Raw genomic sequence first — 54,242 nt, forward strand, 5'->3', positions numbered from 1 at the left:
GTCGCGCCAGGTGGGCCGCTGGTCCTCCCACGCGACCGGGCGCCGCAGGCGCAGCGGGAAACGGGCGGAACGACCGGGGTTCACGCGACCCCCTCGCCCTCGACGGCGGGCCCGGCGGTGCTCTCGGCGGCGGGCCGGGCCGCCGAGGCCCGCAGCCGGGCCGCGGCGACGCGGCCCAGACCGCCGAGCGCCACGGCCGCCCGCCTGCGGCGCGGCACCACGGCCCGGCGGTGCAGCACGGCGTAACCGTCGTCCGCGATGGCGTCGAGAATCCCGGCGTACAGGGTGAACGCGGTCGCGATGCACGGCCGCGCCACCGGGTCCAGCAGGGCGACGCCCGGCGCCGCCTCGCGGTAGACACCGCGCGTCAGCTCGGCCGCCGCGACCAGCGCGGCGGTGATCCGCCGGTCGTGCCGTCCCGTGTCGCGGCTCCAGCGCAGCAGCGCGCGGTCCACGCCGTGGGCGGCGAGCAGGTCGGCGGGCAGGTAGATCCGGCCCCGGTCCAGGTCCTCGCCGACGTCGCGCAGGAAGTTGGTGAGCTGGAACGCCACGCCCAGCGCCGCCGCGTGCGGCGCGGCCAGCTCGCGCGGGACGACCGTGCCGAGCACCGGCAGCATCTGGAGGCCGATCACCGCCGCCGAGCCGTGCATGTAACGCCGCAGGTCCGCGTAGGTCGGATAGTCGGTGACGACCAGGTCGTCGCGCATGGAGACCAGGAAGTCGGCGAAGTGGCCGTGGTCGATGCGGTACCGCGCGGCGGTGTCCGCAAGCGCCGTCACCACCGGGTCACCCGTCGCCGCGCCCCGCAGCCCGGCGGCCAGGCGGGCCGCGAGCCCGTCCAGCGCCGCCGCCCGCTCCTCCGGCGTGGCGCCGCCGGCCAGGTCGTCGACCACGTCGTCGGCCCGGCGCGCGAAACCGTACAGCGCGTGGACCGCCGGGCGGCGCGCGGCGGGCAGCAGCCGGGTGGCGAGGAAGTACGTCTTGCCGTGCCGCGCGTTGAGCCGCCGGCACCGCCGGTACGCGTCGCGCAGGACCGGGTCGGTGATGCCGGCCGCGTCCAGCTCCCGCGCGGTCACCGCGCGGCCCCGACCAGCACGGTCCGGCGCCGGGCCCCGGCCGTGCCGGTGATCCGGGCGGCGGCGAGCTTGCCGGACAGCAGCACGGTCGGCACGCCGACGCCCGGCGTCGTGCCGCAGCCCGCCAGCACGGCGTTCGCCGTGCCCCGCACCAGATTCCGCGGCCGGAACGGGCCCGTCTGCGCGAAGGTGTGCGCGGCGGAGAACGGCGTTCCCGCCGCGTGCCCCGCGTCCGCCCAGTCGGCGGGCGTGATGAGGCACTCCGCCTCCACGGCCGCGCCCAGACCGGCCAGCCCCCGGCGTTCCAGCTCCGCGACCAGGCTGTCGCGGTACCGCGCGCCGAGGCCGTTCCGCCAGGCGCGGGCGTCCGGGCCGATGGCGGTGTTGGGGCACGGCGCCAGCACGTAGTGCAGGTGCCGACCGGGCGGCGCGAGCGACGGGTCGTGTGTCGTGGGGCGGGTGACCAGCAACGACGGGTCGCTCATCAGGCGGCCGGCGCGGGTCAGTTCCTCGAACGTGCCGTGCCAGGCGCCGCCGAACGAGAGCGTGTGATGCCCCAGCTCCGGCCAGGTGCGGTCGGTCCCGGCGTGCAGCACCACGGCGGACGGCGCGTGCCGCAGCGCCACCGGGCGGCGCGGGCGGCGGCCGAGCAGCCGGTACGCGACCGGCAGGTCGGGCGTCAGCACGACCGTGTCGCACGGCAGCCGCAGCCCCTGGGCGGTGTGGACGGCGGCGACGCGGGAAGCGTCGCCGGGGGACCGTTCCAGCCGCGTCACCTCGTGGCCGAAGTGGAACGCGGCGCCCGCCCCGGCCGCCGCGCCGGCCAGGGCGCGCGGCACCGCGTGCATGCCGCCGCGCGGGAACCAGACCCCGGCGACGGTGTCCATGTACGCGATCACGGCGTACGCGGCGAGGGCGCGGGCGGGCGGCACACCCGCGTACAGGGACTGGAAGGAGAAGACGCGGCGCAGCCGTTCGTCCGACAGGAACCGGCCGATCCGCGCGTCCAGGCGGCCGAAGCCGCCGAGCGCGGCGAGCCGGGCCAGGTCGGGGTGGAGGAGCTGGAGCGGGGAGTCGAAGTTGGCGTCGATGAAACGGGCGAGCTGCGCCCGGTACACGTCGGTGAGCCACTGCCGCAGCCGCCGGTACCCGGCCGCCTCGCGCGGCCCGGCGAACCGGCGCACCTCCTCCTCCATCGCCTCCGCGTCGGTGTGCACGTCGAGGCCCGAGCCGTCGGCGAACCGGGCGCGGTAGGCGGGGTGCAGGGGCACCAGCGCGAGGTGGTCGGCGGTCGTGGCGCCCACGGCGGCGAGCGCCTCCTCGATCAGCCCGGGCATGGTGAGCACGGTGGGGCCGGTGTCCATGCGGTAGCCGCCCCGGTCCAGGAGCCCGGCGCGCCCACCGGGCACGGCGGCCCGTTCGACGACGGTGACGCGGCGGCCCGCGCCGAGCAGGTGCAGGGCGGCGGCGAGGCCCGCCAGCCCGGCGCCGACGACCACGACGTGGTCGGTGCGCCCGCCGATCCGCCTCACCGCGCGGCCGCCCGGTCCGTGCGGGGGGCTGCGTCGCTTCGCATCGCGCTTCCTCTCGTCGCGTCCGCCGGGCGCCCGGGATGCGGCGGAATGCCGGGAAGGCGCCCTTCGTGCTCTTCCCCGGTGGGGGCGCGGCCGGACGGCGGGAGGCGCGAAGGCGCTCGAACGGGCGCGGCCCGAACGGCGGGACGCCCCGGATCGCGAGAAGGCTCAGGAAGGCAAGGGGGCTCAGGGGGACGAGGAGGGGCGGACGCGGGCGAAGCGGAACTCCAGTCCGTCGAGGAGCGCCTCCAGGCCCGTCTCGAAGGCGCCCTCGTCGATCTCCTGCTGGTGGTCCGCCAGCAGGTGCGCCTGGCCGAGGTGGGGATAGGCGCCGCTGTACAGGCTCGCGTCGGCCGGGAAGCCGGAGGCGAAGGAGCCGAGGGCCGAGCCGGTCACGAAGTACCGCATCAGCGCGCCGATCCGGGTGGCGTGCGGGCGGGGCCAGCCGCCCTCCACCAGCCCGCCGAAGACCGCGTCGGCCAGCCGCAGCGCGCCCGGCCGGCGGCCGGGGCCGCGGGCCAGGACCGGGACGAGGTTGGGGTGGGCGGCCAGCGCCGCGCGGTAGGAGCGGGCCCAGTCGCGCAGCGCGGTCCGCCAGTCGAGGCGGCCGAACATCGAGATGTCGACCTGCGCGAGCACGCTGTCCGCGACCGCGTCGACCAGCTCGTCCATGGTGCGGAAGTGGTTGTACAGCGACGGCCCGCTCACGCCCAGCTCCGCCGCCAGCCGGCGCGTGGACAGCGCCGGCAGGCCCTCGGTGTCCGTGATCCGCAGCGCCGCCTCGACGATGCGGTCGCGGCTGAGCAGCGGGCGGCGCGGCCGGCCCATGACGCACCTCCGGGGCGGGCGAGCGGGATTCCTGGGAGGCTACACGCTTCCCCGGGCCGGACCGGCCGTGTATCGTCCTGTAAAACTAGCAGTGCTAATCAAATGGTCCGATCGTCACGGAGTGCCCGCCATGAACCTGGAGCTCGACGAGGAACAGGTGGCCGTCCGGCGGCTGGCCGCCGAGTTCACCGACCGGGAGATCGTGCCCCACGCCACCGCGTGGGACCGCGCCGAGTCCGTCGACCGCGCCATCGTCGGCAAGCTCGGCGCGCTGGGCTTCCTGGGGCTGACCATCCCCGAGGAGTACGGCGGCTCGGGCGGCGACCACCTCGGGTACTGCCTGGTCCTGGAGGAGCTGGGCCGCGGCGACTCCGCGGTGCGCGGCATCGTCTCCGTCTCCCTCGGCCTGGTCGCCAAGTCGATCAGCTCCTACGGCGACGAGAAGCAGAAGCGCGAGTGGCTGCCGCGGCTCTGCTCCGGCGAGGCCCTGGCCTGCTTCGGCCTCACCGAGCCGGGCACCGGCTCCGACGCCGGGAACCTCGCCACCCGCGCGGTCCGGGCCGGCGCGGACTGGCTGCTGACCGGCTCGAAGATGTTCATCACCAACGGCACCTGGGCCGACGTCGTCCTCGTCTTCGCCCGCACCGGCGGTCCGGGACCGAAGGGCGTCACCGCGTTCCTCGTGCCCACCTCCGCGCGCGGCCTGGAGCGCCGCACCGTGCACGGCAAGCTCGGGCTGCGCGGCCAGCCCACCGCCGAGCTGACGTTCGACAACGTACGGGTGCCCGACAGCGCCCGGCTCGGCGCCGAGGGCCAGGGCTTCAAGGTGGCGATGGCCGCCCTCGCCAAGGGCCGGATGTCGGTCGCCATCGGCTGCGTCGGCATCGCCCGCGCCAGCCTGGAGGCGGCCGTGACGTACGCGGGCCAGCGCGAGCAGTTCGGCAAGCCGATCGCCTCCCACCAGCTCGTCCAGGAGCTGCTGGCCGACATCCGCGTCGAGACCGACGCGGCGCGGCTGCTGACCTGGCGGGTGGCCGACCTCATCGACCGGGGGCAGCCGTTCGCCACCGAGTCCTCCATAGCGAAGCTCTACGCCAGCGAGGCGGCGGTCCGGGCGGCGAGCAACGCCCTCCAGGTGTTCGGCGGCTACGGCTACATCGACGAGTACCCGGTCAGCAAGTACCTGCGCGACGCCCGCGTGATGACCCTGTACGAAGGCACCAGCCAGATCCAGAAGCTCATCATCGGGCGGGACCTGACGGGCGTCAGCGCCTTCTAGGCCACGGCAGACGGGACCCTTACGCACCATGCGCACCGTTCATTTCGTCGCCGCCCGCCGCACCCCCATCGGGCGGCTGCGCGGCGCCCTGTCCACCGTCCGGCCCGACGACCTCGCCGCCACCGTCGTGCGCGGCCTGCTCGCCGACGTGCCGGCCCTCGACCCGGCCCGGATCGACGACGTCTACTGGGGCGCCGCCAACCAGGCCGGCGAGGACAACCGCAATGTCGCCCGGATGGCCGTCCTGCTCGCCGGGCTGCCCGAGTCCGTCCCCGGCGCCACCGTCAACCGGCTGTGCGCCTCCGGCCTGGAGGCCGTCACCTCCGGGGCCCGCGCCGTCGCCGCCGGGGAGGCGGACATCGTGCTGGCGGGCGGCTCGGAGTCGATGAGCCGCGCGCCGTTCGTCGTGCCGCGCCCGGACGAGGCGCTGCCGAGGGCGCTGACGACGTACGACACCCGGCTCGGCTGGCGGCTGACCAACCCGCTGATGAAGGAGCTGCACGGCGTCCTCGCCATGGGCGAGACCGCCGAGGAGGTCGCCGCGCGGTACGGGGTCAGCCGTCAGGACCAGGACGCGTTCGCGCTGCGCAGCCATCTGCGGGCGGCCGAGGCGCGCGGGAAGGGCCTGTTCGACGGCGAGATCCTGCCCGTCACCCGGCCCGACGGCGTCGTGGTGGACCGGGACGAGGGCATCCGCGAGGACACCACCGCCGAGCGGCTGGCCGGGCTCAAGCCGGTCTTCCGCGACGGCGGCAGCGTCACCGCGGGCAACTCCTCGCCGATGAACGACGGCGCCGCCGGTCTGCTGCTGATGAGCGACGAGGCCGTGCGCGAGCTGGGCCTCACGCCGCTCGGCCGGTACGCGGGCGGCGCCAGCGCGGGCGTCCACCCCGACGTCATGGGCATCGGCCCGGTGCCCGCCACCCGCCGGGTGCTGGCCCGCGCCGGCCGGAGCGTCGAGTCGGTCGAGACGGCCGAGGTCAACGAGGCGTTCGCGGCCCAGGCCCTGGCGTCCGTCCGGGAGCTGGGCCTCGACCCGGAGCTGGTCAACCCCGACGGCGGCGCCATCGCGCTCGGCCACCCGCTGGGGTGTTCCGGCGCCCGCATCCTCACCACCCTGCTGCACCGCATGGCCCGCACCGGTGCCCGGCGCGGCCTGGCGACGATGTGCGTCGGCGTCGGCCAGGGCAGCGCCGTGCTGGTCGACCGCGACTGAGACCGCGACCGGGACTGAGACCGGGACTGAGACCGCGCCCGGAGATCGGGTCCACCCACCACCGAGGAGAGTTTCCGTGAGCAGGTTCACCGGCAGGACCGCCGTCGTCACCGGCGCCGCGCAGGGCATCGGCGCCGCCACCGCCCGCCGACTGGCCGGCGAGGGCGCCGCCGTCGCCGTGGTCGACCTGACCGCCGAGCGCGCCGAGCCCGTCGCCGCGCGCATCCGCGAGGAGGGCGGCAAGGCCCTCGCCTACGGCTGCGACGTCGCGGACGAGGACGCGGTGCGCGCCGCGTTCGACCGCGTCGCCGAGGACTTCGGCGGCCTGCACATCCTCGTCAACAACGCGGGCATCACCCGGGACAACCTCTTCTTCCGGATGCCGAAGGCCGACTGGGACGCGGTGCTGGGCGTCAACCTCACCAGCGCCTTCATCTGCGCCCAGGCCGCGCAGGTCCGCATGGTCGAGCAGCGCTACGGCAAGATCGTCTCGCTCAGCAGCCGGTCCGCCCTCGGCAACCGGGGCCAGGCGAACTACGCCGCGGCCAAGGCCGGCATCCAGGGCCTGACCGCGACCCTCGCCATCGAGCTGGGCCCGTACAACATCAACGTCAACGCCGTCGCCCCCGGCTACATCGCCACCTCCATGACGGCCGCCACCGCCGCCCGCGTCGGCGCCTCGGCCGAGGAGCACCAGCGGGCCGTCGCCGAGCGCACCCCGCTGCGGCGGGTCGGGCAGCCGGAGGAGATCGCGGCCGTGGTGGCGTTCCTCGCCAGCGACGACGCGTCGTACGTCAGCGGCCAGACGCTCTACGTCAACGGCGGGGCTCGCTGACGCCCAGCGCCCGGGTGCGCAGCGCCAGCATCGCCTGGAACCGGAACGCCGGATCGGACAGCCGGGTCCCGAACAGGTCCTCCAGTTGCCGGATGCGGTACCGGGCGGTCTGCGGGTGGATGTGCAGCGTCTCCGCCACCTCGGGGGCGGTCCGCCGCCAGGACATCAGCAGCGCGTCCAGCGTCTCGGCGAGGCGGGCCGCCTTCCCCGGCGTCAGGTGCCGCAGCGGGTACAGGGCGCGGTCGGCGACCAGGTTCCCCACGGGCGCGCCGTTGAGCAGGTGCACGTCGACCAGATGATCGGCGGCGTCCACCATGCCCTGCGGGCCGCGCGGCGACCGGCGCAGCAGCTTCAGCGCCAGCCGGGCGCAGTGCAGCGAGATCCACGCCCGCTCCGGCGGCACGGTCGGGCCGAGCACGGCGGGCGTGGCGTCGCCGAGGGCCTGCCGCAGCCGGGTCACCCGCCCGCTCGTCTCGGGGTCGGGCACGATCAGGTGCAGCACGTTGCCGCGCCGCAGCGACAGGATCTCCTCGTCGGAACCGGCCGGGGCCTCCGTCATGGAGGGCACCACGACGCAGGCGACACGCTCCGGCCACGGCCACTTCGCGCGGGCCGCGAGCAGCTCGACCGGCTCGGCCGAACCGGCCGGGCCGGGCTCCAGAAGCCGCTCCGCCAGCAGGCGGCGGGCGCGGGGCACATCGCCGACCATCTTGGCCATGGCCGCCGAGTACCCCCTGACCGCCTCCTCAGACAGGGCGCTGATGTGGACGAGGACCGCGTCACTGAGGCTGATCAGCACTTCTTCGGGGAACGAGGCGGCGCGGGCGACCGCCACGTACTGGCGGGCGGCGACCCGGGCGCCCACGCGGTAGGCGGCCTGGAGCAGGTCGGTGCTCCGCCCGTTGAGGTACTCCAGGCGGCCCAGCCGCTGGAAGTAGTCCGCGTGGTGGTCCTGCGAGCTGTCCGGGTCCTCGATGAGCTCCACGAACTGTTCCAGCGCGCGCCGCACGGTCGTCACCAGGTCACGGCCCACGGCCGAGTCGAGAGGCTGCCGGTAGGCGTCGACCTCTCTTCGGATCGAGCTGATGATCTCGGCCTCGATCTCGCCCAGGCGCGGTCGCAGGAGCCCCGCCAGCGCGGGCGGCAGATCGCGCCAGGGGTTCTGGGTGATCGCGGCTTCGGTGCGTGGCATCGCGGCCCTTCCAGACGACGGACGTGAGGAAACCAGCCACTCCGGTCGGCAGTCGGTGGTCGGTGGCGCCACGGCGGAGGCCGGCCGGCGCTGTTAGTTACTCAACGGTAACGGCCTGATCAGAGCCGGGGAAGAGCGGGGACACGAGACACTGAGCCGGGTGAGCCCTCTGTGCCGCATACCGCTCAGGTCCTTGAGCGGGACCGCGTGAACCTTGCTAAGGCCCTGACAAGTTTCCGCCCGGAGCCTGCCCGGGAGCCGGGCGGGTGGGTCAGGATGCGGCTCCGGCCGGCCGCCCAGGCGGCGGGTGGCGGGACGCCGGGCGGGCCGCGCCGCCGGGCCCGGGTGGCCGTCCGTCCCTCCCTCACGGACGGCCACCCGCACCTCTTTTCCGCCGGTCCGGCTCCGCGGAAGCCGGTTTTGTTCGGCCCGGCCCGGACGGGGTAGCCGCACTCGCGTGCGAACCATTGGTGTAGAGGAAGAATTGCTGCTCGTCGACGCGGAGTCCGCCCGGCCGCGCGCCGTCGCGGGCGCCGTGCTGGCCGGGGCGGACGAGGAGGCCGACGAGGTCGTGGCCGAGCTCCAGCAGCAGCAACTGGAGACGAACACCACCCCGTGCGCCACGCTCCCCGAACTCCGCGCGGAGATCCGGGGCTGGCGCCGCCGCGCCGACGAACTCGCCGCGAAGGAGGGCGCCGAAGTCGCCGCGCTGGGCACCTCGCCGCTCCCCGTCGCGCCCGAGCTGACGCCCGGCGGCCGGTACCGGCGGATGGCCGAGGCGTTCGGCCTCACGGCTCAGGAGCAGCTCACCTGCGGTTGCCACATCCACGTCCAGGTCGAGTCCGACGAGGAGGGCGTCGCCGTCCTGGACCGGATCCGCGTCCGGCTGGCGCCGCTGCTGGCGCTCAGCGCCAACTCCCCGCTCTGGCAGGGCTGGGACTCCGGCTACGCCAGCTACCGCTACCAGGTCTTCGGCCGCTGGCCGACCACCGGGCCGACCCCGGCGTTCGGCTCCGCCGAGGGCTACCACGGCACGGTCTCCCGCCTCCTGGCCACCGGCACCCTGCTGGACCAGGGCATGGTCTACTTCGACGCCCGGCTCTCGGCCCGCTACCCGACGCTGGAGGTCCGGATCAACGACGTCTGCCAGGACGCGGACGACGTCGTCCTGCTGGCGGGCCTGGTGCGTGGCCTGGTCGAGACGGCGGCCCGCGAGTGGCGGGACGGCGTGCCCGCGCCGGAGGCCGACACCGGCCTGCTGCGCCTGGCCGCCTGGCGGGCCAGCCGCTCCGGCCTGGACGGCGCGCTGCTCCACCCGGCGACGCAACGCCCCGCCGCCGCCCGCGAGGTCGTCGAGGAGCTGGTGGACCACGTGGCGGACGCCCTGCGCGACGCGGGCGATCTGGAACTGGTCCGCTCCGGCGTGGAACGCCTGCTGATCGACGGCAACGGCGCCGCCCGCCAGCGCGCGGCCCACCACCGCGGCGGCCCCACCGAAGCGGTCCGCGACGCGGTCGCCCGCACCCGCGCGTAGGGCCGCCGTTCCGGCCTCCGCGGGGCCAGGCGCCCTGGGCGGGGAAGGGACGCGGTTTGGCCGGGCTCCCGGATGTGCGCGAGTACGGCGCCGCCGCGTACGGGCCCCGAGCCGCGCTACCGCCCATGCCCGGGGGCCTGGGACCACGCGGCCTGATCCACCAGGCCCCGGAAGCCCCCGGTGCGCGCCCTTGGCGTTACTCGGGGCGGAACCGGGGCACCCGATCAGTTGTCGCCGGATACACAAAAAGGGGAAGGAGCTGGTCGACATGGCAGCAGGCAAGAGGCTCGTGCGCGGCGCGATCGTCATGCTGGGTGCCAAGGCGCTCCGTTCGCGCCGGCGCCCCGGGACCACGTCGCCCGGAACCCGGGCGGGTGGCGGCTCAGGAGCGGCCGGTGTGGTGAGCCGCCTGGTGAGCAAGCAGTTGCGCGGACGGCGCGGGCGGTACTGAGCGCCGCACGGCGCCGAGCGCCGGACCGCCGGAGGGCACCCGTCCCGGGGTGCCCTCCGGTGTGCTGTGGTCGGGCGGGCCGTGGTCGGGCGGGCTGTCGTCAGTCCCCCGCCGCCCGCCGGTAGCGGTCGGCCAGCCGCCGCAGCGCGTCGGCCAGTTCGGGCTCCGCCGAGGCGTCGAAGTCCACCCCCAGCACGCTCAGCCACTCCGCCATCGTCTCCGGCCGGTCCGCGCCCGTCCGCAGCACGCACGTCCGTTCGTCCACGGCCTCCACCGTCCCGACCCACGGCGGCAGCCGTTCCGCCACGGCCTCCGCCGGGGCGTGCAGCACCACCCGCGCCCGGTACCGCCACGGCGCGGTCGCCACCCCGCGCGAGACGTACGCCGCGACGTCCTCGTCCGGCAGCGGCCTCGGCGCGAACCTCGGGCCCGTCGGGACGCGCGGCTCCATCCGGTCCACCCGGAACGTCCGCCAGTCCGCCCGCCCGGTGTCCCACGCGATCAGGTACCAGCGGCGCCCCCACGTCACCAGCCGGTACGGCTCCACGTCGCGGCGCCCGGCCGTTCCGTCGTGCGCCCGGTAGTCGAACCGCAGCCGCTCCCGGTCCCGGCAGGCCGCCGCGATCGTCGTCAGCAGCTCCGGCGGTACACCGCGGTCGCCCGGCCCCGGCCGCCGGCCGGGACCGACCGCGACCGTGTACGCCTGGAGCGCGCCGACGCGGCGGCGCAGGCGCGGCGGCAGCACCTGCTCCAGCTTGGCCAGCGCCCGCAGCGACGACTCCTCGATCCCCTCGACCGAGCCGCCGGTCGCGGTGCGCAGGCCGACCGCGACGGCGACGGCCTCGTCGTCGTCCAGCAGCAGCGGCGGCAGCGAACTGCCCGCGCCCAGGCGGTAGCCGCCGACCACGCCCCGGGTGGCGTGGACGGGATAGCCGAGCCGCCGCAGCCGCTCGATGTCGTTGCGGATTGTCCGGGTGGTCACCTCCAGGCGTTCGGCCAGGTCGGCGCCGGTCCAGTCGCGCGGCGTCTGGAGAAGGGAGAGGAGGCGCAGCAGGCGCGCGGAGGTTTCGAGCATGTTCCCCAGTCTGCCGCGCGATATAGGAACGGACTGTTCCTAAAGCGCTGGAAGTGTGGTCCCCATGGAGAACACGACTGCATCCACCGACCGGCGCTGGCTCGGCTTCTTCGCCGTCCTCGCCGCGATGATCATGAACCTGCTCGACTCGACCGTCGTCAACGTGGCCGCCCCCTCGATCCAGGCGGACCTCGGCGGCTCCGACGCGAGCCTCCAGTGGATCGCCGCCTCGTACACGCTGGCGCTGGCGGTCGGCCTGCTCACCGGCGGACGGCTCGGCGACATGTTCGGGCGCCGCCGGATGATGCTGATCGGCGTGGCGGGCTTCCTGCTCGCCTCCATGGCGTGCGCCCTCGCCTGGGCGCCGGGCGTCCTGATCGCGGCTCGGGTCGCGCAGGGGCTGTTCGGCGCGGTGATGATCCCGCAGGCGTTCGGGCTGATCCGTGACCTGTTCCCGCCGCGCGAGATCGGCAAGGCGTTCGGCGCGCTCGGCCCGGTCATCGGACTGTCCACGATCCTCGGGCCGGTCGTGGCCGGTCTCCTGGTCGACGCGGACCTGTGGGGCACGGGCTGGCGGATGGTGTTCTTCATCAACCTGCCGCTGGGCGCCTTCGCGCTCCTGGCCGGCCGGGCCGCCCTGCCCTCCCGCCCCGGCGCGGCGGCCGGCGGCATGCGGCTGGACTGGACCGGCGCGCTGCTCGCGGGCCTCGGCACGTTCCTGCTGGTCTACCCGCTGGTGCAGGGCCGTGAGCAGGGCTGGCCGGCGTGGCTGCTGGCGGTCGGGGCCGGCGCGGTCATCGCCCTCGGCCTGTTCGTCGCCCACCAGATCCGGCACGGCCGGTCCGGCGGTACGCCGCTGGTCGAGCTGAGCGTGCTGGCCAAACGGTCGTATACCTCCGGCGTCGCGTTCGTCATCGTCTTCTTCGGCTCGATCGTCGGCTTCTCGCTCGCCCTCGGGCTCTTCCTCCAGATGGGCCGCGGCTTCAGCCCGGTGCGGGCGAGCCTGACGATGGCGTCCTGGGCGCTCGGCGCGTTCTTCGGCTCCGGCTTCGGCGCCACGATGATGGCGCGGCTGGGCCGCCGCATCCTGCACCTGGGCCTGGCGCTGATGGCCACCGGGCTGGTCGGGCTGACCGTGGTGTACGACCGGGCCGGCATGGACATCGACGGCCTGGACCTGGCGCTGCCGCTGATCGTCTACGGGTTCGGCATGGGCATGATTTTCGTGCCGCTGTTCGACATCATCATGGGCGAGATCCGCGACCACGAGGTCGGCTCGGCCGCGGGTCTGCTGGAGTCGTTCCAGCAGTTGGGCGCGAGCCTGGGCGTGGCGGTGCTCGGCACGGTCTTCTTCTCCGCCGGGAGCTTCCTCGACGCGACGCGGCAGGTGACGTTGCTGGCCCTGGGCCTGACGGTGCTCGCGTTCGCCCTGGCCTTCCTCCTGCCGAGGCGGGCCCGCCCGACGGGCCACACCGCGCCGGAGCCCGGCGGCACCGCCGACGCCGGTGACGCCGCCCCCGATGACGACGCGGCCGGGGCGCGGGAAGCCGCCCTGGTCTGACGGACCCCCGCCCCCGACCGGCCCCGTTCCCGCGCCTGACGCTCAGGCGAGAACGGGGTCGGTCACGCCGTGCGGGCACTCCCGGGCCCGCGGCCACCCCGCCAGATCGGCGCCCGCGCGGTAGGCGCTGTGGTAGAGCGCCTGGATGTCGCCGCCCGGGTCCGGCGCGGTCCGGACCGCCTCGTACGGCAGCAGCGCCAGGTGCGACCCGCCCCGGTCCACCCACCGCGCGCCCCCCGGCAGCAGCGGACGCTCCGCGATGCCGTCCGGCTCGGGCGCGGTGTACGTGTAGAACGCGGGCTCGGGCACCTCGTCGTCGCCGAACCAGAAGCCCGAGCTGATGACCTCCCGCGAGTACGCCTCCCGGGTGACCGGATCCGTCGAGGCGTCGCTGCCGACCCGCCGGTCGGAGAACCGGGTCACCGCGAGGTCGAACGTGTGCCAGAAGTGGTGGACCGGGCTGATCTTCCCCGCGTACCCGGCGGCGGCGACCTCCAGCTCCAGGGCGACCCGGCTGAGGACGCGCCAGTACGTGGACACCGCGTCCTGGTCGTACGCGCGGTGCTCGGTGTCCTGCGCGAACGGCCGGTCGGCGTCGGGCAGGTCGAACGGACGCGGGATGTGCGGCCGGACGCCGATCCCCAGATCGGTGAGGGCGGTGGTGACGAGGTCGTAGAACTCGGCGACCGACCGCCCGGCGAGCGGGAACGCGACCTCCTCCCCGGCCAGCGTCCGGATCAGCAGCCGGTGAGCGACGAAGTCGAAGTCGATGGTGAAGATCCGGCGGCTCACGGGATCGCGCGTCGGCCGGGTGGTGACGCCGTTGCCGGTGACGTGGAACGGCACGTGCCACCAGTGGTTCCGCCGCGGCCCGGCGGCCAGCCGGATCTTGCCGACGATCTGGAGGAACCGGTGCACGGTCTCCTTCGTCGGCCGCCACGCGTCGAGGGGGAACGCCGGGTACTGCTCACGCGCCGCGGGATCCACGGCGGCCACGGATCTCATGGGACCCACTGTGAACGCGCCCCCGGCCCCCGGCAACCGGGGGCCGCCGACGGCGACCGACCCCTCGTCCCGGCCGCCGCCCGCGTCCCACGACGCCGCCGACGCGTCGGCTCCGCGTGCCGACGGCGCACAGGAACACACGAAGGATCACCCCGGATGGTTCACCAGTTCAGCGGAAAATCCGCACAGCGGCCTACGTCGCGAGGACCAGCCCGGATGCGCCGGGGGTCCGACGCGGACCGGCGCGGGCCGCGCGTACGGTCGGACGCATGAGCAACGCGACGGCCCCCGCGGCCACCGAAGTCCCTTCTCCCGACGCTCCGTTCCGGCTGGACCTCGACGCGTACCTGGCGCGGATCGGCTGGTCGGGCCGGCGGGGGGCGAGCGTCGGGGCGCTGCGCCCGGGCCCCCGGGCGCACGCCCACGCCCTCCCGTTCGAGAACCTCGACTCGCCGCGCGGCATCGCGCCGTCCCTGGCGCTGCCCGACCTGGAGGCGAAGCTCGTGCGGAGCCGCCGAGGCGGCTACTGCTTCGAGCACAACACGCTGTTCGCCGCCGCGCTGGAAGCCCTCGGCTTCGAGGTGACGCGGCTGGCCGCCCGGGTCCGGGTCGGCGACCCCACCGCGATCCGGCCGCGCACGCACAAGACGCTGCTGGTCGGCGTGCCCGGCGACCCGGCGCGCCACCTGGCCGACGTCGGGTTCGGCACCAACGGCGCGCTGCTGGAGGCGATCCCGCTGACCGCAGGCCCGGAGACGCACGACGGCGACCGCCGCCACCGCCTGCTGCGCGAGCCGCACCACGGCCTTGAGGACCTGTGGGTGCTCCAGGCGTTCCTCGACGGCGCCTGGCGCGACCAGTACGCGTTCAACCGCGACCCGTGGGAGCCGGCGGACTACGAGGCGATGAACTGGCACGTCGCCACGAACCCGCGCTCACCGTTCCGGCACACCCTGCGCGCGCAGCGCACCCGGCCCGACGCCCACCTGTCCCTGATGGGCCGCACCCTGACCGTCACCCGGGCGGACGGCAGCCGGGAGGAGCGCGAGCTGGCCGACGAGGCGGAGGTCCGGCGGGTGCTGACCACGGACTTCGGCATCGACGTCCCGGCCGCCTGAGCGCACCCGCCCCCGCGCCGGCCCGGGGGCGGAACGGGGAGAGAAAAGGTACCGTCCTCGGACGTGACCGAACCCGCATTCCTCCGCGCCACCCGGGCGTCCTGGGACGCTCTCGCCGCCGACTACGCCGAGCGGTCCCGGCACGAGCCGGCGTCCAAGCCGCTGGCACGGGCCATGCTCGGCGCCTTCGCGGAGACGGTCAGGACCGGCCCGGTGGTGGACGCCGGGTCGGGGCCCGGCCATGTGACGGCGTTCCTCGCCGCCCTCGGCCTGGACATCCGGGGCATCGACCTGTCGCCCGGGATGGTCGCCGAGGCCCGGCGCGCGCATCCGGGGCTGCGGTTCGACGTGGGCACCATGACCGCGCTGGACCTGCCGGACGGCGCGCTCGCGGGGCTCGTCGCCTGGTACTCGATCATCCACGTCCCGCCGGACCGGCTGCCCGGGGTGTTCGGCGAGTTCCACCGGGTGCTGGCCTCCGGCGGGCGCCTGCTGCTGGCGTTCCAGGTCGGCGACGAACCCCGGCACGTCACCGAGGTGTTCGGCCACCCCGTCACCCTCGACTTCCACCGGCTGCGGCCCGCCCGCGTCGCGGAGCTGCTGGAACGCACCGGGTTCGTCGTGGACGCACGGCTGGAACGCGCGCCCGACGCGAGCGAGCGGTCCCCCCAGGCCCACATCCTGGCCCACCGGCCCTGAACGCGTCGAGCGCCGCCGATGGGCTCAGCCGAGGCCGCGGGCGTCCTGCTTGAGCGCGATGTCCACGGTCAGCCCGGCGGCCACGACCAGGCTCAGCAGCGGATCGGCCAACGGGCGGTGCATCTGGAGGACGTAGTGGTCCGCCGTGGCGAACATGATCTTCGCCGCACCCTCCCGGGTCCTGGTGATCCGGGCGATCTCGGCGCCGGCGTCGTCCACGACGGCATAGCTCGCCCCGCGCCGGTCCTCGGCCTTGATCACGCCGAGCACCCGGCCGTCGCCCCGGATCGCGAAGCTGACCTCGCCGAAGGCGCCCTGCTGGACGATCTCGCCGACCGGGCGCCCGTCCGGACGCGTCACCAGCACCCGGGACATGGGGAACTTCGCGGGCCGGGTGAGCATCAGCACCGGCTGCTCGTGCGCGTCGCGGATCTCCATGTGGTGGGTCGTGAACTGGTCGAGCCTGCTGAGGAAGCGCGCCACCTTCGTCAGGGGACTCCGGCCGACCTGGACCACCGAGCCGATGGCGCGGCCCTGCTGGTCGGACACGCCGTACTCGTTGATCAGCTCGGTCACCTTGGCCCTCGGGTCCACCGCCAGGACCGGCTCGCCGAACAGCGTGCCGCCCCCGGTCCCCGGCACCGTCCCGGCCTCCTGACGCGGCCTCGGTCCCGGCCGGGTGTGTTCCGTCCACCGGGTGCCGTCCCACCAGCGCATCAGGTCCGGCGCGCCGTGCGGGTCCCCGTACCATCCCGCGGGAACGTTCGTTTGCGCGGTCATGCCGCGCAGGCTACCCCCCGCCCATGTCACACCAGGTTGAGGCCATGGACCCCGAGCACCCCGAGCACCACTGGATCACCACGCCCGTCACCGCCGCTCTGCTGCGCGGCGCCCTCGACGTGGAGCGGACCGCGCGCGGCGTGCTGCCGCACCGGCTGCCCGGCTGGGCCCGCGCGCAGTGCGCCGACGCGCAACTGGCCATGGCCGAGGCGCAGCCCTCCGGCGTCCGCCTGGTCTTCCGCACCCGGGCGACCGCCGTGGCACTCGACGCCGTACCCACCAAACGGGTCTACGTGGGCGCCCCGCCGCGCCCGGACGGCGTGTACGAGCTGTACGTCGACGGCCGCCCGGCCGGGCGCGGCAGCGTGACCGGCGGCGACACCCTGACCGTCGACATGACCACCGGGACCGCCGAGCACCGGCCCGGCCCGCCGGGCACCCTGCGTTTCACCGGCCTGCCCGGGGTCCCCAAGGACATCGAGATCTGGCTGCCGCACAACGAGTCCACCGAACTCGTCGCCCTGCGCACCGACGCCCCCGTCGAGCCCGCGCCGGACCGGGGCCGCCCGGTATGGCTGCATCACGGCAGCTCGATCAGCCAGGGCTCCGACGCGGCCGGCCCCACCAGCACCTGGCCCGCGTACGCCGCCTCCCTCGGCGGCGTGGAACTGGTCAACCTGGGCCTGGCCGGCGGCGCCCTCCTCGACCCGTTCACCGCCCGCGCGATGCGGGACACGCCCGCCGACCTGATCAGCGTCAAGATCGGCGTCAATCTGGTCAACACCGACCTGATGCGGCTGCGCGCCTTCACCCCCGCCGTCCACGGCTTCCTCGACACGATCCGCGAGGGCCATCCCACCGCGCCGCTGCTGGTCGTCTCACCGATCCTGTGCCCGATCCACGAGGACACGCCGGGCCCCAGCGCCCCGGACCTCACCGCCCTCGCCGAGGGCCGGCTGCGGTTCCGGGCCACGGGCGACCCGGCGGAACGCGCGAGCGGGAAGCTGACCCTGAACGTCGTCCGCGACGAACTGGCCCGGATCGTGGCGCGACGGGCGGTCCGGGACCCGCGTCTGCGGTACCTCGACGGCCGCGACCTCTACGGGGAGGCGGACTTCGCCGAACTGCCGCTGCCCGACCAGCTCCACCCGGACGCCGCCACCCACCGCCGCATGGGCGAACGGTTCGCCGCCCTGGCCTTCACCCCCGGCGGCGTCCTCACCGCCGACGGCACCGGGTCCTAGTCGCCGTACCCCGAGGGCGGGTCCCAGTAGCAGGTGGAGTCCCACTCGACGGAGCAGTCCCCGTTCTGGTCGGGCCACTCCCAGACCGGCTCCTCCGGCTCCTCCTCGGTGGGGTCGGGGTCCGGCGGCGGCGTGGTCCGCCTCGGTTCGGGGTCGGGCTGGGTGTCGCGGTCGGTGTCGGGGTCGGGCGCTTCGGCGGTGTCGGCGGGCTGGTTCGCCCCGGGGTCCTGCGCGGGCTCCTGGCCCCCGGCCGGTGCCTGCTCGCTCTCCTCCGGCTCGCTCTCCTCCTCGGAGGGGGGCTCCTCCCCGCTCGCCGGCGGGGCGCCGGTCTCGGGACCCTGGCTCCAGGGCGGGGACGAGAAGGGGGACTCGGAGGGCGAGTCGATCTCCGCGCCGTTGGCCTCGTCGTTGATCGAGATCGGCATCTCGTCGGCGCGGGCCATCACGATGCCGAGCAGTACGCCGCACAGCAGCCCGATGTACAGGAGCTTGCTCCGGGAGGAGGGACCCTCCGGCTCGTCGTCGTCGCCCTCGCGGGCCGCGGCGGCGGCCTCGGCGGCGCGGTCGGCCTCGATGGCGGCGTCCAGCCCCCACGGGTCGGGCTCGCCGGCGGCGAAGGCCCCCGGCAGGGCGGGGCCGTAGGCGGGGACGGTCGGGAAACCGGGGAACGCCGGCTGTGGCCCGGTCTCCTCGGGCGGCGGTGGCGCGAACGCGCCCCCGGCGGGAAGGGCCGGCTCGTCGGGGGGCGGCAGCACCATCACCTCGGCCGGAAAGTCCGGGACCCCGGAAACCCCGGGCGGCAGAGCCGGTACTCCCGGGAGAGGGGCCGTCTCCTCGGCCGCGCTGGTGGGCGTCTCACCGCAATGCGGGCATATCGCGGCGCCGTTGAGGGCTCCGCGGCAGGCGCTGCACGTGTCCATGGCTCCCGATCCGACTGTTGTTTAACCCCGGGGTAGGGACAGCCTAACGACCAAGTAGGGAAATGTGTCCATAACAATTCGGTCGCCGGGCCGAATGCCCGCCTTCGGCGTGTTCATTCCCGGCGTCCCCGTCATTCCCGCGCGAAGACGCCGATGGCGTCATAAGCGTGCCAGGAGCCTTCCGTTTTCTCCAGCGTCAGCAGATTCTCACCCGCCCGGAACACGTCCGCCGGAAGCGGCAGTTCCACGGACGACGGCACGAGCGGGGTGTTCGGGCGGGTCGCGTCGCCCTCCAGCGAGCCCTTGGTGGCGCCGCCCTCGAAGGTGAGCGTGGTGATCTTCCGGCCGTTGACCGCCAGCACGCCCCGGCCCGGGATCGTGGCGTGCGTGTCCGTCATCCACAGCGCGAACCCGGGGTCGGCCACCGGCGCCGCGTCCAGCTCGAACCGCAGCGTGAACCGGTGCGCGCGGCGGCCCGCCCACTGGTCGGCCGGTCCGGGGTGGAGATACGGCCAGTCCGTCTCCGGACGGCTGACGCCGTCGCGGTAGTCCACCCCCGCCGGGAACGCCGTGAGGTAGCGCGCGTTGCCGTTCGGCGCGAGCGCGAACTCCAGGCCCTTGTGGTCGAACGACCCGACCGCCACGAGCGGTCGCCCGGTCGCGTACGAGGCGACCGTGGTCGCGGACGCCCCGGCCGCCCGCCCGCGCTCGCCCGACGCCAGGACCGTCACCACCCGGTAGTGCCAGGTCACCGCCTCCGGGCCCAGCACGCCGTGTGTGAAGTGCGGGTACACGGTCTTCCCGGCCAGCGCGCCCGGCTCCGTCTCCGGCGCCCGGCCACGCGCCGCGTACACGGCGTAGTGATCGACCGGCGGCTCCCACGGCGCCCGTTCCCAGCGCAGGTCGATCGCCGCGACCCGGCCGGTGGCGCGGAGTTCCCTGACGGTCTGTGCCATGGTCAGCCCACTCTCTCCGGGCCGGGACGCCCGGCCTCCGTGACGAAACGCGCGACGGTCGAGACGGGCGCGCCGGCGTCCGCCTCGACGTACGGCACGGACCGGTAGTCGGCGGTCAGCCCGTCCGGTGTGAGGCGGCACAGGGTGTAGCCCCGGCGCGCGTGGTAGAACCGCACCCACGGGTGCCGGGTCCACTCCGCCGCCTGCTCGTCGGTCTCCGCGCCGTCCCCGTCCGACGCGATGGACGACGTGACCAGCTCGGTCCCGACCACCGGCGAGTCCGGGTCCGCGAAGTCGGCGCGCAGCTCGCCCGCGATCGCCCGGTGCGTGTCCCCGGTCAGCACCACCGGGTTGGCGACGGCCGGGTCGGCGAAGGTGTCGAGCAGCCGCTGCCGCGCGGCGGGGAAGCCGTCCCACTGGTCGACGCGGTCGTCCCCGACGCGCATCACCGCGACCTGCTGCGCCAGCAGGTTCCACCGGGCGCCGGAACGGCGCAGCCCGTCCAGCAGCCAGCGCTCCTGGTCCGGGCCGAGGATGTCCCCGCCGGGCGCGCCCGGGTCCCGGTACTGGCGGGTGTCGAGCACGTGGAACGACGCCAGGTCGCCGACCGTCAGCCGCCGGTGGAGGCGGGCGTCCGGGCCGCCGGCCGGCAGCGCCGCCTCGGGCAGTGGCGTGTTCTCGTACAGCGCGCGGTACGCCACCGCGCGGCGCAGCGCGAAGTCCTCCGGCGGGGTGCCGTACCGGGAGGTGTCGGCGCCGTAGTTGTTCTGCACCTCGTGGTCGTCGGGCGTGACGACGAACGCGGTCGCCGCGTGCGCGGCCTGGAGATCCGGGTCGCTCTTGAACAGGGAGTACCGCACCCGGTACTCCTCCAGCGTCACCGTCTCCCGGTCGTGCCCCGCGCCCGGGTCGGCGCCCCGCCGCCACAGGCGGTCGGCCGTGATGGCGTACTCGTAGATGTAGTCCCCGAGGAAGAACACCATCTCCGGGTCGTCCGCGACGAGATGCCGGTACGCCCCGAACCAGCCCTGGTACCACGCCTGGCAGGACGCCGTGGCGAAGGTGAACGCGCCGGGCGTCGTCCCGCGCGCCGCCGTGGTGCGGACCCGGCCGGCCGGGCTGATGTGGTCCCCGGCCGCGAACCGGTAGAAGTACGGCCGCCCCGGGCGCAGTCCGCGCACCCGCGGGTGCACGGCGTGGGCCAGCTCCGGCGTCGCGCGGGCGCTCCCGCGCCGCACCACGCGCCGGAACCCCTCGTCCTCGGCCACCTCCCACCGCACGTCGAACGGCGCGGGCGGCATCCCGCCGTGCCCGTCGGCCGCCAGCGGCTCGGGCGCCAGCCGGGTCCACAGGACGAACCCGTCCTCGGCCGGGTCGCCGGAGGCGACGCCGAGGCGGAACGGGTAGTCGCCGGGGACGCGTTCGCCCGTGTACCCGGCCTCGGCGGTGCCGGGCGCGCCCACGCCGGACAGCAGGGCCGCCGACGAGACGCCGGCGATCCGCAGGAAGGAACGGCGGCGCGGGCGCGCCGGGGGTATCGGTACGGGGGCGCTTGCGTCCATGGCGTGGTGCTGTCCTCGCTCGTGGGGGGCCGCGGGGGGCTTCGCACGGCACGCTCGCCGAGGCGGGTGACGCGCGCGGGGCCCGGCGGCGACCATCAGGGGTCACCGAGGTGATTTCGCCCGGAAGGGGCACGAGCGGGTGATCCGAAGTGACCCGGACCGGTTCGGGCGCGTTGACCCAGAGGTTCACCGGGCCCGGACGGGCCGCGTGGACGGGCCGCATGAACGGAAGGGGCACTGGTCATGTCCGACTTCCCCGAGGGGACGCCCTGCTGGATCGACGTCACGCTCCCGGACCCGAGGGCGGGGAAACGGTTCTACGGCGCGCTGTTCGGCTGGACCTTCGCGGAGGGCGCGGCGGAGTACGGCGGTTTCTACTCCCCGGCGTTCTCCCGCGGCGAGCCGGTCGGCGCGGTGGTGCCGCAGTTGCCGTGGCAGGACGAACCCCCGGCCTGGACGCTGTACTTCGCGACGTCCGACATCAAGGCCACCGCCGCCAGGGTGCTGGACCACGGCGGGTCGCTGCTGATGGAGCCCATGGAGATCGGCCAGTTCGGCAGCATGCTGCTGGCGCGGGACCCGGGCGACGTGCCGTTCGCGGCGTGGCAGGGCGGGGAGCGGCACGGTTTCCGGGGGCGCGACGGGCACGGGATGTTCCGCTGGGCGGAGATCGTCACCCGCGACGCGGACGCGGCCGACACGTTCTTCTCCGCCGTCTTCCCGTTCGAGGCGCGGCCCGCCCCCGCGTCGCGGGGCACGGACCACGTGCTGTGGCACCTCGGCGGTGTGCCCGTCGCCGGACGCGTGCGGATGCCGCCGGACACACCGGACGACGTGCCGCCGCGCGTCGACGTGCACTTCGCGGTCGGCGACTGCGACGCGGCGGTGGCCGCCGTCCGCCGCCTCGGCGGCCACCTCGTCGCGGGCCCGTCCGACGGCCCGCACGGCCGCCGGGCCACCGTCACCGACCCGCTGGGCGCGGGGTTCGTGGTGGTCGATCCGCGCGGCGGCCGGTGAAATCCGACTCCCGTTCCCCGAGCCGCTCTTACGGGCGGCGCGGGTGCGTGGGCCACCGGGCTAGCGTGGACGGCATGGCTGAGCACCATGTGATCCGCGTCCGGTTCGACGGCGGCCCACGCGACGGCCGTACCGTCGACGTCGTCATCACCGACCGGGTTCCGCTGCCGCTGATGCTGGCGGCCCGGCAGGCGCCGGGGTTGTACCACCTGCGGTCCACCGAGGGCCGCGGCACTCGCTACGCGTGGATCGACGACCTGCCCGCCCGTTCCTCCTAGATCCGTTCCGGCTGGGTCCGTTCCTGCTGGGTCCGCCCGGCCCGCTTCCTCACGCGTCCGCCGTGCGGAGGAACGCCTCAAGGCCCGCGAGGTCGTCGGTGTTGAGGTGATCGACGTCCGCCGCGACCAGTTCCCGCCACACCGCCTCGCGCGCCGCGCCGGGCTGGTCGGGCGTCGCCCAGAACCGCACGCGCTGCCCGCGCGCGTGCGCGGTGGCGGTGACGCGGCGCAGCGTGTCCCGTTCCGCCGCCGGCATCGGGCCGGTGCCCTGCCAGGTGAAGGTGCTGTTCCAGTTGGAGCTGATCAGCGGGATGAACGAGGCGGGCGCGGGCGGGTCCGCGAGCAGGTCGTCCAGCCGGCCGTCGTAGAAGGTGTGGCGTATTCGCTCGGCCGCCATCGGCACCCGGGCGGCGCGGTCGCCGGATATCACGGCGGTGACGGCCCGGGCGTGGGTCCGGCCGCCGGCCGCCTTGCTGAGGACGGAGTGGTACGGGCGCAGCCGGCGGGCGAGTTCGCGGTAGGTGGCGTCGCCGGTGTTCTTGATGTCGATCAGGAGTTGCAGCGACACGTCGTGACCCCGGTACACCCGGCCGCCGTTGGCCCTGATCCGGGCCAGCAGCGGGTCGAGGTACAGCGCCTCCAGGGTGCGGGCCGGGTCGAGCTGCCACGCGTCGTGGGCGACGAGCAACTGGCCGTCCACCAGCCAGATGTCGGCCTCCACGCTGGTGAACCCGTGGGCGAGCGCGTCGTGCAGCGGGCGGTCGTGCTCGTAGTCGTTGTGGGCGTGCGCGCGGCGCAGCGGCGTGACGCCCCCGCGCGGGGCGGCCTGCGCGGCGGAGGTCGGGGCGGAGGGGGCGGCGAGCGCGGGTGTGGCGACGGCGGTCGCGAGCCCGGCGGTGAGGGCGGCGGCGGCCCCGATGGCACGGCGACGGCTGGGGAATGTCACGATTCCTCCCGGGCGGTATGGGTGACGCGAGTGAGTATCCGGGGAGGAAGCGGCCAAGTGGCGGGCGTGGTCGAAAAGTTCTTCGAAGGGTCACCCGGGCTTTCCGCGACGCGGGTCTGGTACGCGGCCTACGGATCGAATATGTGGCCGGACCGGCTCCGCCCCGGGCGCCGCCCCGCGCCTCTTTTCACAACTCCCCTCTGCCCCAGGCGAAGGAAGTGGGGGAGTCTCTGTCTCGGCGCAGCCCGTGCAACACAAAGGAGCAGTTGAGCCCACCACCTAGTACCAGCTGCTCCGTCCCCGCGTCGCCGGCGGCGTCGGGGGGGTATAAGAGACACCCCCCCGGCGGCCGCGACCCGCGCCCGCCCCTGCGGTCCGCGCCCGTGACCCTGCCCGGCGTGCTGTACTTCGCCACCGAGTCGGCCGTGTGGACGGGCGGGCGCGCGTTCCTCGACCCGGCCGCGCCCGGTGTCGCCCACGGGCACGCGTACCTGCTGACCGCCGGGCAGTTCTCCGACATCGCCGCCCAGGAGATGGGCCGCCCGCCGGGCGCCGACCTGGACCTGCGCGAGGTGCTGGGCACCGGGCGCGCCCGGCTCGGCCCCGGGCGGTACGAGACGCTGGTGCTGGCCGGGCGGCGCGACGGGTTCCCGGTGCTGACGTTCACCGCGCCGTGGAGCCGCGCCGACGTCCCCGGCAACGCGCCCTCGGCGGCCTATCTGCGGCACCTGGGCGCGGGCCTGATCGCCGCGCAGGGCTGGAACGCGGCCCGCGCTGCCGCGTACCTCGCGACCCGGCCCGGCGCGGCGGGGCACTGGACGGCGGCCTCGGTCGAAACCCTGCTGCGGGACGGCCCGTGACGGCCGCTCAGCCCGCCTGTTCCGCGTGGCGGCGGATCTGGTCGGCGGTCAGCACGTACCCCGTCTCGGTGTCGGTGACGGAACGGGCGAAGACCATCCCGTACACCTGGCCGTCCGTGGTGAGCAGCGGCCCGCCGGAGTTCCCCGGGCGGACCAGGGAGCGGACGGTGTAGATGTCGCGGGTGACGACGCTGTCGCCGTGGATGTCCTGCCCCCGGGCCGCCGTCCGCCCGGCGACCGTGGCGGCGCGCAGGTCCAGGCCGCCGTCCTCCGGATAACCCGCGACGACCGCCGGGTCGCCGCGCGTGGCGTCGTCCGCGAAGTCGACGGCGGGCGCGTCGAGCCCCGGCACGCGGAGCACCGCCACGTCGGTGTCCGGGTCGAACAGGATGATCTCCGCCTCCAGCCGCCGCCCCACGCCCCCGACCTGCACGGCCGTCACGGTGGCGCCGTCCACGACGTGCGCGTTCGTCATCACGCGCTCCGGCGCGTAGACGAAGCCGCTGCCCTCGTGCCCCGAGAGGCCCGCGCTGGCCGTGACCTTCACCGTGGAACGCTGCGCGGCGGTGACGGCGGCCTGGGTCACGTTGTCGCCGGAGGGGGCCGGGACGTCGGCGGTCGGATCGTTCTCGAACGGGTTGAACACCTGGGGGAACCCGGCGTCCGTCAGCGCGCCCGTCGCCCGGCTGAACCACGTCGGCGCCTGCGCGGGCATCCGGTCCTGGACGCCGCCCAGCACCGCCGAGTCCTGCACCGCCTGGTTCAGCCCGGGGGAGGGGGTGGGGACCAGGGCGCTGGCGACGATCCAGGCGACGAGCAGCGCCGCCGCCGCGTTGAACCCCGAGCCGCCCACACCGTCCACCCAGCGGGCCGGGGCGCGCTTGAGCGTCGCGCGCAGCCGGAGGGCCAGCGGCCAGGTGAGCGCCTGCCCCACGGCGGCCGGGACCAGCACGACGACGAGGGCGACGATGGTCGCCGACGCCGAGCCCGGCGTCATCCGCTCGACCACGAACGGCAGCAGCCACACCCCGAGCGCGGCGCCGCCGACGAACCCGGCCAGGGAGATGACGCCCGCGATCAGGCCGCGCTGGAACCCGGAGACGGCCGCGAGCACGACCGCCACCAGCAGCAGCAAGTCCAGCAGATTCACCGGCGGCGCCCCTCAGTCCCGTTTCATCGCAGAAGGAACGAAGTGTGCCACCCGGCGGGTTCCCGCGCGCCCCCCGGCCCCCCGCCGGTCCGGCGGGGGCGGTGTTCACCGGGTTCACCGGCCCCGGTCAGTCGAAGTCGAACAGCGGTCCGGTCCAGGTCAGTCCCAGTTCGTCGCCGGCGAAGGCGATCAGCGCGAACAGCGCCAGCGCCGCCCCGGCCAGCGCCAAGTCCTTGAGGAAGTGGATCATCTCGTTCTGCCGGGCTCCCGCGTCCGTCTCCTTCCAGAACGGGTGCATCAGCAGCGCGGTCGGCAGCAGGAAGAGCGCCAGCAGCAGGGCGCCGAGGTCGGCCCAGACGCCGAGCAGCACGCTCAGCGCCCCGACCAGCAGCAGCACCCCCGAACCGAGGACCGCCGCCCGCGCGGCGGGCACCCCCTTGGACTGGGCGTAACCGGCCATCGCCTTGCTCTGGGTCAGATGGCCGATCGCCGAATTGAGGAAGACGAGGACGAACAGGACACGTCCGATCAGCACTACGAGATCCATCGCGCCTCCTTGGCGGGGCAGACCTCCACTTTGCTTCCGCACCGGTCGGCGGGCAACCGGAGGGGCTCCGGCGCCCGGCCGCGCGCCCGCCCGTGTTTACCCGTTCCGGGGCCGGGCAAGGGAAGAGAGTGCCCAGGACGAAAAGCGCATAAAGCGTAAAAAGGCACTCTCGCGGAATCCGCCGTCGACGCCTTGGGAGATTCGTCATGAGGACCACCGCGCCGCGCCGGCCGGGCGCCCACCGCAGGCGCCGCCGGCCGCACCCCCACCACGACGCGCCGGACACCCGCCGGCAGTTCGAACGGATCGTCGCCCTGCCGGACGGGCCCGAGCGGGAGCGGCTCTGCCAGGAGGTCGTGCGGGCCTGGCTGCCGATGGCCGACCGGCTCGCGCGGAACTTCCGGGATCGCGGCGAGAGCCAGGAGGACCTGGCCCAGGTCGCCGCCCTGGGCCTGGTCAAGGCCGTGCGGGGGTACGACCCCGGGCGCGGCTGCGCGTTCGAGAGCTATGCCGTGCCCACCATCGTCGGCGAGGTCAAGCGGCACTTCCGGGACCACCTGTGGGGCGTGCACGTGCCGCGCCGCACGCAGGAGCTGCGCAACCGCGTGCGCGCCGCCCGCCACGAGCTGGACTGCCGGGTGGACGACCGGCAGCCGGGCGTGGGCGAGCTGGCGGAGCGCAGCGGACTGACGCCCGAGGAGGTCGAGGACGGGATGGCGGCCCTGGAGAGCTTCCGCCCGCTGTCCCTGGACGCGGAGCTGGCGGGCGCGGGCGACAGCTACACCCTGGCCGACACCCTCGGCGAGCCGGAGCCGGGCTACGAGCAGGTCGTCTACCGGGAGGCGGTCCGCCCCCGGCTCCAGGAGCTTTCCGATCGCGAACAGGAAATCCTCTATCTACGGTTCTTCCGGGAGATGACCCAGAGCGAGATCGCGCGCCGCGTGGGCATCTCGCAGATGCATGTCTCCCGCATCCTCAGCCGGGTCTGCGAGCGCCTGCACGACGAAATCGAGCACGCCGAGCACGCCGGGCGGGCCGAGCGCGCCGGGGGAGCCGGGGAGGGCGACGGGCGGGAGCCCCCGGCCTGACCCCGGCCCCGGGTCGCTCACTCCGCGCCGCGCGCCCGCCGCCAGGCCGGGCTGTCCACGTAGTGGTTGTCGAACCGCTCGGACGTCGCCCTCAGCTCCGCCACCTCGGCCCGGCCCAGGTGCACGCGTTCCAGCAGCCGGTAGTAGTCGAACCGGTCCATGCCCGGCGTGAACACGACGAGCAGATCGGCCTCCTCCCCGGCCGCCGGCGCGAAGGCGTGCGGCAGCCGGGGCGGCACCACCAGCAGATCCCCGGCCCCCAGGGTGACCACCTCCTCGCCGGTCAGGGCCTGGAGGGAGCCGCCGAGGACGAAGAACAGCTCGGTCGCCCGGGTGTGGAAGTGCGGCGGCGCCCCGGGCGATCCGGCCCGCAGGCCGGCCCGGTTGACGGTCACCTCGGGGAGGTCGGCGAGCAGCCCGATCAGACTGCTCGGTCCGTCGGCCACCACCTCGGCGTTCGCCGCGCGGACGACGGTGGGGGTGAGGGGGAAGGCGTTCATGTCGGGCTCCCTGCTGTCGTGGTGGCGAGGTCCGGGGTCGGAGGAGGTGTCAGGAGGCGGGGACGGGGGTGCGGACGGCGACGTTGAGGCGGTTCCACGCGTTGATCACCGCGATCGCCAGCACCAGGGAGGACAGCGCGGCCTCGTCGTAGTGCGCGGCGGCCGCGTCCCAGACGCCCTGGGGGACGCCCTCCGGGCTGTCCGCGACGCGCGTGGTCGCCTCGGCCAGCGCGAGCGCCGCCCGCTCGGCGCCGGTGAAGAACGACGTCTCGCGCCACGCCGCCACCGCGTACAGCCGCCGCTCCGTCTCGCCCGCCTCCCGCGCCTCGCGGGCGTGCATGTCCACGCAGAACGCGCAGCCGTTGATCTGGCTGACGCGCAGCCGCACGAGGTCCAGCGTGCCGCGCGGGACGCCGCTGCCCTCGCCGTTGAGGAACGTCTCGGCGGCGAGCAGCCCCCGGTACCCCTCGGCCACGTGCTTGCGGAGTGCGATCCGTGCCTTGTCCATGACGTCTCTTCCTTCTCTTCTCTCGCTATCCAGGATCTTCGATATCCAGATTTGGGTCGTGCGGTGGGCCAGGCCCGCCGCACGGCTCCCGCTCAGGTGCCGCGCCCGGCGAACCAGCGCCGCGTGCTCGCGGGCGTGTCCGGGTGCCGCTCCTCGACCACCGCCTTGATGTCGGCGAGCGTCTGCCCCGCCAGCTCCCTGCGCCAGGCCAGCTCGGCCCGCCGCATGGACTGGGAGATCACGCACGTCTTCCGGTAGTCCACGTCGTCCCGGCCGCCGGGCCCCCGCCGCAGCACCTCGCCGCAGCGGAACGCCTCGGTCGTGCCCTCGATCGCGGTCACCACGTCGAGCAGCGTGATGTGCTCGGGCGCCCGCGCCAGCCGGAAGCCGCCGCGCGGCCCCGGGGTCGAGGTCACGATGCCCGCCCGCGCCAGCGCCTGAAGCTGCTTGTTCAGATAGGCGGCCGGCAGGTCGTAGAACGCCGCCAGCCGCGCCGCCGTCATCGCCTCGCCCGACTCGACCCAGGTGAGGTTCAGACAACTGTGCAAGGCCCATTCGACGCCTTCGCTCATCCGCATAACCTGGATACTAGACGTCCAGAATAGCGGGCGCAACCCCTCTCCCTTGACTTCAACTCCACTTGAGGTTGAAGCCTTGGTCCGGCAGATCGACGACCCGACCGGGACAGAGCAGAAAGAGGGAGCCGGAATGCGCGAGATCCGAGTGAGGGAGTTCGGCGGATCCGAGGTGCTGGTGCCCGTCGACGCGCCCGACCCCCGGCCGGGGGAGGGACAGGTGGTGATCGGTGTGACCGCCGTGGACACGATCTTCGTGGAGACCCAGATCCGCGGCGGCAAGGCCCGGGACTGGTTCCCCGTCGAGCCGCCGTATGTGCCCGGCGCGGGCGCCGGGGGGCACGTCACCGCCATCGGCCCCGGCGTCGATCCCGCCTGGACCGGCCGGGCCGTCATCACCCGCGCGGCGGTCAACGGCTCCTACGCCGACCAGGTCCTCTCCCCGGCCGACGCGCTCGTCGCCGTCCCCGACGGCCTGGACCTGCGCGAGGCGACCGCGCTCGCGCACGACGGGACGACGACGATGGCGCTGTTCGGCCAGGGCGGCATCCGGGCGGGGGAGTGGGTGCTGATCACGGCGGCGGCCGGCGGCATGGGGCTGCTGCTCGTGCAGCTCGCCCGCGCGGCCGGCGCCCGCGTCATCGGCGCCGCGCGCGGAACGCGCAAGCTGGCCCTGGTCCGGGAGCTGGGCGCGGAGGTCGTGGTCGACTACACCGAGCCCGGCTGGACCGACGAGGTGCGCAAGGCGACGGGCGGCGCCGGGGTGGACGTGCTGTGGGACGGCGCGGGCGGCGCGATCGGCACGGCGGCGTTCGAGGTGGCGGCGGACGGCGCGCGCGTCTCCGCGCACGGCGCGCCCGGCGACGCGTTCGCCCCCCTCGACCCGGCGGACGCCGCCCGACGGAACATCACGCTCACCGGCATCGCCGACCTCCAGCTCACGCCCGAGGAGGCGGTGCGCCGCCTCGCCGAGGCGGTGGAAGCGGCGGCGGCCGGGCGGATGCGCCCGCACATCAGCCGGACGTTCCCCCTGGAACGGGCGGCCGACGCCCACGCGGCGATCGAGAACCGCGAGATCATCGGCAAGGCCCTCCTCCTGGCCTGACCCCGGCCCGCGCCGGACGCCGCCGTACGGGAATCCCGTGATCATCGGCGGCGTTGCGCGGTACGTCAGCAGCACAAGGGGAGGGGCTCATCGTGCGCGCCATACAGATCGATCGCTTCGGCACACCGGACGTCCTCGACGTCGCCGAGGTCCAGCCACCCGAACCGGGGGCCGGGGACGTGCTGATCCGGACCGTCGCGACCAGCATCAATCCGGTCGACGACAAGACGCGGGCGGGGGCCATCGGCGAGGGAACGCCGCCGCTGCCGATGACGCTCGGCTGGGACCTGGCGGGCATCGTGGTGGACGGGGGCGACAGCGGGCTGCGCGTCGGCGAACGTGTCATCGCCCTGTCCCACCAGCTCAGCACCGGCCGCGGCACCTGGTCCGACCTGGTCGCGCTTCCGGCGCGGACCGTGGCCGCCGCGCCGAGGGCGGTCAGCCTGGTCGAGGCGGCCACCCTGCCGCTGCCCGGACTCACGGCCCTCCAGACGCTGGACTGGCTCGCGGTGTCCGCCGGGGAGCGGCTGCTGATCGCCGGCGCCGCGGGCGCGGTCGGTGGCCTGGCGCTCCAGATCGCCCGGGCCCGGGGCGTCGAAGTCGACGCCCTGGTCTCCCGGGACGCGCAGGCCGGATTCGCCCGTGACCACGGCGCCGGCTTCGTCACCACGGACCCCGGCGCGCTGCGAGGCCGGGGCTACGACGCGGTGTTCGACACCTTCGGGGCCTTTGTGACCGAGGCGGTGGCCGACGGCGGCCGGTACGCGTCGATCGCCACCCAGGCCGGCCCGGTCCCCGACCTGTCCGCACGCGGTGTGCGCGGCACCGTCCACCAGGTGCGCGAGGACGGCGCGGGACTGCGCGAACTCACGGGGCTGGTCGACCGGGGCTCCCTGCGACCGCGGGTGCACGCCACCTTCGGCCTGCACGAGATCCGGGCCGCCCACGAGCGCTTCCGCCGGGGCGGCCTGGCGGGAAAGATCACCGTGACGTTCTGAGCCACGCGCCCCGGCGGCTCACGACGCGGCGTCGTCCGAGGGCGCGACGGTGACGACTATCTTGCCGACCTGGCCGCCGGCTTCGAGGTGGCGGTGGGCGTCGGCGATGGCGTCGAAGGGGAAGGCGCGGTCGATGACGGGCGTGAGGTGGCCCGCGACGAGGCCCTCGCGGACGAAGTCGACGGCCTTCCGGAGGCGGGTGTCATCGGTGGTGATCTCGAAGAGCGTGAAGCCGCGGAGGGTGAGGCCCTTGAAGAGGACCGCGCCGGTGTCCAGGGGTGTGGGGGCGGGGTCCAGGAGGCCGTAGAGGACGATCGTGGCCCCTGGGGCGGCGGCGGTGACGAGGTCCGCCAGGGCGGGGCCGCCGACCGGGTCGAAGACCAGCTCGGCGCCCTTGCCGCCGGTCAGTTCCCGCACCCGGGCGACGACGTCCTCCTCGGCGGTGGCGATGACGGCGTCGGCCCCGGCCTCCAGGAGCTGCCGGCGCTTGGCGCCGGTACGGGTCAGGGCGACGGCGCGGGCGCCGACCATGCGCGCGATCTGGATGGCGGCGAGTCCGACGCTGCTGGAGGCGGCGGGGATGAGGACGGTCTCGCCTTCCTTGAGGCGGGCGAAGTCGATCAGGCCGCCGTAGGCGGTGATGTACATCATCCACACCGAGGCGGCTTCCTCGAAGGACAGATGCTCGGGGTGGGCGACGACCGCCCGCGCGGGGACCAGGACGTGCTCACCGTGCACCGGGTACTCGGTCATCGGGAAAGCGGGGACGACGCTGACCGCGTCGCCCGGCGCGAGACCGGTGACGTTGTCGCCGACCGCCTCCACCTCACCGGCGGCCTCGTAGCCGATGCCGGAGGGGAAGACCGGGTCGATGCCGTACTGGCCCCGCCGGAACATCGACTCGGCCCGGTTCAGCCCGAGGGCCCGGGTGCGGAGGAGGACCTCGTCCGGCGCGGGGGCGGGAACGGGAACGTCTTCCAGTGACAGGACTTCGGGGCCACCGGTCCGGTGGAAGCGGACAACGCGATTCATCGTGCACCTCTCCAGGGGCGAACGCACGGACACGCGGGGCTGCCCCCCGCGCTCTCCACTAGAGCGCTTATGACGATGGCTGTCAAACTTTGATGCTCATCGACCTTTGAGCGTGACCGGCGTATCGTGGGGGAGACCTGCCGATCGTCCAGCAGCCCCGAAGGAGGTGGCCCCGGTGTCCCGTCCCGACGCGCGGATCCCCGAACATCCGGAACCGCACGAGATCACCCTCCAGGCGGTTCTGGAGGCGCTCGTCGATCCGGTGCGCCGGAGCATCGCCGCCCAGCTCCACCGCGCCGGGGAGGACATCAGTTGCGGCAAGTTCGACCTGCCCGTGGCCCGCTCGACCGCGACCCACCACTTCGGCGTCCTGCGCGAGGCCGGCGTCATCCGCCAGTACTACGTGGGCACCTCGCGGATGAACACGCTGCGCGCCGACGACCTCAACAGCCGTTTCCCCGGCCTCCTCGACGCCTGCCTCCAGGCGGAGACCACCACCCCGGACCCGGAACCCTGACGGCGGGCGGCCTCGCCGCGCGGCCGCTGACGCGGTGCGACGCGGCTCCGGGCGAACTCCGGGGAATCCACCGACTGCCCCCGGGCCGTCCCCGGGCCGTGCGACGACGGCCCGGGGCGACCGGCGACGACCGACGACGACCACGACGGCCCGCCTCCGCGCCGGTCGGAAGCGGGCCGCCGTGAGGTGGCGTCAGGCGGTGGTCACATGTTGATCATATGGCCGGCCAGGCCGTGGATCGCTTCCTTCACCGCTTCGCCCAGCGTCGGGTGGGCGTGGACGTTGCGGGCCACCTCGTGGACCGTCAGGTCCCACTGCTGGGCCAGCGTCAGCTCCGGCAGCAGTTCCGTCACCTCGGGGCCGATCAGGTGGGCGCCGAGGAGTTCGCCGTGGCGGTCGTCGCTGATCACCTTCACGAAGCCCGACGGCTGGCCCAGGCCGTGGGCCTTGCCGTTCGCCGTGAAGGGGAACTTGGCGACCTTCACCTCGAAGCCGCGCTCCCGCGCCTGCTGCTCCGTCAGGCCGAAGCTCGCGATCTGCGGCTGGCAGTACGTGGCGCGCGGGATCATCACGTAGTCCAGCTCCATGGTCTCCGCGCCGCCGATCGTCTCGGCCGCCACGACGCCCATCGACTCGGCCGCGTGCGCCAGCATCAGCTTCGCCGTCACGTCGCCGATCGCGAAGATGTGCGGGACGCTGGTGCGGCACCGGCCGTCCACCGCGATGGCGTTGCGCTCGGTGAGCTGGACGCCGGTGTTCTCCAGGCCGTAGCCGGTCACCCGGGGCGCGAAGCCGATGGCCTGCATCACCTTGTCGGCCTCCAGCACCCGCTGCTGGCCCTTGCCGTCGGTCACCGTCACCCGGACCGGCGCGGACGGGTCGGAGTCGTCGATCCCGTCCACCCGGGTGGAGGTGAGGACCTCGATGCCCAGCTTCCGGTACTGCCGCGCCAGCTCCTTGGACACATCGGTGTCCTCCAGCGGCACCATCCGGTCCAGGAACTCGACGATGGTGACCTTCACGCCGTAGTTGTGCAGCACGTACGCGAACTCGACGCCGATCGCCCCGGCCCCCGCGATGATGATGCTGCCGGGGAGCGCGTCGGTCATGATCTGCTCCTCGTACGTCACCACGCGGTCGCTGAGCGAGGTGCCGGGGAGCAGGCGGGTGGAGGCACCGGCCGCGATGACGCAGTGGTCGAACGTGACCGTCTCGGTCCCGCCGGCCGTCAGCGCGACCTGGAGGGTGTGCGGGTCGGTGAACGTGCCGCGGCCGTCGTACTCGGTGATGCCGTTCTTCTTCATCAGGTAGTGCACGCCGTTGACGCGGCCCTCGGCCACCTTCCGGCTGCGCGCGAACGCCGCGCCGTAGTCGAAGCCGACCTCCCCCTCGACGCGGATGCCGAACGTCTCGCGCTCATGCGTGAACAGGTGAGCCAGCTCGGCGTTGCGCAGCAGCGCCTTGGAGGGGATGCACCCCACGTTCAGGCACACACCGCCCCAGTACTTCTCCTCGACGACCGCGGTCCGCAGGCCGAGCTGGCCGGCCCGGACGGCCGCGGTGTAGCCTCCCGGGCCCGCGCCCAGGACGACGACGTCGTAGTGCGTGCTCATGAACTCTCACGCCTTCTTTCCCGATGACAGACATTTCGCCTTGCGGCTCCCATGACATCACGCGCGGCGCCCGCCCGGGTCGTCAGCCCCACACGGTCCCGGCCAGCGCGACCCCGGCGTACGTCGCGGCCAGCCCGGCGGCGACACCGCCCAGCGCGTTGGCGGCGGCCAGCCGCCGGGCACCGGACTCGGCCAGCCGCAGCGTCTCCCACGAGAACGTGGAGTAGGTGGTCAGCGCCCCGCACAGGCCGGTCCCCAGGAACAGCCGCACCCCGTCCGGCGCGGCGTCCGCCACCACCGCGCCCGTCAGGACACCGGCCAGCGCGCAGCCGGTCACGTTCACGGTGAACATGCCCCACGGGAACGCGGTGCCGCGCCGCGCGCCGACGGCCCGGTCGGTGAGGTACCGGGCCACCGCGCCCACCATGCCGCCCGTGAACACCAGCAGCCAGTTCACCGGCGGATCACCCCGGGCGGCCGGGCCGACAGGCGCCGTGTCGCCGTGGCGGCGAGCCATACCGCCGACAGCGCCGCCGCCAGGGTCGCGGCGGCGTAGGCCAGGGCGGGGGCCGGGCGGCCCGCGGACAGCAGCCGTTCGGTCTCCTGCGCGCAGGTGGAGAACGTGGTGAACCCGCCCAGCACGCCCGTGCCGAGGAACGGACGCGTCAGCGGGTGCGCCGGGCGGCGGCCCTCGGTGAGGGTCACCAGCAGGACGCCGATCAGCGCGCAGCCGGAGACGTTCACGGCGAACGTGGTCCACGGGAACGCGTGCGCGGGCACCGGCCACACCCGCAGGGCGGCGTACCGGGCGGCGCTGCCGAGGCCGCCGCCCAGGGCCACGGCCGCCAGCACCGGTACGGCGGCATGGCCGTGCCCCGGCAGCGGGCGACGCGTCCGGGGCACGGGTGCGGGATCGGGCACGCTCATGGCCGGGCATCGTACGCGCCCGGCCGGGAGCGCGGTCGGGGCGTCAGGACCTGGCGGCCTCCGGCGCCGCGAACTCCCCGGACGATCCGGCCCCCGGCCCGGCCACGATCCCGGAGTCCGCGCCGGCGCCGAGACCCGCGCCGAGGTCGGCGCCGAGATTCGCGCCGAGGTCCGTGGCACCGACGCCCGTGAACGGGTCGTCGTACAGGCCCGGCATCGGCTCGGGCGGCGGCGCCTGCGCCGCCGCCGCGGCGGCCCGGCGTCCCCGGCCGGGCCGGAACGACGCCTTCCCCGCCGCCCGGCCGGACCCACGGCCCGTGCCACGGCCCGGCGTCCTGCCCGAGGGGCGCCCGGCGGGCCTGGCCGGCTGCCGGACCTTCCCCTCCAGCATCGCGCCCAGCCCCTGCACGGCGCACAGGCCCGGCTGGTCCGCGATGGCCACGGGCATCCCGGTGTTGTCCCGGACGGTGCCGACCAGTCCGGGCAGCTCGGCCGCGCCGCCGGTCAGCATGACGCCCCGGTCGGCGAGGTCGGCGACCAGATCGGGCGGGCAGCGGTGCAGCACGCCGCGGATCGCGTCGAGCAGCGCCGTGAACGGCGGCAGCACGGCGGCCCGCAGGCTCTCGGGGTCCACCTTCACGGTCCGGGCCAGACCGGTGGCGACGTCCCGGCCGTTGACCTCGGTGACCTCCGGCAGCTCCCCGGCCAGCGCGGCGTGCAGGGGGCGGACGGCCTGGCTGGGCAGCACCAGCTCGTGGTGGTTGCGCAGGTGCTGGACGAGGGCCCGGTCGAACGACTCGCCGCCCAACTGCACCTTGTCGGCGGCGACGATCTCGCCGAGGGAGAGCACCGCGACCTGGGTGGTCGCGGCGCCGACCTGCACGATCAGCGTGGCCTCCGGCTCGTCCACCGGCAGGCCCGAGCCGACGCCCGCACAGATCAGGCTGTCCACCAGCTCCACCCGGCGGGCGCCGAGCCCGACCAGGGTCTCCAGGGACGCCCGCCGCGCCAGCGGATCGGCGTCGTGCGGGATGCAGACGGCGGCGCGCAGCAGCGGCTTGAAGCGCCACATGCGGCGGAGCTTGGTGCCGACCATGGCGCGCAGCATGCGCTGGGCCATCTCGATGTCGACGACCGTGCCGCCGTTGATGGGTCTGATGACGCGGATGTTGGCCGGCGTCCGCCCGGCCATCCGCTCCGCCGGGGCGCCACAGGCGATCAGGGCGCCCGTCGAGATGTTCACGGCCACGACGGACGGCTCGTCGACGATCAGGCCGTGCTGCTTGACATAGACGCGGGTACGGGCTGCGCCGAGGTCTACGGCGACGGTGCAGCGGCGAAGATGATCAAGGCTGAGGGTCATACTGATCATGTTGTGTGCCCGCACCCCGGGACGCCCGCCGGAGTGCGCCGAGCGGGGGAGTGTCCGACGCACTGTCACCCGACGGGCCGTCAGCTCGCGGCTCAGGAGGCCGGTACCACCACCCCCGGAGCGGTCCCGCCCGCCGTCTCGTCCACCGTCTCGCCCGCCGTCTCACCCGTCGTCTCGAATTGCGTCCGGTACAGCTCCTCGTACCGCCCGCCGGCCGCCAGCAGCTCCTCGTGCGTCCCGCGCTCCACGATCCGGCCCGCCTCCACCACCAGGATCTGGTCCGCCGCCCGCACGGTGGACAGCCGGTGGGCGATCACCACCGACGTGCGCCCCGCCAGGGCCTCGGCCAGCGCCTCCTGCACCGCCGCCTCCGAGGTGGCGTCCAGGTGCGCCGTCGCCTCGTCCAGGATCACCACCCGGGGCTGGGCCAGCAGCAGGCGGGCGATCGTCAGCCGCTGCCGCTCGCCGCCCGAGAGGCGGTAGCCGCGCTCGCCGACGACCGTGTCCAGCCCGTCGGGCAGCCCGGCGACCAGCGCGTCGAGGCGTGCCCTGCGCAGGACGTCCCACAGCTCGTCCTCGCTCGCCCCGGGCCGGGCCAGCAGCAGGTTCGCGCGGATGGTGTCGTGGAACAGGTGGCCGTCCTGGGTGACCATGCCCAGCGTCCGGCGCAGCGACTCGGCCGTCAGGTCCCGCACGTCCACGCCGCCGATCCGCACGGTGCCGGCGTCCGTGTCGTACAGGCGCGGCACGAGCTGGGCGATGGTGGACTTCCCGGCGCCCGAGGAGCCCACCAGGGCCACCAGGCGGCCCGGGTCGGCGCGGAACGAGACGCCGTGCAGCACCTGTTCGCCCCCGCGGGTGTCCAGCGTGGCGACCTCCTCCAGCGAGGCGAGCGAGACCCGGTCGGCGGCCGGGTAGGCGAAGTCCACGCCCTCGAACTCGACCGACACCGGCCCCTCGGGCACCGCGCGGGCGTCCGGCCGCTCCTCGATCAGCGGCTTCAGGTCCAGCACCTCGAACACCCGCTGGAAGCTGACCAGCGCGCTCATCACCTCGACGCGGGCGCTGGCGAGCGCGGTCAGCGGGGCGTAGAGCCGGGTGAGCAGCATGGCGAGGGCGACGACGGCGCCGGAGTCGAGGCTGCCGCGCAGCGCGTAGAAGCCGCCGAGGCCGTAGACCAGGGCGAGCGCCAGCGCGGAGACCAGGGTGAGCGCGGTGACGAACACCATCTGGAGCATGGCGGTCCGCACGCCGATGTCCCGCACCCGCCCGGCCCGCGTGGCGAACTCGGCGGACTCCTCGGCGGGCCGCCCGTACAGCTTGACGAGCGTGGCGCCGGGCGCGGAGAACCGCTCGGTCATCTGCGTGGACATGATGGCGTTGTGGTTGGCGGCCTCGCGCGAGAGCCGGGCCAGCCGGGCGCCCATGTGGCGGGCGGGCAGCACGAAGACCGGCAGCAGGGCCAGCGCCAGCAGCGTGATCTGCCAACTGATGCTCAGCATCACGCCCAGCGTCAGCAGCAGCATCACCACATTGCTCAGGACGCCGGAGAGCGTGCCGGAGAACGCCCGCTGGGCGCCGATCACGTCCGAGTTCAGCCGGCTGACCAGGGCGCCCGTCCTCGTCCTGGTGAAGAACGCGATCGGCATCCGCTGCACGTGGTCGTAGACCGTGGTCCGCAGGTCGAAGATCAGCCCCTCCCCGATGCGCGCGGACAGCAGGCGGGCGAGCAGCCCGATCCCGGCCTCGGCGACGGCGATGGCGGCGATCAGCAGCGCGAGCGTGACGACGGTGCGCTCGGCGGCGTCCGTCGTGATCGCGTCCACCACCTTGCCGGCGAGGACCGGCGTGGCCACGGCGAGCAGGGCGGTGACGACGCTGAGCAGCAGGAACGCGACGAGCGCGGCGCGGTGGGGCCGGGCGAACCGCGCGATGCGGCGGAACGTCTCGCGGGTGAAGGGGCGTTGGTCGTCCTTCGCGTGGCGGGCGTTGTACAGCGCGTGCCACGCGGTCATCTCCATGCTCATACGGCGGAGCCTAGAATCTCAAGGAAACTTGAAGTCAAGCGCCGCCCAGGGGCGCGCGGCCCGGCCGGACGGGCGCCGTGATGGAGTCGCGTCATGCGGAACATCATGGAGGCCACCACTGACAACGGCACCCGCCGCGTGGTGATCGTCGGCTACGACGACGCGCAGATCCTGGACATCGCCTGCCCCAGCGGGGCACTGGACATCGCCAACCGCTACGGCGCCCTGCCGCCCTACACGATCGAGGTCGCCACCCTCGACGGCCGCCCGGTGCGCAGCTCCGCCGGTGTCGCGCTGGCCGCCGCCCGCCCGCTGACCCCCGTGCGCGGGCCGCTGGACACCCTGATCGTGGCGGGTGGCAGGGGCCACGAGGCCGCCGCCGCCGACGGCAGGCTGCTCGCCGAGGTGCGGCGGCTGGCCGCGCGCAGCGGCCGGACCGCCTCGATCTGCACCGGCGCCACGGTGCTGGCCGCCGCCGGGCTGCTCGACCACCGCCGCGCCACCACGCACTGGGCCCACGCGGAACGGCTCGCCGCCCGTTTCCCCGCCGTGGCCGTCGACCCCGCGCCGCTCTACATACGCGACGGCCGCGTCTACACCTCGGCCGGCGTCACCAGCGCGCTGGACCTCACCCTCGCGCTGATCGAGGACGACCACGGCCCGACCCTGGCCCGGGCGGTCGCCCGCGAACTGGTGACGTATCTGCACCGGCCGGGCGACCAGGCGCAGATCAGCCTCCACCTCGCGGCGCCGCCGCCCGCCGACCGGCTCGCCCGCGACCTCGTCGGCTGGATCGCCGGGCATCTGGACGCGGCCCTGTCGGTGACCGCGCTGGCCGCGCGGGCGGGGGTGACCCCCCGCCCCCTGGCCCGCCTCTTCGCCGCGCCCCGGGGCACGACGCCGACGCGCGCGGTGCGGGCGGCCCGCGTCGAGGCCGCCGCCCGGCTGCTGGCCACCAGCGCACGCCCCGTGGCCGCCGCCGCCCGCCGCTGCGGCTTCCGCTCCACCGAGACGCTCCGCCAGGCGTTCCTGCGCGTCCACGGCACCACCCCGGCCGGGGCCAGGGCGGGAACCGGTGCCGCGGAACGGACGGGCTCCGCAGGAAGCCGGACATCGCCGGGGCGCGGCGGCGGACGGACCGTCACGCTGCCGCCATGACCACCACATCGACCACCCGCCGCACCCTCCTGCGCGGTGCCGCGGCCGGCGCCGGGCTGACCGCCCTCGGCACCGGCCGGGCCCCCGCCGCACCGGGCCCCGCACCGGGCGCCCCGCCGGACGCGGCCGACGACGGCCCGCACATCGGCGTCCTGCTCTACGACGGCTTCAGCCTCCTCGACCCCACCGGCCCCGCCGAGATCCTGGCCCGCCTCCCCGGCGCCCGCGTCACGATGATCGCCGAACGCCGGGGCCCGGTCCGCACCGACACCGGCGACGTGGCGCTGGTCGCCGAGCGCACGACCGCCGAGACCTCGCGCCTCGACGTGCTCCTCGTCCCCGGCGCGGGCGAGCGTGGCACCGTCGCGTGCGTCGAGAACCCGGCGCTGCTCGACTGGATCCGGCGCGTGCACCGGCACACACGCTGGACCACGTCCGTGTGCACCGGCTCGCTGATCCTGGGCGCCGCCGGGCTGCTGCGCGGCCTGGACGCCACGACGTACTGGGCCTCCCGCGACTACCTGGAGAACGAGTGCGGCGCCCGCTACCTCCCCGAGCGGTATGTCCGCGCCGGGAAGATCATCACGGCCGCCGGGGTGTCGGCCGGGGTGGACATGGCGCTGTACCTGGCGTCGCTGATGTCCGGCGACACCGTCGCGCAGGCCATCCAGCTCGCCGTCGAGTACGACCCGCGGCCCCCGTTCGACACCGGCACCCCGGACAAGGCCGGCCCCGAGTTGCGGGAGCTGGCCCTGCGCCTGCTCGCCGACTCGCAGACCTGACCGGCCCGCCACCGCCGGCCGGGGCGGACGCGGGCCGGCACCCCGGACAAGGCCGGTTCAGTCGCTCTTCTCGGCGAGCACCACCCACACCGGCCCCGGCGCGAACCGCATCGGGTCGCCGTCCGGGGTCGTGTACGTGGTGCCCTCGTCCTCGGCCGTCCGCTCCCACTCCGCCGGGAACGCCTGCCCGTCGCGCAGCACGGTCGCGTCGCCGGAGCCGACCGTCTCGGTGTACGGGGTGAAGCTCCCCAGGAAGTCGTGGAACTCGGACTGGCGGACCGTCACCTCCTGGACGACGACGGTCGCCGCGCCCACGCCGGTCCCGGTGCCGTCCATGGCCACCTGCCACCGCTTCTCCCCGGCGGACCAGGTGAAGGAGAACCCGGCGCTGGGGAAGTCCACGTCGTACGCCTCGGTCGGCTCACCGCCCCCGGCCGGGGCGTCGCCGAAGCGGAAGCCGATGTCGGACGCCTCGCTCGCGTCCGGCGCGGCGTCGAGGATCTTGCCCGGGTCCACGTAGAGGTTGTACGGCGCCTCGCGCGCGTCGTCGCGCTGGTAGGCGTCGGGTGCCGCGTCCGGGGACTCCGCGAAGAGCGGGGCGTCCGCGATCAGCGGCTTGAGCTTGGTCTGCACCCCGGAGTACGCCAGCGCCGGCTCGCCGAACTGCCGCAGCAGCTCCAGATCCGACTCCCGCGCGCTGCGCACCGGGCCCACGCGGTCCGGCAGATGGCCGGAGTACACGGCGATGAGCCGGCTGAGACCGGCCTCCACCTGCTCGACATAGACGATGTCCGCCTGATCGAGTCCGGTGTGCGGTCTGGCGTCGGGCGAGTTGTCGATCTTGACGGCCACCACCGGGCCGCCCTCCGACTCCTCGCCCGTGAACGGCGAGACCTGTCCCCGCTCCGTCCGGTCGCCGCCCTGCTCGGCGCCGTCGTCGTCGCCGCCTCCGCACCCGGCCACCAGCGCTCCGAGCGCCAGGGTCACGGCGAAGGCCCGTATGCTTCCAGCCACCTCAATCACCCCAATAGCCCCTTTTGTCCACAATGCACCAGTGCACCACGGATCGGCGTGTCGCGCCTCTCCCGGAGGAGATGCCCGGACGCGGGGCCCGGCCCCCGGCCCGGCCGGGGGCCGGAGGGTCACCAGCTCGACTTGCGCACCCCCGGCAGGAACCCGGCGTGCGCCTGGCTCCTGACGTTGACCCGGGAGAGCCCGAAGGCCCGCAGATGGCCGCGCGGGCGGCCGTCCACGCTGTCCCGGTTGCGCACCCTGGTCGCGCTGGCGTCGCGCGGCTGGCGCCGCAACTCCCGCCAGGCGGCCTCTCGTTCGGCGTCAGGCGTGTGCGGGGAGCGGATCAGCTCCTTCAGCTCGGCCCGCCGCGCGGCGTACCGGGCGACGATCTCCTTGCGCTGCTCGTTCTTCGCGATCTTGCTCTTCTTCGCCATCAGACCCGTCCTCCCCGCGCGCGGATGCGGGCGACGGCCCGCTCGATGCCGAGGGCGTCCACCGTCTTGATCCCCTTCGCGCTGAGCGTGAGCCGCACGTACCGGCCCTCGCTGGGCAGCCAGTAGCGCTTGCGCTGGATGTTGGGGTCGAAGCGGCGCGGCGTGCGCACATGGGAGTGGGAGATGGACTTGCCGAAGCCGGGTTGGCGGCCGGTGAGCTGGCAGTGGGCGGACAAGGTGTGATCCTTCCCTTAATGAAAATGGTTCTCGTTTCTGTATAGTAGCGGCATGGCGAGAGACGACATCCGCCCCGTCGTGAAGCTGAGATCCACGGCGGGCACCGGGTACACGTACGTGACCCGCAAGAACCGCAGGAACGATCCCGACCGCCTTGAGCTGCGGAAATACGATCCGGTCGCGCGCCGGCACGTGGTCTTCCGCGAAGAGCGCTAGGCGCGAGCAGAGAGGAGCACCGCCATGAAGGACGGCATCCACCCCGAGTACCGGCCGGTCGTCTTCCGCGACCGGGCCGCGGGCTTCGCGTTCCTGACCCGGTCCACCGCGACCAGCGACACCACCGTGGAGTGGGAGGACGGCAACACCTACCCGGTGGTCGACGTCGAGACCTCCTCGGCCAGCCACCCCTTCTACACCGGCACGGCGCGGGTCCTGGACACCGCCGGCCGCGTCGAGCGCTTCCAGCGCCGCTACGGCGGGCGCGAGAAGCCCGGCAAGTCCGAGGACCGTTGATGGAGCCGTCGCACGCCCCCCGGGACCCGTCCGCCGCGCTGCCCGTCGTGCTGGTCGGCGGTCTGCACACCGACGCCCGCCGCACCGCCGTCGCGCGGCTGCTGCGGGCCGTGCCGGGCAGCGTCGCCCTGCACCACGACCTGACCGGCGCGGCCAGGTCCACCGTCACCCGGACCGTCCGCGACGCGGACGGCGTGCTCGGCGGCGGCGAGACCCCGCTGGTCAACGACTGCGCCTGCTGCGCGCTGCGCGCCGACCTGATACCCGCGCTGGTCCGGCTGGCCGACGAGGGAACGTGCCGGCTCGCCGTTATCGAGCTGTGGGACTCGGTGGAGCCGAAGTCCATGGCCGAGGTGATCGCCGAGCACGGCGCGGACCGCGTCCGCCTGACCGGCGTGGTGACCGCCGTCGATCCGGCGCTGGTGCTGCCGTACCTGGCGTGCGGCGACGATCTGTCCGACGTCGGGCTCGCCGCCGCGGCGAGCGACGCGCGGACCGTGGCCGACACCTGAGCCCGGCAGCTCGAATACGCGCCGCTGCTCGCCCTGGCCGAGGGGCCCGAGCCGGCGGACGAGGCCGATCTCGCGCTGCTCGCCCAGCTCCACCCCACCGCGCGCCATGTCCGGGTCGACGACCCGGAGTTCGCGCGGCTGGCCACCGCCGGATTCGACGTGGAGGCCGCGGCGGCGCGGCAGAACCCGGCCACCGCGCTGCTGCCGCAGGAGGCCGACCACGACGGCGTCGGCACGCTGGTCTGGCGCCACCGGCGGCCGTTCCACCCCGGGCGGCTGTACGCGGCGCTGGAGGACCTGACCTGTGCCGCGCCGCGCAGCCGGGGCCGCTTCTGGCTGGCCGACCGGCCGGACACGCTGCTGACGTGGGACGCGGCGGGCGGGGCGCTGTGCGTGGAGAACGCCGGTCCTTGGCTGGCCGCGCTGCCGGACGCGGCGTGGGAGATGGCACCGGCCGTGCGCCGGGCCGCCGCCGCGCTCGACTGGGACCCGGAGTGGGGCGACCGCGTGCAGCATCTGGTCTTCACCGCCCCCGACCTGGACGCCGACACCGTGCGCGCGGTGCTGGCGTCGTGTCTGCTCACCGAGGAGGAGTACGCGGCGGGCCGCGCGGCCTGGCGCCATCTGGCGTCGGCGTTCGACGACCTGCTGGACCCGGTCTCCTGACCGGCCCCCGGAGGGAACCGGGAGCGAGTGCGCGCCGTCTCACCGGATGGCCTGGACCACGCGTGACGGCGCGGCGACGCCGCGTCGTGCACGTGCATTGTCCCGTGCATATGCACGAGGGCGGCGTTATGATCCTGGACAGTCGGGTCCTACGGCCATGCCCTGGACCTCTGTTGCGCCACTCGCACGACCGGGAGACAACCAGTGCCCGACGCGTACAACGGCATCGCCGCCCATCTGCTCCGGGATGTCCGGTGGCTCAAGAGCAGCTACAGCAACTCGCAGGGGACGTGCGCGGAGTTCGCCAGACTCCCGAGCGGGGACGTCGCGATGCGCAACTCCCGCTTCCCCGAAGGGCCGGCGCTCGTCTACACGCCGGACGAGATGGAGGCCCTGCTGCACGGGGTGAAGAACGGCGAGTTCGACCACCTGATCGGCTAGCGAAGGCCGTGACGGGCGCCGTGCCGTCGCACGGCGTCCGTCACGGCCTTCGCCGGGGAAGCGCGTTCGGAAGCGCGCCGAAGGAGTCCGTCAGGACGTCTGGAAGACCGCCCAGACCACTTTGCCGTTCCGGCCGCCGGTCAGCGGGCGCCAGCCCCAGCCGTCGCTGAAACACTCGACCAGATACAGACCGCGCCCGGACTCGGCCGAGGCGTCCATGTCGTCCATCCGGCCCAGCCGCGGCGACGCGTCACTCGGATCCTGCACCGCGCATATCAACCGCCGCGCGCACCGCATGAGTTCCAGCTCGACCGCGGGCGGTGCCGCGGACTCGAAGTCCGTCCCGAACTCCGCCGTCCTGGGCCGCGTGCCGTGCCGCAGGGCGTTCGTCACCAGCTCGGACACCACCAGCGCGACCCCGTCGAACAGCTCGGGCAGTCGCCACCCGTGCAGCGTGCTGCGGGTGAAGTCCCGTGCCTGACGCACGGATTCGGGACGAGGAGGCAGGCCGAGGGTCGCGGTACTGGACAGGGTACGCAGGTCGGCAGGCAGGAACTGTCGCCCTAACAGGTCGAGCATGGGCGTTCCGTTGGTCCCCATGGCGCGGCACACTCCTGGCATTGCGGCGGCACTGTCGTCCTCGGCGGCTGACGTCATGGGCAACCCCCGTACCCCGCCATCGCCCACGTGATGGTGACGGGGTCGTACTGCCACGCCGGTGACACGGCGCGTGGAACTCATGCTTCCCAACGCATACGGCAAATGCAAGGGCGGATGCACGTGCACGGAAAAATTTGATCGACCGTAATCAAGCACACACCGAACGAAGCGCGGAGGTGGCAGACTTCCTGGGGCGGAACTGGAGGGTAGTTGAACGTATGAATACTCAGCGGACGGCGGACGGAACGCATTCCGGCGCCGACGGCGGGGCCGTACCCGGCGGTTCGATGGTGCGCCGCATCCTGCTCGGTTCGCAGTTGCGCCGGCTCCGCGAATCCCGGGGGGTGACGCGGGAGGAGGCCGGGTATTCGATCCGGGCCTCCGAGTCGAAGATCAGCAGGATGGAGTTGGGCCGCGTGAGCTTCAAACCGCGCGACGTCGCCGACCTGTTGACCCTGTACGGCGTGACCGACGAGGCCGAGCGCGAGCCGCTGCTCGGCCTCGCCCGCTCCTCCAACGAGGCAGGCTGGTGGCACAGTTACAGCGACGTCCTGCCGAGCTGGTTCCAGACCTACGTCGGCCTGGAGGCCGCGGCCGAGCGGATCGGCACGTACGAGCTCCAGTTCGTCCACGGACTGCTCCAGACCGAGGACTACGCCCACGCCGTCATGGTCAGCGGTCACCAGGGCCGGCTGCCCAAGTCCGAGGTGGACCGCCGGATCGCGTTGCGGCTGGGCCGCCAGAAGCTGCTGGTCTCCGAGAGCGCCCCGCACCTGCACTGCGTCCTGGACGAGGCCGCGCTGCGCCGCTTCCACGGCGGCCGGCGCGTGATGGACGAACAGCTCCGCATGCTCATCGAGTTCTCCGAGCACCCCACCATCACGCTCCAGGTCGCCGCGTTCGCCCGCGGCGGGCACGTCGCGGAGTCCGGCGCGTTCACGCTGCTGCGCTTCGCCGAGGAGGAACTGCCCGACCTCGTCTACCTGGAGCAGCTCACCGGCGCGCTCTACCTCGACAAGCGCGAGGAGGTCGCCGCCTACCAGAAGGTCCTCGACCGGCTGACGCACGAGGCCCTGAACCCCGGGGAGACCCGGGACCTGCTCCGGGAGATCCGTCAAGCCCTGTAGTCGCGCGGGCGGTTGACGCACGGCGGCCCCGGCGGCACCGTTCGCGCGACCGTCGCGGACGGGCGGCCCGGGCTCAGCGGATTCAGCGGAACGGGTTCTCCGCCCCGTCCGGCAGCACGTCCCTGCTGCGTTCCCCCTCGCCCGCCATCACGTAGGCGCCGTTCTCCAGCCGCTCGATCAGGCCGCGCGTCCACTCGGCGCTGGAGTCGGCGTTGTGCACCCACAGCAGCATGACCTCGCCGATGTGCCCCCACTCGGCGGGGGCCGCCTGCGGCGTCCAGTGCTCGAAAACCTGCCGTTTCCAGTCCTCCAGCGCCGCCACCCGCTCCCTCAGCAGCGCGATCGCCTCCGCCCGGGGCAGGTCCACGATGCAGCCGACGGCGCTGGTCAGCACGTCGATGCGCTGGTCGTGCGCGCGCAGCGACTCCCGGAGCAGGTCCAGGTACGCCTCCTCGCCCGCCTCGGTCAGCTCGTACTCGGTGCGCGGCGGACCGCCGGCCGGGCTCCTGGCGGTCTCGTGGGCCAGCAGCAGGCCCTGCTTCGCCATCTGCTTCAGCGCGTGGTAGATCGACCCCGGCTTGGCGGTCGACCACTCGTGCGCGCCCCAGAACTCCAGGTCGTTCCGCACTTGGTAGCCGTGCGCCCGTCCGTGCTGCCGCACCGCGCCCAGAACCAGCAGCCGCATGACCGACATCCGCCGTTCGCCCTTCCGCCGAGGCCCCACCGGGATCGGCCCGGCCCGTGAGCAGTGTCTCACCGCCCCCACTCGTCAAGTTTGACTAGTGGCGAGTCCGAGGTTACCCTCGCTCTTCGGTCGACTAATCAAGTTTGACTAATGCGCCCGGGTGGCGCACGGAAGGGGAGCCGGTGGAAGCGGCGATTCTCGTCGAAGACCTCAGAAAGACGTTCGGCCGGGGCAAGGCCGCCAAGCCCGCCCTCGACGGCCTCGACCTCACCGTCCGGCGCGGCACCGTGCACGGCGTCCTCGGCCCCAACGGCGCCGGGAAGACCACGGCCGTCCGCATCCTCACCCCCCTGCCCCGCCCCGGCGGCGGCCGGGCCGAAGGGGGGGGCCCCGACGGGGCGGCCCGCCCCGACGAGGTCCGGCGCCGGATCGCGCTCCTCGGCCAGCACGCCGCCCTGGACGAGGAGCTGAGCGGCCGGCAGAACCTGGAGCTGTTCGGCCGCCTGCGCCGGCTCGGCGGCGCCGGCGCCGCCCGCCGCGCCGGGGAACTGCTCGAACGGTTCGGCCTGGCCGACACCGGGCACAAGCCGGTCCGCGCCTACAGCGGCGGCATGCGCCGCCGGCTCGACCTCGCCGCCGGGCTCGTCACCGAACCCGAGATCCTCTTCCTCGACGAGCCCACCACCGGCCTCGACCCGCGCGGCAGGACCGAGGTGTGGAACGCGGTCCGCTCGCTCACCGGCGCCGGCACGACCGTCCTCCTCACCACCCAGTACCTGGAGGAGGCCGACCAGTTGGCCGACCGCATCTCCGTCCTCGACGGCGGCCGGCGCATCGCCGAGGGCACCGCCGACGAGCTGAAGTCGGCGGTCGGCGGCGACCGCGTCGACGTCGTCGTGCGCGACGCCGCCCAACTGGACGCCGCCGCGTCCGTCGTCGGCATGGCCGCCCACGCCTCCCGCGCCACCACCGACCCCGACCGCCGCCTGGTCAGCGCCCCCGTCACCGACCGGATGGCCGCCCTCGCCGAGACCGTCCGCGCCCTGGACGCCGCCGGGATCGACGCCGAGGACATCGCCCTGCGCCGCCCGACCCTGGACGAGGCATACCTCCACCTCACCGGCCGCACGACCGGCCCCGCCGAGAGCCCCGCACCCGCGAAGACCGCCGAAGGGGAGTCCGCCGCATGACCGCCCACGCCACGACCACCCGCTCCACCGCCACCCGCCCCACGGCCACCCATTCGATGGCCGACGCCCTCCCCGCCGCGCTGACCATGCCCCGGCGCGGCTTCGCCCACTGGGCCCGCCGCCCCGGCCAGTTCGCCGTCGGCCTCGCCTTCCCGGTGATGATGCTGGTGATGTTCGCCTACTTCCTCGGCGGCGGCATGGCCGTCGAGGGCGGCGGCGACTACACCGAGTTCCTCGTCCCCGGCATGCTCGCCCTCACCATGGCCTTCGGCCTGGAGGCGACCATGATCGAGCTGACGCAGGACATCAACCGCGGCGTCCTGGACCGCTTCCGTTCCATGCCCATCGCCCGTTCCGCGATCCTCGTCGGCCGCAGCCTGCTCGACATGCTCGGCTCCGTCGTGAGCCTGCTGGTCATGCTCGGCGCGGGCTGGGCGATCGGCTGGCGGTGGCACGGCACCGCCGCCGAGGCCGCCGCCGCGATCGGCCTGCTGCTCCTGCTCCGTTTCGCGATGCTCTGGGCCGGCATCCTCCTCGCGCTGGTCGCACGCCGCCCGGAGTCCGTCCAGGCCGTGCAGATCCTCGTCTGGCCGGTCGCCTTCCTCTCCAACGCCTTCACCTCGCCCGACACCATGCCCGACTGGATGGGGGCCGTCGCCGAATGGAACCCGATGTCCGCGACCGCGGGCGCGATCCGCGAACTGTTCGGCAACCCCGGCTGGGGCGGCGACTCCTGGGCCGTCGAGCACTCCGTGGCCCTGGCCGTCGCCTGGCCCCTGGTGCTGCTCGCCGTCCTCGTGCCGCTCGCCGTGCGCCGTTACGCGAGGCTGAGCGACTGACGCGCACCTGACCGACCGACCCGCCCGCCCCGGCCGCCTGTCCGCCGTCTTCTGAAGGAATCGGCAGATCATCCTATGCTCGCAAGGGAACAGTGGTGCGAGCGCAAGGGGTGGAACTCAGGTGGCCGGGGACAGCGGGCGGCCGGGCGACGGGGAGTCGGCGGGGCGGGGGGGCGGCGGCGGGGGCGGGGGCGGCGCGGGCGGGGGGGCGGCCGCGCCAGATGGGTATAGGAGACCGCCCCCCGCCTGCCGGCCCGGCCGTACGCGCACAGCGAGTTCACCCCCGCCCAGGGCATCCCCGTCCTGCTCCCCGCCGGCCTCTGGCAGGACCGGATGCGCAGCCTCGTCCGGCTGCCGCTGGCCGAGCGGCCCGCGCCCGAACCGCCCGCGCGGGCCGAGGACGCGACCTCGGCCGTGCCGCGCGTGCTGGACCTGACGCTGCGCATCGGGGAGCTGCTGCTGGCCGGCGGCGAGGGCGCCGAGGACGTCGAGGCCGCGATGTTCGGCGTCGCGCACGCCTACGGCCTGGCCCGCTGCGAGGCGACCGTCACGTTCACCCTCATCTCGATCACCCACCAGCCGTCCCTGGTCGATCCACCGGTCTCGCTCAGCCGCACGGTCCGCCGCCGGGGCACCGACTACAACCGGCTCACCGCCGTCTTCCAGCTCGTGGACGACATCTCGCACGGCGAAGTCACGCTGGAGGACGCCTACGGACGGCTGGCCACCATCCGGCGCAACCGCCACCCCTACGCCAAGTGGCAGCTCACCATCGCCTCCGGCCTGCTGGCCGGCGCCGCCAGCACCCTGGTCGGCGGCAACTGGCAGGTCTTCCTCCTCGCCGTCATCGGCGCGATGGTCGGCGACCGGTTGGCGTGGCTGGCCGCCGGACGCGGGCTGCCGGAGTTCTACCAGTTCGTCGCCGCGGCGATGGCGCCCGCGCTCGTCGGCGTCGGCTGGGCGGCCGGCCACACCTCCGGCGCGGACGAACGGCAGGCCGCCGCGATGATCACCGGCGGCCTGTTCGCGCTGCTGCCGGGCCGGGCCCTGGTCGCGGGCGTCCAGGACGGCCTGACGGGCTACTACCTCACCGCCTCGGCCCGGCTGCTGGAAGTCGTCTACCTCAGCGTCGGCATCGTCGTCGGCGTGCTCGCCGTCCTCTACTTCGGCGAGACCTCGGGCGTGCGGCTCGACCCCGACGTGGTCGAACGCGCCACCCGCCCCGGCGTCCAGCTCGCCGCCGCGCTGCTGCTGTCGCTCACCTTCTGCGTGCTGCTCCAGCAGCCGCGCCGCACCGTCTTGCCGGCGACGCTCAACGGCGGCGTCGCCTGGCTGATCTACGGCGCGATGCACGACACGGCCGGCCTGTCGCCGTTCGCCGCGACGGCGGTCGGCGCCGGAATGGTCGGCCTCTTCGCGCAGCTCCAGTCGCGGTACCGCTTCACCTCGTCGCTGCCCTACGTCACCGCCGCCATCGGGCCGCTGCTGCCGGGCGGCGCGGTCTACCTCGGGCTGCTCGGCTTCGCCCAGGGCAGCGTGAACACCGGCCTGGAGAACCTGCTGACGGCGGTGACCCTCGCCCTGGCGATCGCCATCGGCGTGAACCTCGGCAGCGAGACGGCCCGCCTGTTCATCAACCCGCCGACCCCCACCCCCCGCCGGGGCGCCAAACGGACCCGCGGCTTCTGAACGGCGAGGGCCGCGGGCGCGCCGTCAGTGCGTGAGCTTCAGCCCGACCACACAGCCGACGAGACCCAGCAGCAACGCCACCCGCACGGCCGACACCGGCTCGTCCCCGTGCGCCATCGCCCACCCGGCGGTCAGCCCCGCGCCGATACCGACCCACACCGCGTAGCCGGTCCCCACGGGCAGGGTCCGCAGCGCGTAGGCGAGACCGGCCATGCTGAGCAGCAGCCCGGCGCCGAACACCACGCTCGGCACCGGGCGGCTGAAGCCCTCGGACTTGTCCAGCGCGGTCGCCCACACCGCTTCCAGCACGCCGGAGACCACCAGAACGAACCAGGCCATCACAGACTCCCCTGCGCCGTCTTGTCATGACTGGGTACGGCGCACCTCGTCCAGGAGCCGGTCGGGCTCCGGCGTCAGGCTCTCACGGCCGGGCCGGCACCGCTCAGTGGCCCCCGGCGGCGGCCCGCTTGATCGACGCCTCGATCTCGGCCTCCGCCTCGGCGCGACCCACCCAGTTGGCGCCCTCGACCGACTTGCCGGGCTCCAGGTCCTTGTAGACCTCGAAGAAGTGCTGGATCTCCAGCCGGTCGAACTCGCTGACGTGGTGGATGTCCCGCAGGTGCTCCATCCGCGGGTCGCCGGCCGGCACGCACAGCAGCTTGTCGTCGCCGCCCGCCTCGTCCCGCATGCGGAACATGCCGATCGTCCGGCACTCGATGAGGCAACCGGGGAACGTCGGCTCGTCCAGAAGCACCAGCGCGTCCAGCGGATCGCCGTCCTCGCCCAGCGTGCCGTCCACGAATCCGTAGTCGGCCGGGTAGACAGTCGAGGTGAACAGGTGACGGTCCAGCCGGATCCGCCCGGTCTTGTGGTCCACCTCGTACTTGTTCCGAGAGCCCTTCGGAATCTCGATGGTGACGTCGAACTCCACGGGTGACACTCCTTAACCGATCTGTGCACGCGACAGGTGGTTAAGTGTCTCTCACGCCGGTGTCGTGTTGCGAAAGGGGCTGGCCTTACAGTGCGCAGGGCAGCGGAAGTGCTACGTCGGCACCGCGCGACCTGGCGGCTCGCCGCCGGCTCCGCCGTCGCGGGACTCGCGGTCGCGGCCGGGGCGATCACCCTGGCCGGCCCCTGGGACGCGGGTCGGCGCACGGCCGAGCGCGAGGCCGCCGCCGAAGCGGAGCGTCACGGCGCGGGTACGGAACGCATGGGCGTCACTGTACCGGGCGCCGCCCCCGTGCTCACCCCCCTCGACGCCGCCGCCCCCCGCAGCTCGCCCGCCGCCCTCGAACAGGAGCTCCGCTTTCGCTGGCGACGCCACGCGCCACCCCGAACCCCCTCCTCCCCCTTGCGCGGGCGGCGCCAGATGTGAAGAAGGGACGGGCCCTCGAACAGGAGCTGGGCCCGCTGCTGGACGACCCCGCGCTCGGCACCGGCGTCGCCGCCTCCGTCGTGGACGTCGCCACCGGCACCTCTCTCTACGCCGAGGAGGCCCGCTCCGGCCGGGCGCCCGCCTCCACCATGAAGCTGATCACCGCCGTCGCCGCGCTGCACGCCCTGGGCCCCGACCACCGGCTGTCCACCACCGCCGTCCTCGACCCGGACGAGGACCGGGTGATCCTCGTCGGCGGCGGCGACGTCACCCTCACCGACGACGAGCTGCGCGCCCTGGCCGACGACACCGCCGAGGCCCTGGCCGAACGGGGCGCCGGCACCGTCCGCGTCGGCTACGACGTCTCGCTCTACCCGGGCGACCAGAATCACCCCATCGGGGTCAACACGAACCTCGCGCCCATCACCCCCCTCCAGATCAACGCGGGCCGTCTCGACGACAGCGTCAAGGGCCCCGCCCCCCGCTCCACCGACCCGGCCGCCGACGCCGCCGAGGCGTTCGCCCGGTACCTCGCGGACGCGGGCGCCGACGTCAAGGACGGCGCCCCGGACCGCCACACCGCCCCCGGGGACGCGGAACGGCTCGCCCGCCACCGCTCCGCGCCCCTGTCCTCGCTCGTCGAGCGGATGCTCACCGACAGCGACAACGACCTGGCCGAGGCCGTCGCCCGCGCCACCGCCGTCGCCACCGGCGAGCCCGCCGACTTCGACGGCGTCGGCCGCGCGTTCACCGCCACGCTGGACGACCTCGGCCTGCCCGTGGACGGACTCCGCGTCGCCGACGCCAGCGGACTCGACCGCGACGGCCGGGTCAGCGCCCGGCTCCTCACCCACCTGCTGGCCACCGCCGCCGACCCCGCCCGCCCCGAGCTGCGCGCCACTCTCACCGGCCTGCCCGTCGCCGGTTGCAGCGGCACCCTGGCCGGCCGCTTCGGGGACCAGGACAGCGGCGCCGCGGGCCTGGTGCGCGCCAAGACCGGCACCCTGACCGGCGTGAACACGCTGGCCGGCACGGTCACCACCCCGGACGGACGGGTCCTGGCGTTCGCCTTCCTGGCCGGCGACCCCACCGGCGAGGACGCCGCCGAGGCCGCCCTCGCCGCCGCCGCCACCGCCCTGGCCACCCGCCGCTGCCGCGGACCCCCGGCCCCGGCCCGGTTCCGCCCGGGGACGCCGTGCCCTATCCGCTCCGCGCGCGGGCGCCGTACGGTGGACGGTATGACGAGTCTCGGTGGTACGGACCTGGTCGACTGGAATCTGGCGGTGTCCACCGCCTCCCGCATCGCGAGGCCGGGCCCCGAGGTGAGCCGTGACGAGGCGCGCGAGGTCGTCTCCGAACTGCGCCGCCACGCCCGCGCGTCCGAGCGGCACGTCCGCGAGTTCACCGGGATGGACTCCGGGGCCGCCGACACCCCGGTCCTGGTCGTGGACCGGCCCGGCTGGGTCCGGGCGAACGTCGCCGGGTTCCGCGAGGTGCTCCTGCCGCTGACCACCAAGATGCGCGAACGGCGCGCCGCCATGCCCGGCGGCACCGCGCTCACCGCGATGGGCAGCAAGGTCACCGGCATCGAGGTCGGGATGCTGCTGTCGTTCCTCTCCTCCCGGGTCCTCGGCCAGTACGAGACGTTCGCCCCGCCGGGACCGGACCTGCCCGGCGGCGACGGCCTGACCCCCGGCGCCGGACGGCTGCTGCTCGTCGCGCCCAACATCGTGCACGTCGAACGTGAACTCGACGTGCACCCGCACGACTTCAGGCTCTGGGTCTGCCTGCACGAGGAGACCCACCGCACGCAGTTCACCGCCGTGCCCTGGCTCCAGGACCACCTCAAGAGCGAGATCCAGGCGTTCCTGCTGGAGGCCGACGTCGATCCCGCCACCCTGCTGGAGCGGTTCCGGCAGGCCGCCCAGTCGATGACCGGGCGCGGCGGCGACGAGGCGCGCGAGGGCGACTCCGGGCTCGGCATCGTGGATCTGGTGCAGACCCCGCGCCAGCGCGAGATCCTCGACCGCCTCACGGCCGTGATGTCGCTGTTGGAGGGGCACGCCGACTTCGTGATGGACGGCGTCGGGCCCGCCGTCGTGCCGTCGGTGGGGGAGATCCGCGAGAAGTTCACCAAGCGGCGGCAGACGGGCGCCGGGCGGCTGGACCGGGCGCTGCGCAGGCTGCTGGGGATGGACGCCAAGCTCCGCCAGTACCGCGACGGGGAGCGGTTCGTGCGGACGGTCGTCGAGCGGGCCGGGATGACCGGCTTCAACAAGGTGTGGACCTCGCCCAACACGCTGCCCACCAAGGAGGAGATCTCCCACCCGGAGCGGTGGGTCGGCCGGGTGCGACCCAGTGGGTCCTAGGTTGCCGGAATCCTCCAGAATCACCCGTACGAGGGACCGTCGCGCCATGCCTGGCGTGCGATGCTCGGGGAACAGGCTACCTCTGTCACCATTTACGCACGCTGCGTGACAGCGCTTCCCAGCCCGAAGCACCCCGAGAGAGAAGTGATGCGGATATGGGTCCCCATCCTGCGGTCGCCGCGATACGCCTGGCGGTCCGCCGCGTTCTGCACGACGTTCTCAGCGACTCGCCACCCGGCCGCCCCCCGCTCGTGCTCGTCGCCTGCTCCGGCGGCGCCGACTCCATGGCCCTCGCCTCCGCCGTCGCCTTCGAGGCGCCCCGGCTGCGGCTGAGGGCCGGCGGCATCACCGTCGACCACGGCCTCCAGGCCGGCTCCGACGCCCGGGCCCACGAGGTCGCCGAGCGGCTGACCGCCCTCGGCCTCGATCCCGTCGACACCGTCACGGTCCATGTGGGCCACGCGGGCGGCCCCGAGGCCGCTGCCCGCACCGCCCGGTACGCCGCGCTCGACGACGCCGCCGAACGTCACGGCGCGACCGCCGTGCTCCTGGGCCATACCCGTGACGACCAGGCGGAAACCGTGCT

At 74.4% G+C, this 54,242-nt stretch carries 56 protein-coding genes, 4 pseudogenes and 1 riboswitch (2 of these 61 running past the window's edge); of the genes and pseudogenes, 30 read left to right on the top strand and 30 right to left on the bottom strand.

The window, feature by feature from the left end; translation table 11 throughout:
• The 4 genes from BN2279_RS17600 to BN2279_RS17615 all read right to left on the bottom strand — a co-directional run.
• On the bottom strand, positions 1–84 hold the 5' end (the start) of the coding sequence (locus BN2279_RS17600) for a Rieske (2Fe-2S) protein (RefSeq protein ID WP_059010659.1). Its footprint begins 909 nt before the window's first position; the window shows 84 of its 993 coding nt (coding positions 1–84); its start codon is at positions 82–84; its stop codon lies beyond the left edge, outside the window.
• Entirely contained in the window at positions 81–1,076 is a 996-nt protein-coding gene (locus BN2279_RS17605; protein ID WP_059010660.1) for a phytoene/squalene synthase family protein, read from the bottom strand. Before BN2279_RS17605 ends, BN2279_RS17600 begins: the two co-directional genes overlap by 4 nt.
• Positions 1,073–2,608 (bottom strand): phytoene desaturase family protein, encoded by a 1,536-nt coding sequence (gene crtI / locus BN2279_RS17610; RefSeq protein ID WP_059010662.1) that lies wholly within the window; start codon positions 2,606–2,608, stop codon positions 1,073–1,075. The genes BN2279_RS17605 and crtI overlap by 4 nt, the downstream gene beginning before the upstream one ends.
• 228 nt (positions 2,609–2,836) lie before the next feature.
• On the bottom strand, positions 2,837–3,478 hold the full coding sequence (locus tag BN2279_RS17615) for a TetR/AcrR family transcriptional regulator (protein WP_059010664.1): 642 nt from the start codon (positions 3,476–3,478) through the stop codon (positions 2,837–2,839).
• Between the two features lie 130 nt (positions 3,479–3,608).
• Here BN2279_RS17615 and BN2279_RS17620 point away from each other — a divergent pair, with 130 nt between their 5' ends.
• From BN2279_RS17620 to fabG, 3 genes are all read left to right on the top strand, one after another.
• Complete coding sequence (locus BN2279_RS17620) at positions 3,609–4,757, top strand: acyl-CoA dehydrogenase family protein (protein ID WP_059010666.1); 1,149 nt, start codon at positions 3,609–3,611, stop codon at positions 4,755–4,757.
• Between the two features lie 28 nt (positions 4,758–4,785).
• Positions 4,786–5,973 (top strand): thiolase family protein, encoded by a 1,188-nt coding sequence (locus BN2279_RS17625; protein WP_059010668.1) that lies wholly within the window; start codon positions 4,786–4,788, stop codon positions 5,971–5,973.
• Between the two features lie 76 nt (positions 5,974–6,049).
• Entirely contained in the window at positions 6,050–6,808 is a 759-nt protein-coding gene (fabG, locus tag BN2279_RS17630; RefSeq protein WP_059010670.1) for a 3-oxoacyl-ACP reductase FabG, read from the top strand.
• Here fabG and BN2279_RS17635 read toward each other — a convergent pair.
• Positions 6,789–8,000 (bottom strand): PucR-like N-terminal domain-containing protein, encoded by a 1,212-nt coding sequence (locus tag BN2279_RS17635; protein WP_059010672.1) that lies wholly within the window; start codon positions 7,998–8,000, stop codon positions 6,789–6,791. The genes fabG and BN2279_RS17635 overlap by 20 nt on opposite strands.
• 457 nt (positions 8,001–8,457) lie before the next feature.
• Here BN2279_RS17635 and BN2279_RS17640 point away from each other — a divergent pair, with 457 nt between their 5' ends.
• A complete protein-coding gene (locus BN2279_RS17640; RefSeq protein WP_059010674.1) occupies positions 8,458–9,534 on the top strand; it encodes a glutamate--cysteine ligase in 1,077 nt (358 codons plus the stop codon).
• A 268-nt stretch (positions 9,535–9,802) separates the two neighbouring features.
• Positions 9,803–9,985 carry a hypothetical protein gene (locus tag BN2279_RS29460; RefSeq protein ID WP_159037258.1) on the top strand — a complete coding sequence of 61 codons (183 nt, stop codon included), beginning with the start codon at positions 9,803–9,805 and terminating at the stop codon, positions 9,983–9,985.
• Between the two features lie 100 nt (positions 9,986–10,085).
• Here the strand turns inward: BN2279_RS29460 and BN2279_RS17645 are convergent, their stop codons facing one another.
• On the bottom strand, positions 10,086–11,060 hold the full coding sequence (locus BN2279_RS17645; RefSeq protein WP_059010676.1) for a helix-turn-helix transcriptional regulator: 975 nt from the start codon (positions 11,058–11,060) through the stop codon (positions 10,086–10,088).
• A 64-nt stretch (positions 11,061–11,124) separates the two neighbouring features.
• Here BN2279_RS17645 and BN2279_RS17650 point away from each other — a divergent pair, with 64 nt between their 5' ends.
• Positions 11,125–12,621 carry an MFS transporter gene (locus BN2279_RS17650; RefSeq protein ID WP_079032251.1) on the top strand — a complete coding sequence of 499 codons (1,497 nt, stop codon included), beginning with the start codon at positions 11,125–11,127 and terminating at the stop codon, positions 12,619–12,621.
• Positions 12,622–12,663: 42 nt separating this feature from the next.
• On the opposite strand, the gene BN2279_RS17655 is transcribed toward BN2279_RS17650, so the two are convergent.
• Positions 12,664–13,626 (bottom strand): DUF5996 family protein, encoded by a 963-nt coding sequence (locus BN2279_RS17655; RefSeq protein WP_059010679.1) that lies wholly within the window; start codon positions 13,624–13,626, stop codon positions 12,664–12,666.
• Positions 13,627–13,895: 269 nt separating this feature from the next.
• On the opposite strand from BN2279_RS17655, the gene BN2279_RS17660 reads away from it, so the two are divergent.
• Positions 13,896–14,744 (top strand): arylamine N-acetyltransferase family protein, encoded by an 849-nt coding sequence (locus BN2279_RS17660; RefSeq protein ID WP_079032252.1) that lies wholly within the window; start codon positions 13,896–13,898, stop codon positions 14,742–14,744.
• 63 nt (positions 14,745–14,807) lie between these two features.
• A complete protein-coding gene (locus BN2279_RS17665) occupies positions 14,808–15,443 on the top strand; it encodes a class I SAM-dependent DNA methyltransferase (protein WP_059010681.1) in 636 nt (211 codons plus the stop codon).
• A gap of 24 nt (positions 15,444–15,467) precedes the next feature.
• Here BN2279_RS17665 and BN2279_RS17670 read toward each other — a convergent pair whose 3' ends face one another.
• On the bottom strand, positions 15,468–16,223 hold the full coding sequence (locus tag BN2279_RS17670) for a phospholipid scramblase-related protein (protein ID WP_059010682.1): 756 nt from the start codon (positions 16,221–16,223) through the stop codon (positions 15,468–15,470).
• 23 nt (positions 16,224–16,246) lie between these two features.
• On the opposite strand from BN2279_RS17670, the gene BN2279_RS17675 reads away from it, so the two are divergent.
• Positions 16,247–17,467, top strand: coding sequence for a GDSL-type esterase/lipase family protein (locus tag BN2279_RS17675; RefSeq protein WP_234347977.1), 1,221 nt, complete (start codon positions 16,247–16,249; stop codon positions 17,465–17,467).
• On the opposite strand, the gene BN2279_RS17680 is transcribed toward BN2279_RS17675, so the two are convergent.
• The 3 genes from BN2279_RS17680 to BN2279_RS17690 form a co-directional block, all read right to left on the bottom strand.
• Positions 17,464–18,225: a hypothetical protein gene (locus tag BN2279_RS17680; RefSeq protein ID WP_059010686.1), complete on the bottom strand. Its 762-nt coding sequence runs from the start codon at positions 18,223–18,225 to the stop codon at positions 17,464–17,466. The genes BN2279_RS17675 and BN2279_RS17680 overlap by 4 nt on opposite strands.
• Positions 18,226–18,518: 293 nt before the next feature.
• Positions 18,519–19,343 (bottom strand): polysaccharide lyase family protein, encoded by an 825-nt coding sequence (locus BN2279_RS17685; RefSeq protein ID WP_059010688.1) that lies wholly within the window; start codon positions 19,341–19,343, stop codon positions 18,519–18,521.
• Between the two features lie 2 nt (positions 19,344–19,345).
• On the bottom strand, positions 19,346–20,905 hold the full coding sequence (locus BN2279_RS17690) for an alkaline phosphatase D family protein (protein WP_059010690.1): 1,560 nt from the start codon (positions 20,903–20,905) through the stop codon (positions 19,346–19,348).
• Between the two features lie 243 nt (positions 20,906–21,148).
• Between BN2279_RS17690 and BN2279_RS17695 the strand changes: the two genes are divergently transcribed.
• On the top strand, positions 21,149–21,922 hold the full coding sequence (locus tag BN2279_RS17695) for a VOC family protein (protein WP_059010693.1): 774 nt from the start codon (positions 21,149–21,151) through the stop codon (positions 21,920–21,922).
• 74 nt (positions 21,923–21,996) lie between these two features.
• Entirely contained in the window at positions 21,997–22,200 is a 204-nt protein-coding gene (locus BN2279_RS17700; RefSeq protein WP_159037259.1) for a hypothetical protein, read from the top strand.
• A gap of 49 nt (positions 22,201–22,249) precedes the next feature.
• Here BN2279_RS17700 and BN2279_RS17705 read toward each other — a convergent pair whose 3' ends face one another.
• Positions 22,250–23,146, bottom strand: coding sequence for a phosphatidylinositol-specific phospholipase C/glycerophosphodiester phosphodiesterase family protein (locus tag BN2279_RS17705; RefSeq protein ID WP_059010697.1), 897 nt, complete (start codon positions 23,144–23,146; stop codon positions 22,250–22,252).
• 383 nt (positions 23,147–23,529) lie between these two features.
• On the opposite strand from BN2279_RS17705, the gene BN2279_RS17710 reads away from it, so the two are divergent.
• Positions 23,530–24,006 (top strand): hypothetical protein, encoded by a 477-nt coding sequence (locus tag BN2279_RS17710; RefSeq protein WP_059010699.1) that lies wholly within the window; start codon positions 23,530–23,532, stop codon positions 24,004–24,006.
• A gap of 7 nt (positions 24,007–24,013) precedes the next feature.
• On the opposite strand, the gene BN2279_RS17715 is transcribed toward BN2279_RS17710, so the two are convergent.
• Together BN2279_RS17715 and BN2279_RS17720 are read right to left on the bottom strand one after the other, a co-directional pair.
• A complete protein-coding gene (locus tag BN2279_RS17715) occupies positions 24,014–25,156 on the bottom strand; it encodes a MarP family serine protease (protein ID WP_059010701.1) in 1,143 nt (380 codons plus the stop codon).
• A gap of 127 nt (positions 25,157–25,283) precedes the next feature.
• Positions 25,284–25,703 (bottom strand): DoxX family protein, encoded by a 420-nt coding sequence (locus BN2279_RS17720; protein WP_059010703.1) that lies wholly within the window; start codon positions 25,701–25,703, stop codon positions 25,284–25,286.
• 206 nt (positions 25,704–25,909) lie between these two features.
• Between BN2279_RS17720 and BN2279_RS17725 the strand changes: the two genes are divergently transcribed.
• Positions 25,910–26,791: a SigB/SigF/SigG family RNA polymerase sigma factor gene (locus BN2279_RS17725; protein ID WP_059010704.1), complete on the top strand. Its 882-nt coding sequence runs from the start codon at positions 25,910–25,912 to the stop codon at positions 26,789–26,791.
• 17 nt (positions 26,792–26,808) lie between these two features.
• On the opposite strand, the gene BN2279_RS17730 is transcribed toward BN2279_RS17725, so the two are convergent.
• From BN2279_RS17730 to BN2279_RS17740, 3 genes are all read right to left on the bottom strand, one after another.
• Positions 26,809–27,291 (bottom strand): cupin domain-containing protein, encoded by a 483-nt coding sequence (locus BN2279_RS17730; RefSeq protein WP_059010706.1) that lies wholly within the window; start codon positions 27,289–27,291, stop codon positions 26,809–26,811.
• 49 nt (positions 27,292–27,340) lie between these two features.
• On the bottom strand, positions 27,341–27,799 hold the full coding sequence (locus BN2279_RS17735; RefSeq protein ID WP_059010708.1) for a carboxymuconolactone decarboxylase family protein: 459 nt from the start codon (positions 27,797–27,799) through the stop codon (positions 27,341–27,343).
• Positions 27,800–27,891: 92 nt separating this feature from the next.
• Positions 27,892–28,377 carry an RrF2 family transcriptional regulator gene (locus tag BN2279_RS17740; RefSeq protein ID WP_059010710.1) on the bottom strand — a complete coding sequence of 162 codons (486 nt, stop codon included), beginning with the start codon at positions 28,375–28,377 and terminating at the stop codon, positions 27,892–27,894.
• Between the two features lie 130 nt (positions 28,378–28,507).
• Here BN2279_RS17740 and BN2279_RS17745 point away from each other — a divergent pair, with 130 nt between their 5' ends.
• On the top strand, positions 28,508–29,479 hold the full coding sequence (locus BN2279_RS17745; RefSeq protein WP_059010712.1) for a zinc-binding dehydrogenase: 972 nt from the start codon (positions 28,508–28,510) through the stop codon (positions 29,477–29,479).
• A 92-nt stretch (positions 29,480–29,571) separates the two neighbouring features.
• Positions 29,572–30,477, top strand: coding sequence for an NADP-dependent oxidoreductase (locus tag BN2279_RS17750; protein ID WP_059010714.1), 906 nt, complete (start codon positions 29,572–29,574; stop codon positions 30,475–30,477).
• An 18-nt stretch (positions 30,478–30,495) separates the two neighbouring features.
• Here the strand turns inward: BN2279_RS17750 and BN2279_RS17755 are convergent, their stop codons facing one another.
• Positions 30,496–31,509 (bottom strand): zinc-dependent alcohol dehydrogenase family protein, encoded by a 1,014-nt coding sequence (locus tag BN2279_RS17755; protein ID WP_059010716.1) that lies wholly within the window; start codon positions 31,507–31,509, stop codon positions 30,496–30,498.
• A 175-nt stretch (positions 31,510–31,684) separates the two neighbouring features.
• Between BN2279_RS17755 and BN2279_RS17760 the strand changes: the two genes are divergently transcribed.
• Complete coding sequence (locus BN2279_RS17760) at positions 31,685–32,026, top strand: ArsR/SmtB family transcription factor (RefSeq protein WP_059010959.1); 342 nt, start codon at positions 31,685–31,687, stop codon at positions 32,024–32,026.
• Positions 32,027–32,229: 203 nt separating this feature from the next.
• Here BN2279_RS17760 and lpdA read toward each other — a convergent pair whose 3' ends face one another.
• From lpdA to BN2279_RS17785, 5 genes and pseudogenes are all read right to left on the bottom strand, one after another.
• Complete coding sequence (lpdA, locus tag BN2279_RS17765) at positions 32,230–33,639, bottom strand: dihydrolipoyl dehydrogenase (RefSeq protein ID WP_059010718.1); 1,410 nt, start codon at positions 33,637–33,639, stop codon at positions 32,230–32,232.
• A gap of 82 nt (positions 33,640–33,721) precedes the next feature.
• Positions 33,722–34,096, bottom strand: coding sequence for a fluoride efflux transporter CrcB (gene crcB / locus BN2279_RS17770; RefSeq protein ID WP_059010720.1), 375 nt, complete (start codon positions 34,094–34,096; stop codon positions 33,722–33,724).
• Positions 34,093–34,566 carry a fluoride efflux transporter CrcB gene (crcB, locus tag BN2279_RS17775; protein WP_059010722.1) on the bottom strand — a complete coding sequence of 158 codons (474 nt, stop codon included), beginning with the start codon at positions 34,564–34,566 and terminating at the stop codon, positions 34,093–34,095. Before crcB (BN2279_RS17775) ends, crcB (BN2279_RS17770) begins: the two co-directional genes overlap by 4 nt.
• A gap of 370 nt (positions 34,567–34,936) precedes the next feature.
• Positions 34,937–35,929: pseudogene (locus BN2279_RS17780) on the bottom strand (rod shape-determining protein); the annotation flags it as partial.
• A 101-nt stretch (positions 35,930–36,030) separates the two neighbouring features.
• On the bottom strand, positions 36,031–37,965 hold the full coding sequence (locus BN2279_RS17785) for an ABC transporter ATP-binding protein (protein ID WP_079032253.1): 1,935 nt from the start codon (positions 37,963–37,965) through the stop codon (positions 36,031–36,033).
• 138 nt (positions 37,966–38,103) lie between these two features.
• Here BN2279_RS17785 and BN2279_RS17790 point away from each other — a divergent pair, with 138 nt between their 5' ends.
• Together BN2279_RS17790 and BN2279_RS17795 are read left to right on the top strand one after the other, a co-directional pair.
• Positions 38,104–39,123 (top strand): GlxA family transcriptional regulator, encoded by a 1,020-nt coding sequence (locus tag BN2279_RS17790; RefSeq protein ID WP_456112215.1) that lies wholly within the window; start codon positions 38,104–38,106, stop codon positions 39,121–39,123.
• The gene (locus BN2279_RS17795) at positions 39,120–39,905 is read left to right on the top strand and encodes a DJ-1/PfpI family protein (RefSeq protein WP_059010724.1); all 786 of its coding nucleotides are present in this window, start codon (positions 39,120–39,122) and stop codon (positions 39,903–39,905) included. The genes BN2279_RS17790 and BN2279_RS17795 overlap by 4 nt, the downstream gene beginning before the upstream one ends.
• Before the next feature lie 57 nt (positions 39,906–39,962).
• On the opposite strand, the gene BN2279_RS17800 is transcribed toward BN2279_RS17795, so the two are convergent.
• The 3 genes from BN2279_RS17800 to rpmB form a co-directional block, all read right to left on the bottom strand.
• The gene (locus BN2279_RS17800; RefSeq protein ID WP_234347979.1) at positions 39,963–40,919 is read right to left on the bottom strand and encodes a DUF3048 domain-containing protein; all 957 of its coding nucleotides are present in this window, start codon (positions 40,917–40,919) and stop codon (positions 39,963–39,965) included.
• 128 nt (positions 40,920–41,047) lie between these two features.
• Positions 41,048–41,353: a 30S ribosomal protein S14 gene (gene rpsN / locus BN2279_RS17805; RefSeq protein WP_059010728.1), complete on the bottom strand. Its 306-nt coding sequence runs from the start codon at positions 41,351–41,353 to the stop codon at positions 41,048–41,050.
• The gene (gene rpmB, locus BN2279_RS17810) at positions 41,353–41,589 is read right to left on the bottom strand and encodes a 50S ribosomal protein L28 (protein WP_059010730.1); all 237 of its coding nucleotides are present in this window, start codon (positions 41,587–41,589) and stop codon (positions 41,353–41,355) included. Before rpmB ends, rpsN begins: the two co-directional genes overlap by 1 nt.
• Before the next feature lie 52 nt (positions 41,590–41,641).
• Between rpmB and rpmG the strand changes: the two genes are divergently transcribed.
• From rpmG to BN2279_RS17830, 4 genes and pseudogenes are all read left to right on the top strand, one after another.
• Positions 41,642–41,806, top strand: coding sequence for a 50S ribosomal protein L33 (gene rpmG, locus BN2279_RS17815; RefSeq protein ID WP_059010732.1), 165 nt, complete (start codon positions 41,642–41,644; stop codon positions 41,804–41,806).
• A gap of 24 nt (positions 41,807–41,830) precedes the next feature.
• Positions 41,831–42,103, top strand: a complete 273-nt coding sequence (locus BN2279_RS17820) for a type B 50S ribosomal protein L31 (RefSeq protein ID WP_059010734.1) — start codon at positions 41,831–41,833, stop codon at positions 42,101–42,103.
• Positions 42,103–43,281 (top strand): annotated as a pseudogene (locus BN2279_RS17825) (CobW family GTP-binding protein). The gene BN2279_RS17820 and the pseudogene BN2279_RS17825 overlap by 1 nt, the downstream one beginning before the upstream one ends.
• Positions 43,282–43,485: 204 nt before the next feature.
• Complete coding sequence (locus BN2279_RS17830; protein ID WP_059010736.1) at positions 43,486–43,722, top strand: DUF397 domain-containing protein; 237 nt, start codon at positions 43,486–43,488, stop codon at positions 43,720–43,722.
• A gap of 90 nt (positions 43,723–43,812) precedes the next feature.
• Here the strand turns inward: BN2279_RS17830 and BN2279_RS17835 are convergent, their stop codons facing one another.
• The gene (locus BN2279_RS17835) at positions 43,813–44,322 is read right to left on the bottom strand and encodes an ATP-binding protein (RefSeq protein WP_059010738.1); all 510 of its coding nucleotides are present in this window, start codon (positions 44,320–44,322) and stop codon (positions 43,813–43,815) included.
• Positions 44,323–44,669: 347 nt separating this feature from the next.
• On the opposite strand from BN2279_RS17835, the gene BN2279_RS17840 reads away from it, so the two are divergent.
• Positions 44,670–45,509, top strand: coding sequence for a helix-turn-helix domain-containing protein (locus tag BN2279_RS17840; RefSeq protein WP_059010961.1), 840 nt, complete (start codon positions 44,670–44,672; stop codon positions 45,507–45,509).
• Positions 45,510–45,591: 82 nt separating this feature from the next.
• Here BN2279_RS17840 and BN2279_RS17845 read toward each other — a convergent pair whose 3' ends face one another.
• Positions 45,592–46,203 (bottom strand): PadR family transcriptional regulator, encoded by a 612-nt coding sequence (locus BN2279_RS17845; RefSeq protein WP_059010740.1) that lies wholly within the window; start codon positions 46,201–46,203, stop codon positions 45,592–45,594.
• A gap of 173 nt (positions 46,204–46,376) precedes the next feature.
• Here BN2279_RS17845 and BN2279_RS17850 point away from each other — a divergent pair, with 173 nt between their 5' ends.
• The 3 genes and pseudogenes from BN2279_RS17850 to BN2279_RS17860 all read left to right on the top strand — a co-directional run.
• Positions 46,377–47,384 carry an ATP-binding cassette domain-containing protein gene (locus BN2279_RS17850; protein WP_059010742.1) on the top strand — a complete coding sequence of 336 codons (1,008 nt, stop codon included), beginning with the start codon at positions 46,377–46,379 and terminating at the stop codon, positions 47,382–47,384.
• 56 nt (positions 47,385–47,440) lie between these two features.
• Positions 47,441–48,223 carry an ABC transporter permease gene (locus BN2279_RS17855; RefSeq protein WP_059010963.1) on the top strand — a complete coding sequence of 261 codons (783 nt, stop codon included), beginning with the start codon at positions 47,441–47,443 and terminating at the stop codon, positions 48,221–48,223.
• Between the two features lie 270 nt (positions 48,224–48,493).
• A pseudogene (locus BN2279_RS17860) lies at positions 48,494–49,912 on the top strand (threonine/serine ThrE exporter family protein); the annotation flags it as partial.
• 24 nt (positions 49,913–49,936) lie between these two features.
• Here the strand turns inward: BN2279_RS17860 and BN2279_RS17865 are convergent.
• Together BN2279_RS17865 and BN2279_RS17870 are read right to left on the bottom strand one after the other, a co-directional pair.
• Complete coding sequence (locus BN2279_RS17865; RefSeq protein WP_059010744.1) at positions 49,937–50,251, bottom strand: DMT family transporter; 315 nt, start codon at positions 50,249–50,251, stop codon at positions 49,937–49,939.
• A gap of 10 nt (positions 50,252–50,261) precedes the next feature.
• A riboswitch (guanidine-III (ykkC-III) riboswitch) is annotated at positions 50,262–50,329 on the bottom strand.
• A gap of 25 nt (positions 50,330–50,354) precedes the next feature.
• Entirely contained in the window at positions 50,355–50,843 is a 489-nt protein-coding gene (locus BN2279_RS17870; protein WP_059010747.1) for an inorganic diphosphatase, read from the bottom strand.
• Between the two features lie 108 nt (positions 50,844–50,951).
• Between BN2279_RS17870 and BN2279_RS30735 the strand changes: the two genes are divergently transcribed.
• The 4 genes and pseudogenes from BN2279_RS30735 to tilS all read left to right on the top strand — a co-directional run.
• Positions 50,952–51,287, top strand: coding sequence for a hypothetical protein (locus BN2279_RS30735; protein WP_234347980.1), 336 nt, complete (start codon positions 50,952–50,954; stop codon positions 51,285–51,287).
• A pseudogene (gene dacB / locus BN2279_RS17875) lies at positions 51,284–52,357 on the top strand (D-alanyl-D-alanine carboxypeptidase/D-alanyl-D-alanine endopeptidase); the annotation flags it as partial. The gene BN2279_RS30735 and the pseudogene dacB, both read left to right, overlap by 4 nt.
• A 168-nt stretch (positions 52,358–52,525) precedes the next feature.
• Complete coding sequence (locus tag BN2279_RS17880; protein ID WP_059010965.1) at positions 52,526–53,656, top strand: zinc-dependent metalloprotease; 1,131 nt, start codon at positions 52,526–52,528, stop codon at positions 53,654–53,656.
• A 155-nt stretch (positions 53,657–53,811) separates the two neighbouring features.
• On the top strand, positions 53,812–54,242 hold the 5' portion of the coding sequence (tilS, locus tag BN2279_RS17885; RefSeq protein WP_059010749.1) for a tRNA lysidine(34) synthetase TilS. It continues 595 nt past the right edge of the window; 431 of the gene's 1,026 nt are visible here — the first part of the coding sequence; the start codon lies at positions 53,812–53,814; its stop codon lies beyond the right edge, outside the window.

The organism is Streptomyces specialis, assembly GCF_001493375.1.
Taxonomy (GTDB): domain Bacteria; phylum Actinomycetota; class Actinomycetes; order Streptomycetales; family Streptomycetaceae; genus Streptomyces; species Streptomyces specialis.

Excerpts from the sequence above, each read along its gene's own strand:
- rpsN (WP_059010728.1), bottom strand. The coding sequence starts at position 41,353 with ATGGCGAAGAAGAGCAAGATCGCGAAGAACGAGCAGCGCAAGGAGATC.
- BN2279_RS17840 (WP_059010961.1), top strand. The coding sequence starts at position 44,670 with ATGGTGCGCCGCATCCTGCTCGGTTCGCAGTTGCGCCGGCTCCGCGAA.
- BN2279_RS17745 (WP_059010712.1), top strand. The coding sequence starts at position 28,508 with ATGCGCGAGATCCGAGTGAGGGAGTTCGGCGGATCCGAGGTGCTGGTG.
- BN2279_RS17650 (WP_079032251.1), top strand. The coding sequence starts at position 11,125 with ATGGAGAACACGACTGCATCCACCGACCGGCGCTGGCTCGGCTTCTTC.
- BN2279_RS17795 (WP_059010724.1), top strand. The coding sequence starts at position 39,120 with ATGACCACCACATCGACCACCCGCCGCACCCTCCTGCGCGGTGCCGCG.
- BN2279_RS17680 (WP_059010686.1), bottom strand. The coding sequence starts at position 18,225 with ATGGTGCTGCCGCCCCCCGACGAGCCGGCCCTTCCCGCCGGGGGCGCG.
- crcB (WP_059010722.1), bottom strand. The coding sequence starts at position 34,566 with ATGAGCGTGCCCGATCCCGCACCCGTGCCCCGGACGCGTCGCCCGCTG.
- BN2279_RS17880 (WP_059010965.1), top strand. The coding sequence starts at position 52,526 with ATGACGAGTCTCGGTGGTACGGACCTGGTCGACTGGAATCTGGCGGTG.
- BN2279_RS17615 (WP_059010664.1), bottom strand. The coding sequence starts at position 3,478 with ATGGGCCGGCCGCGCCGCCCGCTGCTCAGCCGCGACCGCATCGTCGAG.
- BN2279_RS17625 (WP_059010668.1), top strand. The coding sequence starts at position 4,786 with ATGCGCACCGTTCATTTCGTCGCCGCCCGCCGCACCCCCATCGGGCGG.
- BN2279_RS17740 (WP_059010710.1), bottom strand. The coding sequence starts at position 28,377 with ATGCGGATGAGCGAAGGCGTCGAATGGGCCTTGCACAGTTGTCTGAAC.
- BN2279_RS17700 (WP_159037259.1), top strand. The coding sequence starts at position 21,997 with ATGGCTGAGCACCATGTGATCCGCGTCCGGTTCGACGGCGGCCCACGC.
- lpdA (WP_059010718.1), bottom strand. The coding sequence starts at position 33,639 with ATGAGCACGCACTACGACGTCGTCGTCCTGGGCGCGGGCCCGGGAGGC.
- BN2279_RS17675 (WP_234347977.1), top strand. The coding sequence starts at position 16,247 with ATGTCACACCAGGTTGAGGCCATGGACCCCGAGCACCCCGAGCACCAC.
- BN2279_RS17695 (WP_059010693.1), top strand. The coding sequence starts at position 21,149 with ATGTCCGACTTCCCCGAGGGGACGCCCTGCTGGATCGACGTCACGCTC.
- BN2279_RS17865 (WP_059010744.1), bottom strand. The coding sequence starts at position 50,251 with ATGGCCTGGTTCGTTCTGGTGGTCTCCGGCGTGCTGGAAGCGGTGTGG.
- BN2279_RS17620 (WP_059010666.1), top strand. The coding sequence starts at position 3,609 with ATGAACCTGGAGCTCGACGAGGAACAGGTGGCCGTCCGGCGGCTGGCC.
- BN2279_RS17730 (WP_059010706.1), bottom strand. The coding sequence starts at position 27,291 with ATGAACGCCTTCCCCCTCACCCCCACCGTCGTCCGCGCGGCGAACGCC.
- BN2279_RS17635 (WP_059010672.1), bottom strand. The coding sequence starts at position 8,000 with ATGCCACGCACCGAAGCCGCGATCACCCAGAACCCCTGGCGCGATCTG.
- BN2279_RS17655 (WP_059010679.1), bottom strand. The coding sequence starts at position 13,626 with ATGAGATCCGTGGCCGCCGTGGATCCCGCGGCGCGTGAGCAGTACCCG.
- BN2279_RS17720 (WP_059010703.1), bottom strand. The coding sequence starts at position 25,703 with ATGGATCTCGTAGTGCTGATCGGACGTGTCCTGTTCGTCCTCGTCTTC.
- BN2279_RS17855 (WP_059010963.1), top strand. The coding sequence starts at position 47,441 with ATGGCCGACGCCCTCCCCGCCGCGCTGACCATGCCCCGGCGCGGCTTC.
- BN2279_RS17845 (WP_059010740.1), bottom strand. The coding sequence starts at position 46,203 with ATGTCGGTCATGCGGCTGCTGGTTCTGGGCGCGGTGCGGCAGCACGGA.
- rpmG (WP_059010732.1), top strand. The coding sequence starts at position 41,642 with ATGGCGAGAGACGACATCCGCCCCGTCGTGAAGCTGAGATCCACGGCG.
- BN2279_RS17660 (WP_079032252.1), top strand. The coding sequence starts at position 13,896 with ATGAGCAACGCGACGGCCCCCGCGGCCACCGAAGTCCCTTCTCCCGAC.
- BN2279_RS17690 (WP_059010690.1), bottom strand. The coding sequence starts at position 20,905 with ATGGACGCAAGCGCCCCCGTACCGATACCCCCGGCGCGCCCGCGCCGC.
- BN2279_RS17685 (WP_059010688.1), bottom strand. The coding sequence starts at position 19,343 with ATGGCACAGACCGTCAGGGAACTCCGCGCCACCGGCCGGGTCGCGGCG.
- BN2279_RS17725 (WP_059010704.1), top strand. The coding sequence starts at position 25,910 with ATGAGGACCACCGCGCCGCGCCGGCCGGGCGCCCACCGCAGGCGCCGC.
- BN2279_RS17755 (WP_059010716.1), bottom strand. The coding sequence starts at position 31,509 with ATGAATCGCGTTGTCCGCTTCCACCGGACCGGTGGCCCCGAAGTCCTG.
- BN2279_RS17785 (WP_079032253.1), bottom strand. The coding sequence starts at position 37,965 with ATGAGCATGGAGATGACCGCGTGGCACGCGCTGTACAACGCCCGCCAC.
- BN2279_RS17835 (WP_059010738.1), bottom strand. The coding sequence starts at position 44,322 with ATGGGGACCAACGGAACGCCCATGCTCGACCTGTTAGGGCGACAGTTC.
- BN2279_RS17645 (WP_059010676.1), bottom strand. The coding sequence starts at position 11,060 with ATGCTCGAAACCTCCGCGCGCCTGCTGCGCCTCCTCTCCCTTCTCCAG.
- BN2279_RS29460 (WP_159037258.1), top strand. The coding sequence starts at position 9,803 with ATGGCAGCAGGCAAGAGGCTCGTGCGCGGCGCGATCGTCATGCTGGGT.
- BN2279_RS17670 (WP_059010682.1), bottom strand. The coding sequence starts at position 16,223 with ATGACCGCGCAAACGAACGTTCCCGCGGGATGGTACGGGGACCCGCAC.
- BN2279_RS17735 (WP_059010708.1), bottom strand. The coding sequence starts at position 27,799 with ATGGACAAGGCACGGATCGCACTCCGCAAGCACGTGGCCGAGGGGTAC.
- BN2279_RS17820 (WP_059010734.1), top strand. The coding sequence starts at position 41,831 with ATGAAGGACGGCATCCACCCCGAGTACCGGCCGGTCGTCTTCCGCGAC.